The following is a 57,671-nucleotide window of genomic DNA, read 5'->3' on the forward strand; positions in this document are numbered from 1 at the left end:
TAAAAAAGTGATTACCGGACGATGGAAAAAACTCCTTACCCTGTCATGTAAAAAAGTCGTTACCGCGTGATGTAAAAAACTCCTTACCCTGTGGCTGTAAAATCACCTTACCACGCACAGGCAGAAAACATTCACGAAGGCGGTGGCCGTACAAGAAGATTATGCGGCATCTCTGGAGGATTCAGCCAGTGGAGCAAAAGACGCAGAGAAGGCGATGGAGGGTTACCTGTCGCCGCTGGATGAAATCAATAAGCTGGAGACGAAAGACAATTCAGATTCAGGCGGATATACAGGCCCCTCACCGAGCGAAATGTTTGAGGAAGTCCCGGTTGAACCACTCAGCTTCGATTCATGGGGCGAGGCTTTCAGCGCATTCCTGGATTATCTGCTCAATACGGGTATTCCTGCTTTGAGAAATGCACTCTCTGGCATAGCGAACACAGCCAATACGTTCTCCTCCAATTTATATCAAGCGTTCTCATTTCCGGGCGTGGTGGATAAGGTTCGGCTGCTGGGACAGGAGATCTCAAACGCATTCAATGATTTCGTAAACTGGATAGACTGGGAAGTGATAGGCGCGGCTCTCGGCTCTGGGCTGAATCTGGCGTTTCAATTCCTTGTGAATCTCATTTATACGTTTGACTGGAAGAATCTCGGCGCTTCTCTGGCCGCAATGCTCAATCGTGCTCTTTCAGAGGTTGACTGGCGTGCGTTTGGACAGCTTCTGTGGTCAAGATTCAAAATTGCTATTGAGACGCTGGCAGGATTCCTGACTAATCTTGATATGAGCCAGGTGGCAAATGCACTGTCTCAAACGCTCATCGGTGTACTCGATTCCATAACAGGAACCTTGAATAGTGTTAATTGGCAGAAGCTGGGCAATCAGATTGCAACGTTTATCGCAGAAATTGATTATTCAGGGATTGCAGAGAGCCTGTTCCGGGGGCTTGGAGCTGCGCTGGCATCGTTGGCAGAGTTTTTATGGGGACTGATAGAGCTGGCGTGGGACAGTGTTGTTGCATGGTGGCATGATGTTGCCTATGAAGACGGCCGGTTTACGATGCAGGGGCTGTTAGAGGGAATTCTGGAGATATTTAAAAATATCGGTTCATGGATTAAAGAGCACATCTTTCAGCCGTTCATTGACGGATTTAAGTCAGCGTTTGGCATCAATTCTCCTTCGACAGTAATGAAGCAGATGGGAATTTATCTCATCGAGGGCCTGTTTAATGGAGTAGAAAGCCTGAAGGAGAAGCTGATCAATGCATTCGTCAATATCAAGGACAGGATTATAAATGTCTGGGAGGCGCTGAAAAGCGGGACAGAGGCTATCTGGAACGGCATCAAAAACTTTATACGGCCTGCAGTTAATGGAATCATTGGGTTTATCAATGGATTAATTGATGGCATTGTATCAGGTGTGAATACAGTGATTCGGGCATTGAACCGTATTCGCTTTGATGTGGATATCCCGCTTTTTGGAAACTTTAAATTTGATGGATTTAATCTGTCAACGCTCACGGCCCCGTCCATTCCCTACCTTGCGTCCGGCGCAGTCATTCCGCCAAACGCGCCGTTTATGGCGGTTCTGGGGGACCAAAGGAACGGAAATAACCTTGAGATGCCGGAAAGCCTGCTCAGGCGCATTATCCGGGAAGAATCTGGAAAGAGCGGCGGAAATGAGACTATCAAGATTCCGGTTATATTGGACGGCCGGCAGGTATTTGAGGCTGTTATCAATCGCGGGAAAAGAGCTCAGTCTGCCAATGGAAGAAATCCTTTTGAGCTGGCATAGAAAGCACATAATAGTGGCGATAGTTGTATGATAGACATTTCACAGCGGAATTTTCCCTATTGGTCTGGTCCTTTATGCAGCAGAACCCAGGCAATTCAAGCCGGGAAGGGTAGAAACCTATCAAGGTGAGATTGTGGCGAAGCGGTACACATTCCCTAAAAGGCTTATCTCTATCAGGTCAAAGGAAAGGCGATTGACGGATGAACAGCGGGCAGAACTGGTGGCAAGGTTCAACAGAGAGCAGCAGGGCGGCGTTTAAGCTGAAAACTCCCCAGAGGAATAGGGAGCGGAGGCATTGAAATTGTCCGAAGGTATATTTTATAGGGCAGAGGGATAAAAGCGGCATTTTGCCAGCACAGACAGGGAAAATAGAATAATGTGATTGCAGATACAGGGGGCGGCATGGTAGAATAAGAGCAAGGAAAACAACCGTGTTGCAGGGTGGCTGACCTCTATTCTTACATAGAATGGGGGTGGTGCTGATGAAACATTTTGATTTTAAAGACCTTATGGCCTTTGGAATGTTCATCCTGGCATTACTGACATTCGTATTTACGTTTATCAAGTAGTGTTTTAAGCATAGAAAAACCACCCCGAAACTTTGACCGAGCCGAAGGGTGGTAATTCTATTTACTCTTTGAGAGGTCAACCCCTTGTGGGCGGTTGTTTTCCCCTTTTCTATTATCAATATAGCACATCTGGCGGCGGGGTGCAAGCGAAAAACTCAATTTTGAGTAAAACACCCTTATGACATTTCGGACAATTTGGTCCCGGCCTCTGCCCTCATACCTGATAAGGGAATACCCGGCAGCAGGACTAAACGGCGGCTTCTGGGAGCAGGCCATACCCCACAAGTGGGGAATATATGACGCTTTTCCGGAGTGCTATTCCTTATTAGGTTATCTCTTGGTTACGGTTTGGTTCTCGTTTGGTTATCCTTTGGTTTCCAGAAAAAAGCAATAGGTTATTCGAGAAAGCAAAAAAAGCAAATGGTTTTCGCCTGTCGTTTCCCTGTCGCCTGATAGAGAGGTAAGGACAAGGTAGCCGCTAAGCTGCTGGCATTATACTGTGTCGCTTCTATGTCGATTGAGTGTCAGGGGCTATTTCTTGTCAGGTACATACTCCATTAAGTCTCCCGGCTGGCAGTTTAGATATTCGCACAAATTACTGATTGTACGTGTGTCAATAATTCCATAGCCTTGTTGCAACTTTTTTATGGTTTCAGTGCCTACAATTTTATCTTTTCGCAGACTATAAAAAGTTTTTCCCCGTTCTGTGAGCAGATTTTCTAATTTATGGAAACTAATTCCCATTTACACACCTTCTTTCTTTTGGATAATGGGGGCGGCTCAATAAAGAGTCTCCTTCTCCACCTTACACTGATATTATAGCATTTGTCACGTACTAAGTCTAGTGTAATTATGCACAAAGATAGTGCGTCACATACGTACTAACTTTAGTGAAATAGTCAATAGACACGTACTAGAGTTAGTGCTATAATATAATCACAAGGTAAGGGAAAACAAAATAAAATCCGCAGCGAAGGTGGACGGGAGTACCGAAAGGGAAAGCAAGAGTACCACATAACACAGGGAAACAGGATAAGAGAGATTGAGATGCCGCAGAAGCCGCTAGATGTTTAAAGCCTGCCTGGGCTGCCGGAACCCTTTACCGGGAAAGGAGTTTAAGAAGCATGAAGTACGATTTAAGAAAAATCATGTTGAGAGCATGGAGGCTTTACCGGGAGAACAAAGAACTTTCTTTCGGGGAGTGCTTACATCGGGCATGGCTTTCCGCAAAGGCAGAGGAAGTCAACGCAAAGAGGATTGAGGCGGCAAAGGCCACGGCAGGAGTTGAGGAAGAAACCAATACATGGAGCGGCTGGAAGAAGCTGGGGTATGAAGTCATTCACGGGAGCAAGGCCCTGTTCGGTGCTGATCTGATATGGGGCAGCAGGGGAGACGGCAAGGTGTATAAAGCCCGGTTCTTTGGACGGTCACAGGTTCAGGAGTTGGCAACAGCATAGGAGGGCTTGGCATGGAGTTATTGAGAGTAACCGAACAGGGAATACAGTTTCCGGCGATATTTCTCACATATTCCGAAGTAGAGGAAATGGAGACAGTAAGAGAAATCTGCCAGACAGTGTATAGGAGATATAAAAAAGCCTCTGCCAGAACCGACATTCTGACAAAGGCAAGTAACCCGGCAATCCAGTAAAATCACGGGGTATGAGGCTAGTATAACATGGCCTCTGCCCCCTTGTAAAGAAAGAGGTAAACAAAATGTACGATGAAATGAGATTCCCTGTAACGGCGGAAATGGTTATGTTACCAGCATACCGCAATGATGAGGCTTGCTACAAACTGTCCGGCTTTTACGCTTTTCTTCTGAATGTTCTGCATGAATGTGGACGTAAGAGCAGGGATGAAGATTTTCATATAACGGCCAATTTTATGGCGAAACTGATTGAAGGTTATTTCGGGGTTGCTGTCAATCATGACCCGCTCTTTATGAGGTTTCTGGAGCTTTCAGAAAGCGGATTTAATGCGGCGTGGCAACAGGGAGTCAAGGAGGCAGGGGAAGTATTTGACATAGATATAAATAGAATCAATATTCTGCCATGCTTTTCAACACACCCGCCGAAGCAGAAGAAAATGGAGAGCAAGGAGCAGTATTTCAGGGAAACGGGATGTTTACAGTCTGAAATCATTCTGGACGGGGCCGGGAACCTGATAGACGGATATACAAGCTATTTACTGGCAAAGGCCCACGGACTGTTTTCTGTTCCTGTCAGGTATGGCCGCAGGCAGATTATAAGGGCCTCACATAAGAAAGGCGGTAAGGTGTACGCCTGGGAGCTGCCGGGGCTTTTGGTGGGCCGTGTGAGTGTCGGGGAAAAGCTGATTGTCAGGACTTCCAGAGGGCTTAGAACGGTCGCGGTGGCAGAGGTGGAGGAATATGCCGGACAGGAGCCGGAACCGCTTAGAATGGCGATTAGAAAGCCCAGAGCCAGAAGGGAAGCGGCATAATGGCAGCAGGGGAAAGACACGGGAGCTTGCAAGGGACTGTATAGCAGAGGCCGGACGGGAAATAAGGCAACTTAGGAAGCTGTTATTCCTGTCGCTGATGGCAAATGTGGCTCTGTCCGGGGCGATAATCATAGCAATCGTTTTGAAGTAGAACAAAGACGGCGGCGGCCCTTATGGGCCTGCTGCCTGCTCCCATACATGGAAAAGGCGGTAAAGATGATTGATAAGAGCGGCTTTATAATATGCCCTATATGTAAGGGCAAAACGAGGCAGAAGGCCACAAAGGAAACGTATCTGAAGAATTTCCCGCTGTTCTGCCCGAAGTGCAAGTGTCAGAGCATAATAGACCTGATAGAAGGAGAAGTCACGGTCAGAGAAGCAGTATATAGGCAGGAGAAGGAATAGAAAGGCGTGATTTTATGGCGATAGATAAGCGAGGGAGAAAACTTCCCAAAGGAATACAACAGCGGTATGATAAGTTTGAGGGGCGCTTTCAGTACCAGGGGAAACGGTATCTTGTACACGGCGATACGGTCACGGAAACCCAAAAGGCCATGAATGAGCTGCGGTACAAACTGGAACACGGCGCATTTGTGGAGAAGAAAAAGGTGGTTCTGTCCGAATGGTTCATAACTTGGATGGAGCAATACAAGAAAAACCGGGTAAAGGCCGGGACATACTACAATTACAAGAAGTATTTCGACAGCATGATAAAGGGCCGGCTGGGGGATAAAAAAGTTTCGGATATACGGGGCGAACATATTCAGCGGTTTTACAATGATATGGAGAAGGAAGGATATGCACTTTCCAGTATTAAAATTGTATCTGCTATCCTTAATGGGTGTATGCAGCAGGCGGTGAGAAATGGGCTGATTGAACGGAACCCGGTCAAGCTGGCGGAATTGCCGCGGCAGAAAGAGAAAGGAGCAAGGCAGGCTATGACGAAAGAACAGCAGGCGCTTTTTATGGAATATGCAAAGGACAGCTACTTATACAATCTGTTTGCCGTTATGCTGCGAACCGGCATGAGAAACGGAGAAATAAGGGGCTTGAAGTATTCGGACGTGGACAAGAAAAAGAATGTAATCCACGTACAGCGTACACTGAAATACATAGAGGGACAGGGATATTTTGAGGATACACCTAAAACCCGGACTTCTAAAAGAGACATACCCTTAACTGCTGACCTGGTGGCGCTACTGGACGCACAGCGCAATTACTGGGGCTTTAAAGTGGAACGGCTAGACCGTTACCTATTTTGTAACGAAAAGGGGGAACCATTAAGCCGGGACAGACTACAGGCAGAAATAGACCGGATTGTGAAGCGCATTCAGGCAGAGGGACACGACTTCCCACGGATTACGCCCCACATCTTCCGGCACACATTCGCCACACGGGCCATAGAGGCAGGAATGCCGCCCCAGGTATTAAAAACCATCCTGGGCCACAGCTCCCTTGCTATGACGATGGATTTATACAGTCATGTACTGCCGGACACGAAAGCGGCAGAAATGGAGAAGATTGCAGGAGCATTTTAAGAGGGGCGGCGGCCTCTCTTTTTGCGTTCTGATACCTGATAAACGGCAAAGTGGTACTTTTCTGGTACTTACTTGACAATTTACCCTCCCCATGCTATTCTATACCACGTTGAAAAGCCCGTAAATGCAAGGCTTTTTGATAAATATGCCGAGTGTTCGAGACCTTCCACTCGTAAAACAAAACTAAAGGAGAACTGAATATGAAGACGAACAAGGTACTGTTTATGACCCGGGCGGCCATGATTGCCGCCATCTATGTGGTGCTCTGCGTGGTGTTCCAGCCTATCAGTTACGGAGCGATCCAGACACGTATTGCGGAAGCGCTGACGATTCTGCCGTTTTTCACGCCGGCCGCCATACCGGGCCTGTTTATCGGCTGTCTGATTGCGAATCTGCTGGGCGGAGGAATCCTCGTAGATGTCATCTGCGGAAGCGCGGCTACGCTGATCGGGGCGGTGGGAACCTATATGCTGCGGAATAAGAGCAGATATCTCGCCCCTCTGCCTCCGATTGCGGCAAATGTGCTGATTGTGCCCTGGGTATTGAGATACGGTTATGGCGAACCTTTCAGCATCCCGTTCCTGATGGGAACCGTGGGGCTTGGAGAGCTTCTTACCTGCGGAATCATGGGAATGATTCTGGTAACGGTGCTGGATAGGTACCGCAGTGTGATTTTTAAGGCAGCCTGAAAAAACCCGGCCGGATGGCCGGGCTTTTTGTTGCACAAATGCATGTAAACATTGTATTTTTCCGCACTTCTTCAAATTTGTCTTGGCTTATCTCAGGGAATGGTTTACAATAGAAATAGAGACCGTCCGGCAGAGCGCCGGCCGGAAATAAAAAGAAAATGAGGATACGCACATGAAAACAACGAAGGAATTAAAAGAGCTTTTTGTAAGCGGAGAAAAGGATGAACTGCTGAGAGATATTTATATTGATGAGGCGCTGCTGGACTACCAGAGACAGCGTTACGCGGATGCCATTTCCCGCTATGAAGAGCTTTACGGGTGTGGAGAGGCAGAGATCTACAGCGCGCCCGGCCGCAGTGAGATCGGAGGAAACCACACGGACCATCAGAATGGAGAAGTGCTGGCCGCTTCCATCAATCTGGACGCCATCGGAATCGTAGGAAAGTTGGAAGGGGTGGTAAAAGTAGTATCCGGAACCGCGCCGCAGATCGAGATTTCCCTGGATGATCTGGATGTGAAGGAAGAGGAGAAGGAGACTACGAAATCCCTGATCAAAGGCGTTTTGGCGGGAATTCGCGAGCATGGCGGCCAGATAGGCGGATTTCAGGCTTATATTACCAGTGATGTGCTGATTGGAGCGGGACTTTCCTCATCAGCCGCTTTTGAGACCATTATCGGAACGATTATCTCCGGTCTTTATAATGATATGAAGATTTCACCGGTAGATATTGCGATTATCGGCCAGTATGCGGAGAACGTGTATTTCGGAAAACCCTGCGGCCTGATGGATCAGACGGCAAGCTCTGTGGGAAACCTGGTACATATTGATTTCGCGGACAAGAAGAATCCGAAGATCGAAAGCGTTGCCTGTGACCTGGAGGAGTACGGCTACAGCCTGTGCATCACAGATACCAAAGGATCGCATGCGGATCTGACGGATGATTATGCGGCTGTTCCCAGAGAGATGAGGGCCGCAGCTGCCGTATTCGGAAAAGAAGTGCTTCATGACGTGACTCTTCCGGAGCTGCTTGAGAAAGCGGCTGAAGTGAGGGAAAAAGCCGGAGACCGCGCTCTGCTGCGCGCCATTCATTTTGTGACGGAGAATCCGAGAGTGCGGGAGGAGGTAGCGGCTCTGCGCGCCGGAGATTTCCAGGCGTTCCTGCGTGCCGTTAAGGCTTCGGGCGATTCCTCTTTCAAATATCTGCAGAATGTATATACGAATCATGATGTGCAGCATCAGAATGTTTCCATCGCTTTGGCGGTCAGCGAGGCAGTTCTGGGAGACAGGGGCGTCTGCCGTGTGCATGGAGGCGGCTTTGCCGGAACGATCCAGGCCTTTGTAAAGGATGAGGCTGTGGCGGAATATAAGGATAGAATGGATCAGCTCTTCGGCGAGGGAGCCTGCAGCGTGCTGCAGATCCGTAAATATGGCGGAATGAAGGTATTATAAAGAGAGAGTGAGACAAAATGGAAGAGAAGAAAGACATTAACGCCCTGATCGGGGAACTGGTTTCCTATGGTATGGAGAACAGTCTGGTGGAGCCTGCGGATGAGGTGTATGTGACCAACCAGCTGCTTTCCCTGTTCGGGCTGAATGAATATGAGAAGAAAGGGATTCCTGCCCAGAAGCGGCCTGTTCATGAGATTCTGGATGATATGCTGGATTACGCGGTGGAGCATAAGATCCTGGAGGACGATACCGTGACGGCCAGAGATCTGTTTGACACAAAGATTATGGGGCTTCTGACGCCCCTGCCTTCCCAGGTGCAGAGAAGATTCTGGGAGAAATATGAGGAATCTCCGAAAGCGGCTTCAGACGATTACTATGCTTTCAGCCAGGCTACCAACTATATCCGCAGGGACCGGATCGCAAAGGATGAAAAATGGGTGGCGGAGACGGAATACGGCCCCATTGACATTACCATCAATCTTTCCAAGCCGGAAAAGGACCCGCGGGACATCGCGAAGGCCGGACAGGCGAAGAAGAGCGGCTATCCCAGCTGTCTGCTTTGCCGGGAAAATGAGGGATATGCGGGACATTTTGGCCATCCGGCCAGACAGAACCACCGGATTATTCCGCTCCGGCTGAATGGAGAGGAATATTTCCTCCAGTATTCGCCCTATGTATACTATAATGAGCACTGCATTATCTTTAATAAAGAACATATTCCCATGAAGATTGACCGGGCGGCTTTCGTAAAGCTTCTTGACTTTGTCCGGCAGTTTCCTCATTATACGGCGGGGTCCAACGCGGATCTGCCGATTGTGGGAGGCTCCATCTTAAGCCACGACCATTTTCAGGGTGGAAATTATGTGTTTGCCATGGCAAAAGCGCCGTATGAGAAGTATTTTGCCATGTCCGGATATCCGGATGTGACGGCCGGCATCATCCGCTGGCCCATGTCGGTAATCCGCCTGCAGGGGAAGGACGCGGTTCAGATAGCGGACGCTGCCGATCATATTCTGAAAGCATGGAGAGCCTATACGGACGAAGCGGCCTTTATCTACAGTGAGACGGAAGGAGTTCCCCACAATACGATTACGCCCATTGCCCGGATGCGGGACGGCCTGTTTGAACTGGACCTGGTGCTCCGGAACAATATCACGACGGAAGAACATCCCATGGGAGTATACCATCCTCATGCGGAGTATCATCATATTAAGAAGGAAAATATCGGCCTGATCGAAGTCATGGGACTGGCTGTGCTTCCTGCCAGACTGAAAAAGGAAATGGCTCTGCTGGAGGACGCTGTGCTGAAGGGAGAGGATCTGCGTCAGAACGAGGTCCTGGAAAAGCATGCGGACTGGGCGGAGGACTGGATGAAACGGTATGAGGTGGGTCCTGAGAACATCCACTCCATCGTGCAGGCGGAGATCGGAAAGGTGTTCGCCAAAGTGCTGGAATGTGCCGGCGTGTACAAACGGACGGAAGAAGGCCAGGCGGCTTTTGAGCGTTTTATCAGAGTGATTGAGTAATATCCGGAAGTTTTCATTCCGAAAGCGGCCGCGGATGCGGCGCGGGCAGTCCCCGGTCTGCGGGACTGCCCGTTTTTTTACGGAATGCCGGAAAGATGCCCGCGTCTGCCGTGCCTGCACGGACGGATATCCGGAAGAGAGGATGGGATATTATTCAAAATATCCAAAAAACCATTAAAATTTCAATGAAAAGTGAAAAATATTCTATATCTTATTTTCCAGATATCGTCTATACTGTCCATATCAACGAAACATCGTTAGATAAAAGGAGGAAACAGATTTATGAAAAGGAAATTACTTTCACTGACTCTGGCAGCAGTGCTGGCACTTTCCCTGACCGCATGCGGCGGTGGCGGAAGCGACACTACGACGACAGACAGCACTGACGCAGCCACAACAGAAGAGAGCACAGATGCTGCTGAAACTACTGAGACTGCTGACAGCGGAGAAGTAGCGAATGCGGACAAGCCGCTGGTATGGTTCAACCGTCAGCCGTCCAACAGCTCCACTGGAGAACTGGACATGACAGCTCTGAATTTCAATGAGAATACATATTATGTAGGATTCGACGCAAATCAGGGTGCTGAGCTGCAGGGAACCATGATCAGAGACTACATCGAGGCTAATATCGATACTATCGACCGCAACGGCGACGGCGTTATCGGATACGTTCTGGCTGTCGGCGATATCGGACACAACGATTCCATCGCACGTACCAGAGGCGTTCGTTCCGCTCTTGGAACAGCTGTAGAGGTAGATGGAGCTATCGACAGCACTCCGGTTGGAGCAAATACAGATGGATCTTCCACTCATGTACAGGACGGAACCCTTGAGATCAACGGAACCACCTACACGGTTCGTGAGCTGGCTTCTCAGGAAATGAAGAACTCCGCAGGAGCTACCTGGGACGCAGCTACCGCTGGAAACGCTATCAGCACATGGTCCGCATCCTTTGGCGATCAGATCGACATCGTAGCATCCAACAATGATGGTATGGGAATGGCTATGTTCAACGGCTGGTCCAAGGCAGAAGGCGTACCGACTTTCGGATATGACGCTAACAGCGACGCTGTAGCAGCTATCGCAGAGGGCTACGGCGGAACCATCAGCCAGCACGCAGACGTACAGGCTTACCTGACCCTTCGTGTTCTTCGTAACGCACTGGACGGCGTAGACATTGACACAGGTATCGGCACTGCTGACGAGGCAGGCAACGTACTGACTCCGGATGTATTTACCTACAATGAGGAGCAGCGTTCCTACTACGCACTGAACGTAGCTGTTACCGCTGAGAACTATGAAGACTTCCTGGATTCCACCGTTGTATACGCACCGGTATCCAACCAGCTTGATGCAGAGACCCATCCGACAAAGAACGTATGGCTGAACATCTACAACGCAGCTGATAACTTCCTGAGCGCTACTTATCAGCCGCTGCTGCAGAACTATGATGACCTTCTGAACCTGAACGTTGAGTACATCGGCGGAGACGGACAGACAGAGTCCAACATCACAAACCGTCTCGGAAATCCGAGCCAGTATGATGCATTCGCAATCAACATGGTTAAGACAGACAATGCAGCTTCCTACACATCTCTGCTTAGCCAGTAAAATCCAGAAAGATTATTTAGTGAAATAAATAATTTATAACGGACTAGATTATTGGGGAGAAGAGATTCTCCCTAATAATCTTTCAGAGGGAATCTGCGGCCGCCGGAGCGTGCGTGGCTCCTGCCTGCCGCGGGGAAAAGAGTGTTTTCAACCAATCTATAGATACAGGAGTAAAGAGAATGGCAGATAAGAGGGATGACGTTGTCTTATCGATACGCGGAATGTGCAAGTCCTTCGGCCGCAACCGGGTTCTCGATCATATCAATCTGGATGTGAAGCGCGGAACGGTTATGGGACTGATGGGCGAGAACGGTGCCGGCAAGTCAACGATGATGAAATGTCTTTTTGGTACCTATCAGAAGGACGAAGGGACGATCTTCCTTGACGGAAAGGAAGTAAGTTTTTCCGGACCGAAGGATGCCCTTGAGAACGGCATCGCGATGGTTCATCAGGAGCTGAACCAGTGTCTGGAAAGAAACGTGATTGATAATCTGTTCCTTGGACGCTACCCGAAGAATTCCATGGGAATCGTGGACGAGGGCAGAATGAAAAAAGAGGCTTCCGAGCTTTTCAGAAGACTTGGCATGACGGTCGATCTGACACAGCCCATGCGGAAAATGTCTGTGTCACAGCGGCAGATGTGCGAGATCGCCAAGGCTATCTCCTACAATTCCAAGGTGATTGTACTTGACGAGCCGACTTCTTCCCTGACCGTCCAGGAGGTAAATAAGCTTTTTGAGATGATGCGGATGCTGAAAGAGCAGGGAATTGCTCTGATTTACATTTCTCATAAGATGGATGAGATCTTTGAGATCTGTGATGAGATTTCCGTACTCCGGGATGGCAACCTGGTTATGACAAAGAGCTCAGAGGATACGAATATGAACGAGCTGATCTCCGCCATGGTAGGACGTTCTCTCGAGAACCGCTTCCCGCCGGTGGATAATACGCCGGGTGACGTGATTCTGTCCGTTCAGCACCTGTCCACAAAGTTCGAGCCTCATTTGCAGGATGTAACCTTTGATGTCAGAGAAGGAGAGATCTTCGGACTCTACGGTCTGGTTGGAGCGGGACGTACGGAGCTTCTGGAGACTATCTTTGGAGTGCGCACCAGAGCGGCCGGCCGTGTATATTTCAATAACCGCCTGATGAACTTCAACAGTGCCAAGGAAGCCATGGAACATGGATTTGCCATGATCACTGAGGAACGAAAGGCCAACGGACTGTTCCTGAAGGGCAACCTTACGTTCAATACCACGATTGCCAACTTAAACCAGTACAAGACAGGACCGGCTCTTTCCGACACGAAGATGACGAAGGCTACAACGAAAGAGATCAAGGTCATGCATACCAAATGTATGGGACCGGAAGATATGATCACAAGCCTTTCCGGAGGAAACCAGCAGAAAGTTATCTTTGGAAAATGGCTGGAGCGTGAGCCTCTGGTGTTCATGATGGATGAGCCGACGCGAGGAATCGATGTAGGAGCCAAATACGAGATATACGAGCTGATTATCCAGATGGCAAAACAGGGAAAGACGATTATCGTGGTATCCTCCGAGATGCCGGAGATTCTGGGTATCACGAACCGGATCGGCGTCATGTCGAACGGACATCTTTCCGGAATCGTAAATACGAAAGAGACCAATCAGGAAGAGCTGTTAAGACTCAGTGCAAAATACCTATAACGAGGGAGAACGATAGATATGGCAACAGGAAATGAAAAGATTCTTACGGCCGAGCGGGAAATGGAACTGCGCAAGCCGATTGACGATTATGTGGGCGGCATACAGGAAAAGATCAATGCCCTGAGAGTGGACGGCACAGACAGGGTAGTGTCCCTTCAGAACAGAATCGATTCTCTGAAGAGAGACAAGAGCCGCAGCAAGGCAGAAAACGAGGCTTCCATAGCAAAGCTTCAGGGAGAGCTTTCCAAGGCAAAAGAGATCGAGTCCAAGAATAAGGATGAGATCGCGAAGCTGATTGCAGACGCTGAAAACTACATCAAAGAGCATTTTGACAAAGAATACTATGAGCCGGTATGCGAGAGCGCGAAGTATGAGAAGGAAGCCGCGAAGGCAGCTTACGACGCGAAGCTGGCAGAGCTCCAGAAGGAGCATCAGGCTGCGATGTCCAAGCTCTCCGACCATCAGGAAATCAAGGACGAGAATTATGTATATAAGAATCGTCAGTTTGACGCGAAGATGGATTACCAGAAAGCTCTGCAGGAGATCAAGGACAGAAGACATGCCGCTTTTGCTCATAAGTATCATCTGATCGATATGCTGCGCATGTCGAAATTCACTTTCGGCCAGACCATGAGCCAGAAGTGGGAAAATTACAAGTATACCTTCAACCGCAGAACCTTCCTTCTGCAGAACGGTCTGTACATAGCGATTATCCTGATCTTCATCGTGCTTTGCATAATCACGCCGGTCATCAAGGGTACGCCTCTTCTGACCTACAACAACGTGCTGAACATTCTGCAGCAGGCGTCTCCGAGAATGTTCCTGGCGCTGGGCGTGGCAGGTCTGATCCTGCTGGCTGGTACCGACCTTTCCATCGGACGTATGGTAGGTATGGGTATGACGACGGCTACCATTATCATGCACCAGGGTGTGAACACCGGCGGCGTCTTCGGACATATCTTCGATTTTACCGGCTGGCCGATTCCGCTGCGAATGATTTTCGCGCTGATTATGTGTATTCTGCTGTGTACCTGCTTCACCACACTGGCGGGCTTCTTTACCGCAAAGTTTAAGATGCATCCCTTCATCTCTACGATGGCGAACATGCTGATGATCTTCGGTCTTATCACTTACGCGACAAAGGGTGTGTCCTTTGGTGCGATTGAGTCCTCCATTCCGACCATGATCATTCCGAGAGTAAACGGCTTCCCGACCATCATTCTCTGGGCGGTGGCAGCAGTGGCAATTGTATGGTTTATCTGGAATAAGACCACATTCGGAAAGAATCTGTACGCGGTAGGCGGAAACGCAGAGGCGGCAGCAGTATCCGGTATTTCCGTATTCGCTGTAACGGTAGGCGCCTTCATTCTGGCAGGTATCCTGTACGGCTTCGGTTCCTGGCTTGAGTGCGCGAGAATGGTTGGTTCCGGTTCTGCCGCTTATGGACAGGGCTGGGAGACAGACGCAATCGCTGCCTGCGTAGTCGGCGGCGTATCCTTTACCGGTGGTATTGGTAAGATTTCAGGCGTTGTAGTTGGTGTGCTGATTTTCACGGCTCTGACTTACTCCCTTACCATTCTTGGTATCGATACGAACCTGCAGTTCGTATTCTCCGGTATCATCATTCTGGTAGCGGTAACTCTTGACTGTCTGAAGTACGTTCAGAAGAAATAAATCCGTAAAGAAATCCACTCCAGTTCTGCCGAAGGGCAGACAGAGTGGATTTTTTTTGTTATAATGATAAAACTATAAAAAAGACGCATCATGACGGACGGAGAGGAATCATGGATATTTATACAGTGCTTTTGGTTGACGATGAAGAGGAAGTCATTCAGGTCATTCAGAAAAAGATAAACTGGGAAGGGCTTGGCTTTTCCGTGATAGGATACGCGAACAATGGAGTGAAGGCCCTGGAAATGGTGGAAGAATATCAGCCGGATGTGGTTATGACGGATATCAAAATGCCGTATATGGACGGGATGGAGCTGTCGAAACGCATCAGGACGGAGTATCCTGCAACGAAGGTGCTGATCTTTACCGGCTTTGATGAATTTGAATATGCGAAAGAGGCGGTCCATCTGGAGGTGGAGGAATATATTTTGAAGCCGGTGAATTCCATAGAGCTGACGAATGTGTTCACATCGCTGAAGATCAAGCTGGACCAGGAGATCAGCGAAAAGAGGAACGCGGAGACGCTGAAGAAATATTATATGGAGTCTCTGCCGCTGTTGAAAGCTAACTTTTATACTACGCTGATTGAAGGGCAGATTCGCGAAAATGAGGTAGAGAAGTTTCTGAAAGATTATCAGGTTACTTTTGAAGGGCCTTATTTCTGCTGCCTGGTCGTGCATACTTCTTCCACCCAGGTTTCCAGAGGAATGAACCCGGTACTTCTGGCCATGTCTGTCCAGAAGCAGGCCAAAGAGTATCTGGGAGAGAAATGGAAGGCAAAGACTTTTTCCTATCTGGGGAATACCGTGATGCTTGCTCAGCTTGCGGATGAAAATGATGTGTCTGAGCTGACGGACGAATGTGACCGGTTCTGCCGGTACGCCCGCAGGATCATCGGAGCCGTAGTCACTGTAGGAGTCGGGCAGGTGTGCTCAAGCATCCTGGAACTGTCACAGTCCTATACCGGCGCCCGGGAGGCGGTTTCTTACAGGGCTCTTTACGGGACCTCAAGAGCAATCAATATCAAGGAGATCGCGCCCCAGGAAGCGGGCGGAGATGAGATGGTAAGCGACGCGGAAATCGCCAGTCTTTTTAAGAGAATACGGCTTAATTCCCGGGAAGATGTCATTGAGGAGGCGGGCAGGTATATGGACCATATTTTCCTGCCGGCAAAATCCCTGCAGTATCATCATATCGCGGTGATGGAGCTGGTGAGCGTGCTGTACCGGTTCGCGGTCAATAACGATATTCAGACGGAAGTCTTTTCGGGAGATATGGGAGAGCTTTACGGGCGGCTGATTGAGATGGCGCCGGACGCGCTGCGGAAATGGTTTGTGGACCTCTGCCTTGCTTTTCAGGAAAGTCTGGCGAACACCAGAAACAGATCGACAAAGTCTTTCGTGCTACGGGCGCAGGAGTATGTGCGGGACAATTACGCAGACGCGGGGCTTTCCCTGGACAGCATCTGCGAGGTCCTGGGAGTGTCGAATTCCTATTTTTCCACCATCTTTAAAAAAGAGACGGGGAATTCCTTTATCAGCTATCTGACGGATTACCGCATGGATCAGGCGGCCCGCCGTCTGATTGAAACCAGTGAGAAAAGTTATATTATTGCGAAGGAAGTAGGCTACACGGACCCGAATTATTTCAGCTACGTGTTCAAGAGAAGATTTGGCGTATCGCCTTCCAAGTACAGAACGGAGCATGCGGAAAGTGAAAAGTAGATTTCTGAAATATGTAAAAGGACTGGAACCCCGGGGAATTCAGACTACGATCATGTTCAGCTTCTCCGTGATTTCCATTTCTATTATGCTGATTCTTGGAATTGTACTCTATCTGCGTTTTTCCAACGCCGCCAGGCAGGAGACGATACAGAGCACCCGGAGGCTGCTGGAACAGACCGGAGAGAATCTGGAGGAGTATCTGATCAGTATGCGGCAGATATCGGATACGGCGTACTATTACCTGATCAAAGAGAATGACTTTTCCACCAGCGGAGAGGACATTCAGAGCCGGATCAATCTGCTTTACGAGGCAAACCGGGATAATCTGCAGAGCATTGTGGTTTACAACAGCTACGGAGGGCTTCTGGCCGCTGAACCGGTGGCCACCCAGAAGGAAAACCTGAATGTAACGGAGCAGGGATGGTTTCAGCAGGCGCTGGATGAGGTGGAGAACATGCATTTTTCCACGCCTCATATCCAGAATCTGTTTGATGACAGCACCTTCCGCTATTACTGGGTGATTTCTCTGAGCCGGGCTGTGGAAATCACAAACGAAGGGCGGTCAGAACTGGGCGTTCTGCTTGTGGACATGGACTATTCCGTGATGTCCCGGATGCTGGATCAGATCAATACTTCGGAGAACGGGCAGTATTATTACCTGTGTGACAGCAGCGGCGAGATTATCTATCATCCGAGGCGGATACAGATCAGCGATGGAATCAGCAGCGAAAACAGCAGGATGGCGGCCGGTTACAAGGACGGTGTCTATGACGAGACCTTTGAGGGGGAGCGGAGGAAAGTGGTGGTAAATACCATCAGCTACACCGGCTGGAAGCTGGTCGGTGTGATCCCTTATTCTGCTTTTACCTACGGCATGGTCAATATGCGGTATTTTATCGTTCTGCTGATGCTTCTGATGGCCATGATGCTGGCCGTCGTGAACCGTATCGTCTCACAGGGCATTTCCAGGCCGGTGCTGAGACTGAATGATTCGGTCAGAGAATATGAAGCGGGAGAAAAACCGGAAATTTACATCGGAGGCCCTCAGGAGATCCGGCACCTGGGACATTCCATACAAAAATCCTATGAACAGATTGAGGATCTGATGAAGAAGATTGTGCTGGAGCAGAATGAGAGAAGAAAGAGCGAACTGGACGCGCTTCAGAGCCAGATCAATCCGCATTTTCTTTATAATACGCTGGAATCCATCACCTGGATGGTGGAAGGAGAACGGAACGACGAAGCGGTCTTTATGATCTCCCAGCTGGCCAGGCTGTTCCGGATCAGTCTTTCAAAGGGACGCACAATCATCAGCATCAAGGATGAGATCCAGCATGCTCAGAGCTATATGAATATTCAGAAGGTCCGGTATAAAAATACTTTTTCTGTAAGCTTTGACATAGATCCGGATATCTGCTCCTACAGCACGGTCAAGCTGATTCTGCAGCCGATTCTGGAAAACGCCATTAATTACGGAGTAAGCGGTATGGATGAGTCCGGAGAAATCTGTGTGGAGGGCAGACGGGATGGAGACAACATTCTGCTCTCTGTGACAGACAACGGAATCGGAATGTCAGAAGAGGAAGTGGGTCTTGTGCTTACAGACAGTACCCGCATTCATAAGCGGGGTTCCGGCGTGGGTCTTGTGAATGTGAACAGGCGTATTCAGATTTATTTCGGAAATGAGTATGGACTGGTCATCGAAAGCGAGCCGGATGAGGGCACCAGAGTCACTGTCCGCATACCGGCGGTACCATATACGGAAGAAGGCACAAAGCTTCTGGAAGAAGGAAGGTCAGAATGAAAGTCAGCAAAAAATCTTTTATTATAACAGAAGCGGTTCTGGGTATCCTGGTTCTTATCCTGGCGGTAATGATGCTGCGGGAAAACAATGGAGAACCTCTGGGAAGAGTGTCGGTGATTGTCCGGGATTCCGATAACGCCCAGTGGGCGGCATTTAAATACGGGATACGCATGGCGGCCCAGGACAGGGGGGTGGAGGCTGTGATCGTAGGAACCGAGAGCGTGATGACCACGGAGGAAGAGCGGGAGCTGATCGAGAGCGAGATCGGCAAGGGAGCCGACGCGGTAATTGTCCAGCCGGTTCCGGGAGAGGGCGTGGAAGAAATGCTTCAGAAGGTGAAGAAGAAGGTTCCGGTGATGTTGGTGGAAGCACTGGATTCCGGAAACGGAAAGGCCTCGGAATTCCCTGTCACGGCGGCGGATGATTACGCTATGGGACAGGCCCTGGCCCGGGAGGTTTTGGAGGATTACAGTGGAAATCTGGAAGGGAAGACGCTGGGAATTGTGTCCCGGACTACCGATTCAGAGGTAACAGCCAGACGGACGGAGGGATTCTGCGACGCTCTGGAGGGAACCGGAGCAGAAGTGAGCTGGCGGGTAGCCGGAAACTTTGACAATGGGGAGGAAGATTATCTGGGGGGCCAGGAAAAAGTGGATTTTGTGGCGGCGCTGGATGACAGCAGCCTGACGGCGGCGGGCGCCTATTCCGCTTCAGACGGCCTGAACGGAGCTCTGCTTTACGGAATCGCCCATTCTACCCAGGCGGCTTACTATCTGGATACGGGAAGCGTGGAATGCCTGGTGGTGCCGGATGGATTTCATGTGGGATATCAGAGCATGAGTGAGATTGCTGATGGGATGGAACAGCTTTTCTATAAAGAGAAGGATCAGGTGGTTTCTTATACGGTACTGCGCAGAGAGACTATGTTTTCCAAAGAAAACCAGGAGCTTCTTTTTACCATGAGCCAGTAGGAGAAAAAGCGGTATGAGGATAAAAATAAGAAAAACAGCGGCGGCGGTTCTGTTCTGCGTGGGAATGCTGGTTCTGTGCTCCTGCGGAAAGGGAGAGGACGAGACAGGGGGAAAAAAGTATATCGGGGTGGCCTATTATAATCAGAGCGACACCTTTCTGAATGAGCTGCTGGACAGCTTTCGGGAACAGCTGAAAGAGCTGCAGGGACAGGATATGGAGACGGTGGTGATGATTCGGGATGCGGCCGGCTCCCAGCGTACACAGGATGATCAGGTAAAAGAACTGATTGATGCCGGCTGCGATGTGCTCTGCGTCAACCTGGTGGACCGGGCGGACCCGTCAGAAATCATCGATCTGGCCAGAGAGCAGAATGTGCCGATCATATTTTTTAACAGAGAGCCGGTGGCTGAAGATTTGATGCAGTGGGACGGTCTTTATTATGTGGGAGCGGAGGCGGAGGAATCCGGCCGTATGCAGGGAGAGCTGGCGGCAGATATGATACGCGCCGACAGTGAGATTGACAAGAATCATGACGGAAAGATCCAGTACGTAGTGCTGGAAGGGGAAGTCGGACATCAGGATGCCATTATCCGTACGGAGACTGTGGTGGAGACACTGATCGGCCAGGGAATTGAACTGGAGAAGCTGAGCAATCAGATTGCCAACTGGAACCGCGCCCAGGCAGAGAACCGGATGGAGCAGCTTCTCGGGCAGTATCACAGTCAGATTGAGCTGGTTCTGGCAAATAATGATGACATGGCGCTGGGCGCCCTTGACGCGTACAGAAAGCTGAACTATACAGAGTCGGCGCTTCCGGCCTTTTTCGGAATCGACGGCACGGACGAAGGGCTGGAAGCAGTTATGGACTCGGAGATTGCCGGAACCGTTTACAATGATAAGGAAGGGCAGGCGGGAGCCATGGCCCGGCTCAGCCTGGCGCTCCTTACAGGGAAAGGCATGGATGAGATAGAGTTCCAAAAGGAAAGATGTATCTATCTGCCTTATGAAAAAGTTACAGAGGGAAACGTCAGCGAGTTTTTGCTGCGGAGCAGATAAGCCGCCGGTTCGGAGAGCCGGCGGGTGGAAAAAGAGGGTATTTTCCGGAGGCCTGGAGCCAGGAAAAGCCCTCTTTTTTATTCCCGCGGACAGCAAAAAACCTGTTGACTTGAATGTTATGAAATGTTATAATCTGTTACAGAAAACGGGAACAATATAACAAAATATAACAAGGGGATATAAATTATGAACCAGCTTCGGCGGGAAAAGATAGGGAAGTATATTCAGGAAAAAGGTGCTGTGACAGTGAAAGAGCTCAGCGCTCTTTTTCCTGATGTCAGTTTAATGACGATACACCGGGATTTGGAGAAGCTGGAACAGGAAGGGGTCATCAACCGTACCAGAGGCGGAGCCGTGTCGGCGGTTCAGGGAAGCAGCATCACGGAGGCCAAGCTGGAAGCCCGCATGCATACGAATATGAAGGCCAAGCGGGAAATGGCTGCCAAAGCGCTGAAACTGATTGAACAGGGCAGCGCGGTGTTCCTGGACGCGGGGACCTCAAGCATGGCGCTGGCTCAGGCCATGCCGGATATGGATATCAACATTTTTACGACCGGTCCCAATATCGCGCTGGAGCTGGGAAGGCTCGCCGTTCCCACGATTCATATGTGCGGCGGCACCCTGAACCGGTTCAACCAGGCGGTGTCAGGGCAGAGCACGCTCCAGATGCTGGAGCAGATCAATATTGCCACGGCGTTTCTGGGAGTATCCGGCTATACGGATGAGGGCGGTTTCACCTGCGGGAAGGAAGATGAAATGCTGGTAAAGCGGCTGATGCTTCAGAAGGCGGGACAGACGGTGATCCTGATGGACAGCTCCAAATGTGGAAAGATTCTGCCTTATACTTTTGGAAATGTGGAAGATGTAGATTATATCATCAGCGACGGCGGACTTCCGGAAGAGCTGGTCAGAAGAGCGGAAGCGGCCGGGACAAAGATTCTCTGACGGTGTGGGTAATAAAAAGAAATATAAATGAAACAAAAATGATGGAGGTAAGAAAAAATGGCGGTAGGCGTATTGATGCCAAAGGCGGGGATCACAGTAGAGGAGTGTGTGATTACCGAATGGCTGAAAAAGAAAGGCGACCATGTAAATGTGGGCGACATTCTTTTCACTTATGAGACGGATAAGGCGTCTTTTGAGTGCGAATCTACAGCAGAAGGAGAACTGCTGGAAATCTTTTACCAGGATGGGGACGAGGTTCCGGTACTGGTAAATGTATGTGCAATCGGCCAGCCGGGAGACGATATTTCCGGCCTGCGCGGAGGCGGAGCGGAAGCAGCGCCCGCGGCAGCTCCCGCAGCCCAGGCTGCACCCGCGGCAGCACCTGCGGCTTCTGCGGCACCTGCGCCGGCGGCAGGAGCTCATATGGCTCAGGGAGTTCTGATGCCGAAGGCAGGAATCACCGTAGAGGAATGTGTGATTACAGAATGGCAGAAGAAAAAGGGAGATCATGTCAATATCGGAGATGTGCTCTTTACATACGAGACGGACAAGGCGTCTTTTGAATGCGAGTCCACAGCAGAAGGAGAACTGCTGGAGATCTTCTATCAGGATGGAGACGAGGTTCCGGTGCTGGTAAATGTCTGCGCTATCGGCCAGCCGGGAGACAGTATCGAGGGATTGAAGGAAGGGACTGCCCCGGCGGCAGGAACGGCTCCGGCAGCTCCTGCGGCAGCCCCCGAAGCGCAGGCAGCGCCGGCAGCTCCTGCGGCAGCGCCATCAGGAGCGCATATGGCCCAGACGGTTATCATGCCGAAAGCGGGAATCACCGTAGAAGAATGTATGATCAGCGAGTGGCAGAAGAAAAAGGGAGATCACGTCAATATCGGAGATGTGCTCTTTACCTATGAGACAGATAAGGCGTCCTTTGAGTGCGAATCCACAGCGGAAGGAGAGCTTCTGGAAATCTTTTATCAGGATGGCGATGAGGTTCCGGTACTGGCTCCTGTATGTGCCATCGGCCAGCCCGGCGACAGCACAGAAGGCCTGAAGGACGGCAGCGCGCCCGCCGCTCCGGCAGCGGCCCAGCCCGCGGCAGCGCCTGCCCCGGCAGCGGCACCTGCGGCAGCTCAGCCAGCGGCGGCTTCCGGCCCGGCCAATCCCGACGCCAAAGTCTCTCCGAGAGCCAGAAAGACGGCGAAGGAGCTTGGCGTGGACGCTACGGCGGCGGCAGGCACCGGACCGCACGGACGGATTATTGAAGCGGATGTGAAGGCGTACGCGGCCAGCGCGCCTGCGGCGGCTCCGGCCCCTGCGGCAGCAGTCTCCGCAGCGCCGGTTCAGACAGCAGCGCCTGCCCCGGCAGCGGCAGCAGCGGCTCCGGCAGCAGCACCGGAAGCGGAATATGTGGATGTGAAGTTCTCCGGCGTGAGAAAAGCTACGGCAAAGGGCATGATGAAGTCCTTAAGCACCATGGCGCAGCTCACCCACTATCACACCTTCGACGCCACGGCCCTTCTTGCCTTAAGAAAGCAGATCAAGGCCAACGGCGAGGCGATGGGTATGCCGAATATTACACTGAACGATATGGTGCTCTTTGCGGTGTCACGGATTATTCTGCATCACCCGGATCTGAACGCGATTATGCCGGAAGAGAATGTACTCCGCAAATACAGCCACGTACATCTCGGAATGGCGGTAGATACACCGAAGGGACTCTTCGTACCGACCATTTTCAACGCAGATCAGATGAGTCTGGCGGAGATCAGCGTGGAAGCGAAGCGGCTGGCAAAGATCTGTCAGGAAGGCAAGGCGACGCCCGATATGCTGGCAGGAGCCACCTTCACAGTTTCCAATGTGGGTTCCCTGGGCGTGGAGATGTTTACGCCGATTGTAAACCCGCCTCAGGTGGGAATTCTGGGTGTGTGCGGCACTACGACACGCATTAAGGAAGTGAACGGAGAGATTAAGCCATACCAGGCGATGGGTCTCTGCCTGACCTATGACCACAGGGCGGTCGACGGATCTCCGGCTTCCCGCTTTGTGAAAGAGCTCTGCAATGCTCTTGAAAACCTCCCGCTTCTGATGATGCAGTAACCAATCTGCGGCGGAAGCCGGAATATGGAAGATGCCAACTGACTTTCGGGCCGGGGACGGTTACGTCCGGTCCCTGGCCCCTGCCATAATAGAACTGTCAACCGCACAGGCGTGAAGCCTGTGAAATGAGAATATAAAAAAGGAGAACAAGAACATGCCAAAGTCAATATTTGTCGATCCGGACAAAATGCGCGCGGAAGGAAAAATCACATTTAAAGATATTCCCATCAACGTATATAAAAAGTCCGTACAAGAGGAGCTGGATGAAGGAAACTACACGAAAGAGGATCTGATCCGTATCTTCCGCGACATGACTATCTGCCGTGAATTCGAGGATATGCTGAATCAGATTAAGACACAGGCAAGATACGCCGATGTGGAGACTACATATCCCGGTCCGGCCCATCTGTCTCTGGGACAGGAGGCGGCAGCCGTGGGCGAGGCTTATCTGCTTGGAAAGGAAGATTTCACCTTCGGAAGCCACAGAAGCCACAGCGAGATCCTGGCAAAGGGACTTTCCTGTATTCAGAAGCTGGGCGATAAGGAGCTTCTTGATATCATGGAGAATTTCTTTGACGGCAAGACCCTGAAAGCGATCAAGACCGTCAGCAAGGCAGAGGGAGATGTCAAGGAGCTGGCCATTGAATTTCTGGTATACGGCGCTCTGGCAGAGCTGTTTGCCCGTGAGAACGGCTTCCATAAGGGACTTGGCGGTTCCATGCACGCGTTTTTCCTGCCCTTCGGCGTATATCCGAACAATGCTCTGGTAGGCGGTTCCGCAACCATTGCCACCGGCGCTTCCCTGTTCAAGAAATGCAACGACAAAGAGGGCGTAGTGGTAGCGAACCTGGGCGACGGCTCCATGGGACGCGGACCTGTATGGGAGGCTCTTTCCTTTGCAACCATGGATCAGTACCGCACTCTGTGGGAGGACGGAAGAAAGGGAGGACTCCCGCTGATCTTCAATATCAATAACAACTCTTACGGAATGGGCGGCCAGACCTGCGGAGAGACCATGGGCTACGGAGAGCTGGCGCGTATGGGCGCAGGCGTAACGGAGAGCCAGCTTCACGCGGAGCGTGTAGATGGTTACAATCCGCTGGCAGTAATTGACGCTTACCGCCGTAAGCTCCCGCTGGTAAAGAGCGGCGAGGGTCCGGTATTCCTGGATGTGGTAACCTACCGTCTGCTGGGACATTCCACTTCCGATCAGAATGCGTACCGCACCAAGGAAGAGATCGAGGCATGGAGAGCCCAGGACCCGCTGGTAACCTACCGCAAGGCTCTGGTAGAGGCCGGCGTGGCAGAGGACAGCGTATTTGAGGAGATCTGGGCGAAGACAAAAGAAAGAATGGCACGTATCTGCCGTCTGGCCGCAGATAAGGAAGCGTCCCCGTATCTTGACTTCGACAAAGATCCGGCTATCATTGAGCGTGTGATGTTTAATAACGGCAAACAGCGTAATATGGACCCGACCAGAGAGCCCTCTGTCATGGGACCGAAGGAGAACTGCAAGCGTTACATGGATATCCAGAAGAAGATCCACACACATTATGTGGATGGACAGGAAGTAAGTTCCATGAAGCGGTACAACATCCGTGACGCTGTATTTGAGCCCATGCTCAACAAATATTACGAAGATCCGACTCTGATCGCCTATGGCGAGGATGTGCGTGACTGGGGCGGCGCCTTTGCTGTATATCGTGGATTTACGGATGTAATTCCCTACTCCAGACTGTTCAATTCCCCGATTTCCGAGTCCGCTATCGTAGGTACCGGCGTAGGCTATACCATGTGCGGCGGCCGCGCGGTGATCGAGCTGATGTACGGCGACTTCATCGGATGCTGCGGTGACGAGATTTTCAACCAGATGGCGAAATGGCAGGCCATGAGCGCCGGAATTCTGAAGATGCCTCTGATCCTGCGTGTATCCGTAGGCTCCAAGTACGGCGCGCAGCACTCTCAGGACTGGACGTCCATGTGCGCCCATGTACCGGGACTGAAGGTCTGCTTCCCGGCTACGCCTTATGAGGCGAAGGGCCTGATGCAGGCAGCCCTGAATGGAACCGATCCGGTAGTATTCTTTGAGAGCCAGAGAATTTACGATGTGGGAGAAAAATTCCATGAAGGCGGCGTTCCGAAGGAAGAATACGAGCTGACCTTTGGTGATGTGGATGTGATTACAAAGGGATCTGATGTAACGATTCTGACCATTGGAGCAACTCTGTACAGAGCATACGACGCAGTGAAGGAACTGAAGGAGAAATATGGTCTGTCCGCGGAGCTTATCAACCTGCACAGTCTGGTTCCGCTGGATTACACGAAGATTCTGGAGTCTGTAAAGAAGACCGGAAAAGTGGTTCTGGCTTCCGACGCCTGCGCAAGAGGAAGCTTCCTGGACGAAGTGGCAAAGAATATCACAGAGCTTGCCTTTGATTACCTGGATGCTCCGCCCGCAGTAGTAGGCGCGCAGAACTGGATCACACCGCCCTTCGAGTACGACAAGTATTTCTTCCCGCAGAAGGAGTGGATACTGGACGCTATCAACGAGAAGCTCGTACCGCTTAAGGGCTATACTCCGACGACGAATGTGACGGCTGAGGAGCAGCTGAGAAAGCTGAAGCTGGGAGTATAGGCAGCGGGGAACGTCTGAATAAGAATTGCCATAGAGCTCATTATAAAAATATCATAGAAAACCGCATGGCAAGAAATTAGAAAGGAAATAAAAGCCAGTGCGGAGTCTAAAAAAACAAGGCCCTGGATGCCGGCAGGCATCCGGGGCTTTCTAAAAGTATGAGATACAGGAGGTGCATATGAGAGAAGAGGATAACAGAACCTACTGGGTAGAAATATATGTACCGGGCAAGGGGCTGGCGTTCCGGGAGGAGGCCGTCATGGCCAGGGATCTGGCCACAGGCAGAATCACGGCTCTGGGAACGGCAGCAAGGGAACAGCAGGCTGCAGGAATGGAGGATGCCATGTTCTATGCAGGCGCGAAGAAAGTGAAGCTGACAGAAGAACCGGCAGGCCATGTGCTGTATCAGGAGGAACCGGGAGGATTTGACCTGATATTGGCGATCCGGTCGGAAGAATGGTAGAAGAAGGAGACAAAAAGCATGCAGCACAACTATTTCATACAGACTTACACATGGAACCCCTGGCGGAATCTGGCCGCGGAAAAGTATCTGGCAGATCGAATCGGAGAGGGAGATGTGGTTCTCTATCTCTGGCAGAATGAGCAGACGGTCGTGATAGGAAGAAACCAGAACGCAATCCGCGAATGCCGGGCGCAGCTTCTGGAAGAAGAGGGAGGCTTTCTGGCAAGGCGTACCACCGGGGGAGGGGCGGTTTATCAGGATCTGGGAAATCTCTGCTTTACTTTTCTGGCCTCTCCGGAGCGCTATGATCTGGAGAAGCAGCTTCAGGTTATCCAGAGGGCCTGCCGGAAGTTCGGAATCGAGACGAAATTTTCCGGCCGCAATGATGTGATTACCGAAGATGGTTTTAAGTTTTCCGGAAATGCGTTTTCCAAAACCTCCAGGTGCAGCATCCAGCACGGAACGCTGATGGTCGATGTGGATGTGTCGAAAATGGAGCGCTATCTGACCCCTTCTAAGGAAAAAATGAAAGCCAAGGGCGTAAAGTCTGTTCAGTCCAGGGTCTGCAATCTGAAGGCTCTGAATCCGGAGATTACGGTGGAGGCTGTGCGTCAGGCGCTGAAGGAAAGCTTCCTGGAGATTTATGGGGACTTTACGGAGCTTGATCCGGCGCAGCTGGACAATCCGGAAGTGCAGGAGACGTATGAGCTTTACTCCTCATGGGAATGGAAATACGGTAAGTCCCCGGAGTGCGAGACTTCGTATGAAAAGCGCTTCGACTGGGGCGAGGTGGAGGTATGGCTGAAGCTTCATGCCATGCGGATCAGCGAGATCAAAATCTATTCCGACGCGCTGGATACGGAGCTGCCCGGGAAACTGGAGCACATTCTTCTGGGAAAACGGTATGACATGGCGGATCTGGATCTGGAAAAGGAGGCCGCAGACAGTACACCGGAGCAGAAGGAGAAAATACGGGAGACCGCGGACTGGCTGGCCGGCCTGCGCTGATAAGAGCGGAAGACAGGAAGCAGCAGATATATACAGTGATAAGAACCGGAACGGGAAGCCGGAGATTCTGCCTTGGGCAGAGCCTCCGGCTTCCCGTGTCTTATGCGCCGCTTTTGCTTGACCCGGATGCGCGGAGCCAAAAAGTACTGCCACAAAAAATGCCACGGATTGACCCTCCCAAAAGGCCCATAGTATCATGAAAAGGATGAGAAATAAGCAGGAAAAAGAAGAAAAAGAAGCAGAAGAAGCCGGCGCGCGGTACGCAGACAGAGCCGGCATGCCGGAGCGGTCTGGCAGCAGAAAATGACACAGGAGGAGAAAAAGATGTATTGTTCAAAATGCGGAAAAGAAGCTGTGAATCCCGGAGAATACTGCGCGTACTGCGGAGCTCCGCTCAAGCGCACGCCGGAGCCGGGACAGCCTCTGGAAGGGACGGAAGAGGGCAGAACTGAGCCGGGGATGGAAGAAGAGCCGGGACAGGGCGGAGCTGAGCGGAAGAAGGAAGAAAAGCCGGAAGGCGGCGGTCCGGGAATGCCCGCGGCGGGACTTAAGATAGCGGCTCTTGTTCTTGCGGCTTTGTATGCAATTTCCATATTGTCGGATATTCCCGGAGTATTCGGAGCGCTCTTTACGGTTCTGGGAGGCTATCCTGTCTATGGAATTCTGTATCTGCTTTCCGCGGCTCTGCTGGTGATTGCTCATGCGGTCATGGCTGCGGCGCTGGCGCTCTTCGGCCTGTGCCGGGATGATCAGAGGGGCAATACGGAATCGCTGCTGCTGGCTGTGATTTCCGCGGGCATCCTGCATATGGCGGCTGCGGTTGTTTCTCCGGTGATTGGCGGAATCGCCGTATATTTCCGGTTTCATGCGTTTTACTATGATATTGGAGCGGTGGGCCTCTCTCTGCTCGGGACAGTGATTGCGGTGGGAATCCTGGCAGGCCTGACTTTCCTGGCGGGAATGAAACCCTTTGCCGGAAAGACCCGGGAGGAACTGATGGACGAGGCAAAGACTCTTCCTGATGTCCTCAGTGAGGAGATCGAGAGATTCCGCTCGGAGCATCAGAAAGGACAGAGCGCGGCGGGAAATATGGCAGGAAATATGACGGGGAATACGGCGGAAAATGCGGCGGGAGAAAGCGCGGCGGGCAGACCTGCTCCGAATGCCCAGCCGGGGCCGAGACGCATGAAGGAAAACAGGGGACTTCTGAAATACATCCTCATTGGAGCCGTCACCTGCGGCGTCTACATGCTGTATACGCTGCATATGCTTGCGAAGGACACCAATGAGATGTGCGACGGCGACGGGGAGACGACGGCAGGTCTTCTGAAGCTGATTGTATTTACGCTGATCACCTGCACGGTTTACAACTATATATGGCATTATAAGCTGATGAACCGGATTCAGAACAATGCGGAGAGGTACGGAGTAAAGGTGAAAACGGTGGGCAGCATGGATCTGGGCGCCTGCTGGGTGGTACTGTCTCTGGTCGGCCTGCTTATCTCCTGGTGCGGCATCGGCCTGATTCTGTCCCTTTACGCAGATTATCTGATGTTCCAGAATATGAATCTGCTTTCAAAGGCGTATAATGCGGCGGTTGTGGATACATATCAGGCATAGCGTCTCTTCTGTGGACAGAAGCCTGGTTCCTGCGGCCGCCGGAACGGTTTTGTTTTATGTGGTTTTAGCGAGAGCGGGGATTGGCTGTCCGATTCGGTTCCTTTCCGGAATCTCCTGCGCGGGCTGTGGAATGAGCAGAGCCTGGCTTTCTCTGCTGAGAGGTGATTTTGCCGCTGCTGCCTTTTATCACCCGCTGTTCTGGCTTCCGCCGCTGGCGGTTCTTGTCTGGCTTCTGCGCGGACTGCTGCCCCGGAAGCTTGCGGCCTGCCTGGCATGGACAGCCTGCGCGCTGTTTCTGGCGGTATATGCCTGGCGCATGGCAGACCCGGAAGATTCCATTGTGGTTTTTCATCCGGAGAGCAGACTGCTGTTCCGGAGCTGGAGAACTGTCCTGAGATTTTTGAAAAAATAAGACTGGCATGGACGGAGGTGCCGGGATACAGAAGGCGGCGCGTCTTTTGTGTTCCGGCGTCTCTGTTTTGAGGAAAAGAAGATTATGAATATATTACTGAAAACAATACTGGAGAAACTGTCGGGGAGCAGCAGTATAGAGAAGATTGCCGCCAAGAAATTTCTGGGAAAACTGTTCTGGTTCGGTTTCTATGTGATACTGGTCCTCCTTATCTTTGTGGCTGCCCAGAGAACGGTTCAGTCAGAAGTCGGAAAAGAGCTCGTGGGAAGTATCATCGGAGAGATTCCCTTTGGAGAGCAGCTGAATTCCATTCTGGAGACGGTGGTGGATTATGGGGAGGAGGTAAAGGAAACGACGGAGCAGTTCGCGGCGGACACCATGCTGGTCAGCCTGTGCAAGACGCTGTTTATGGTGTGGATCACTCCACTGTTCGAACTGCTGACGAAAAAGGTACCGGACATTATAGTGCTGCCGATAGACAGTAAGACAGCGTCCCGCGGGCTTGCCAGGATGTTTAAGCTGGCGCTGAAATGTCTGGAATTTGTGGTCCGGCTGGTGCTGACCGTTCTCATTTTCGATCCGATTAAAGAGGGACTGGATGCCTTTGACCCCACTGTGGCTATGGTAGTGGCTCTTACGTTTTTTACGCTGCTGTTTCTGCTGGTGGGCTTCTGCAGAGCCGTATTGAATGGAACCACTGCGGAATCAGGCGTCATCCGGAGTTATGTTGCGGACATTCTCCCGGGCCTTTTCGAGATTTTTGTTTCCAACAGCCTCTGCCTCTGGCTGTATGTCATGATGATTCAGCATCCTTACGGATGGCAGCCGCTGGTTATTTTCCTTGCCCTGCTGTTCTGGTTCATGAAGGTTCAGGAGCCGGTCAAGAAAGGGTTTAAGAAAATTGCGGAGAAACTGTTGCGGTGCAGATGGCGTTCCTCTTCCGTGTCTGTGGGGCAGTTTGTACTGTGGGTGCTGTGCAGCTTTTCCACCATGGTGCTGCTGTATGCCATGATTCTGCTGAACGTGAAGGACGATTCGGTGGACCGTCTGTTTTCCTTTTCTTCCTTTCCCTTTGTGTCAGCGCTGCTGCAGGACCGGCTGATTGGGGATCTGTTTCTGTCGTTCGATCCGGATTTCTGGACGGGCTTTTTCCTCCTTGTCATTGTCTGCGCGGTCACGGCCCTTCTTCTGAAAAAACCGCTGGGAAAAAACCTTGGCGGCGCGGCCGGCTACTTCGCTGCGGCCGGCGCCGTGTCCGCAGCAGGAGTTCTGGCAAACATGGCCCTGCAGTGGCTTCTGGCCGTGGATTCCGAGCTTGAGACAAACCGGTATAACGGGACAGCAGGAATTTTCTTTTTCCTTATTTTTATCGCGCTGCTGCTCTATCGTTATCAGCTTATTATCGCGGCGGCCGTGACGGCGGCGCTGCTGATGTGCGCGATGCAGGGGATTGTCCTGGCCGGAGGCTCCTTTGGCGTCTTTCTGGAGAAAGCTCCCGGGGGACAGTTCTGGATTGCATCTATGGTGGTAATCCTGGCGTCTGCCGCTGTGGGAGCCCTTACTTATGCGCTCCGAAAGAAATAAGAACGTCCGCTGCAGGTACGCTGCCGGCGTATCAATACGCCCAGAACCTTAAGAACCCCTTAATTTTGGCTTCTTCGAAAAAAAGTGCTTTTCTTTTTGGCAACTATTGTATATAATATAGATTGGCGTAAATAGGAGTGCTTTCTGCGCCCAAAATAGCAGCTGGAAGGGATTCCCGGAAAGCGGCTGTCTGCATTTGATATAGACAGTTTCCGCCCGGTTCCAGGGATTTTCCTGATTTCATATGGAACAGGCTGGAAAACTGAATAACTGCTGATAAATGTGAAAGAATGTAATCATAGGAAGAAACCGAGAGAAAAGCGAGAAAGGGGATTGTGAACATGGCAGGGACTGATATCGGAATTGATCTGGGTACTGCGAGTATTCTGGTGTATATAAATGGAAAAGGCGTTGTTCTCAAAGAGCCGTCCGTAGTGGCATTTGACAGAGATACCAATAAGATTCGGGCGATTGGTGAGGAGGCCCGGCTGATGCTGGGAAGAACTCCGGGAAATATTATCGCCGTGCGTCCGCTGCGCCAGGGTGTAATTTCTGATTACACCGTGACGGAGAAGATGCTGCGTTACTTTATTCAGAAGGCCACAGGCAAGAAGACCTTCCGCAAACCGCGTATCGCAGTCTGCGTACCCAGCGGCGTGACGGAAGTGGAGAAGAAGGCTGTAGAAGACGCTACCTATCAGGCGGGAGCCAGAGAGGTTCTGATTATTGAGGAGCCTATCGCGGCTGCCATCGGAGCAGGCATCGATATCTCCAGACCCTGTGGAAACATGATCGTGGATATCGGAGGAGGTACCAGCGACATCGCCGTGATTTCCCTGGGAGGCACGGTAGTCAGCACTTCCGTAAAGGTGGCCGGAGACGATTTTGACGAGGCGATTGTGCGCTATATGCGGAAAAAGCATAATCTTCTGATTGGTGAGCGGACTGCCGAGGATATCAAGATCAAGGTGGGAACCTGTTATCCGAGAGCGGAGGTGGACCGCATGAATGTGAGAGGCCGGAACCTGGTGACAGGTCTGCCCAAGACTGTGGAAGTGACTTCCGAGGACTGCGAGGAGGCTCTGCGCGAGACGACCATGCAGATTGTGGAAGCGGTTCACAGCGTTCTGGAGAAGACTCCGCCCGAGCTGGCAGCGGATATCGCGGACCGGGGCATTGTGCTGACCGGAGGCGGCGCTCTCCTGCGGGGCCTGGAAGAGCTTCTGGAGGAGAAGACGGGAATCAATACCATGACGGCGGAGGATTCCATGAAGTGCGTGGCGATCGGAACCGGCAAGTTTGTGGAGTTTATGGCAGGCAACCGGGAAGACCTGCACGCGTAAATAAAAAGGATACAAAAGAGGGGCATGACAGAGGAGTATCTGTCATGCCGTTTTTATAGGTGTACGATGAAACTGGAAGGCTATGTGGAGCATATTATTTATCGAAATACGGACAATGGCTATTCTGTGCTGAATCTGGTATCGGATGAAGAGGAGATTACCGTGGTGGGAATCTTCCATTACATAAGCGAAGGAGAATTCCTGGAGCTGGAAGGGGAGTATACGGAACATCCTCTGTACGGACAGCAGTTTCATATGGAACGGTTTGAGGAGAAGACTCCGAAGGACGCCATGGCCATAGAGCGCTATCTGGGGAGTGGAGCCATTAAGGGGATCGGGGCCGCTCTGGCAGCCCGCATCGTCCGCCGGTTCGGGGCCCGGACCCTTGACATTATGGAACGGGAGCCGGAGCGCCTTGCGGAGATCAAGGGGATCAGCGAGCGGAAGGCCCGGGAGATCGCGGAGCAGATGGAGGAAAAGAGAGATCTGCGCCAGGCCATGATGTTTCTTCAGGAATATGGAATTTCCATGAATCTGGCGGTGAAGATCTACCAGCAGTACGGTCAGGAAATCTACCATACTATAAAAGAAAATCCTTACCGGCTGGCGGACGACATTGCCGGCGTAGGCTTCCGGACTGCGGATGAGATCGCGAAAAAAGCGGGAATCCGTGAGGATTCTGATTTCCGGATTCGGAGCGGGATTCTCTATACGCTGCTTGCCGCTTCCGGGGAGGGGCATACCTGCCTGCCGGAGGATCTGCTGCTGTCGCGGACCGTTCAGCTTCTGGGAGTCCCTTCCGGGCCGGTGGAGAGGCATCTGTCGGACCTGAGTATGGACCGGAAGCTGGTGCGGAAGCTGCTTCCGGACGGAAACGGAGAAGAGAAACCCTTTGTGTACGGGGCGGCTGCCTATTACGCGGAGCTCAGCGTGGCTGTGATGCTCTGCCGGCTGAACCTTTCCCTGGAGACATCGGACACGGAGATTGACACCAGACTGCACCGGATTTCGCGGCAGTCAGAGATTGAACTGGACGAGCATCAGAAGGAAGCGGTATCCGAGGCTGTAAAAAACGGCGTCATGATTCTGACGGGAGGCCCCGGAACGGGAAAGACCACCACCATCAATGCGATCATCCGGTATTTCGAGGCGGAGGATCTGGAAATCCTTCTGGCGGCGCCTACCGGCAGGGCCGCAAAGCGTATGACGGAGGCCACAGGCTGCCAGGCGCGGACCATCCACCGGATGCTGGAACTGTCAGGCGGACCGGACAGCCTGGCCGGAAAGGCTGTCTTTGCGAAGAATGAGGACAATCCGCTGGAAGCGGACGTGATCATCATCGATGAGATGTCCATGGTAGATCTTTATCTGATGCAGGCGCTGCTGAAAGCGGTTGTGCCGGGAACCAGACTGATTCTGGTGGGAGACGTGAACCAGCTTCCCAGCGTGGGACCGGGCAGTGTGCTTCAGGATCTGATCCGATCCGGGGCTTTTCCGGTGGTGCGTCTGACCAGAATCTTCCGCCAGGCGGCGGAGAGCGATATCATTGTAAACGCACATAAGATAAACCGGGGAGAGCGGGTGCTTTTGGACAATAAGAGCCGTGATTTCTTCTTCCTGGAGCGGCAGGACCCGAATGTGATTCTGAGAGTGGTTCTGGCGCTGGTGCAGGAGAAGATGCCCCGTTATGTACATGCTCAGATTTCAGATATTCAGGTACTGACGCCTATGCGCAAGGGAGCGCTGGGGGTGGAAAATCTGAACCGGGTGCTGCAGCGCTATCTGAATCCTGAAGCGCCGGATAAGCCGGAGATTCCTTTTGGGCATGGTTCTTCCGAAAAGGAAAGTCCGGAGAATGGAAAAGGCGTTCTGCGGCTGGGTGACAAGGTCATGCAGATCCGCAACAATTATCAGCTGGAATGGGAGGTCCGTAACCGCTTTGGAATCGCGGTGGACAGAGGACTTGGCGTATTCAACGGCGATATGGGGATCGTCCGGGCTATCAATGCCTTTGCGGAAGAAGTTACCGTGGAATTTGACGAGGGCCGTATGGTCTCCTACTCCTTTAAACAGCTCGACGAGCTGGAGCTGGCCTATGCGATCACGGTACACAAATCCCAGGGAAGCGAATACCCGGCGGTGGTCATTCCGCTGCTGTCGGGGCCGCGCCCTCTGATGAACCGGAATCTTCTATATACGGCCGTGACACGGGCCAGATCCTGTGTGACGCTGGTGGGAAGCGCGGGAACCTTCCAGGCAATGGTGGACAATGGAACAGAACAGAAAAGGTATACAGGCCTCTGCGAGGCTGTCAAATCTTATCTTTCCTCGCAGGTGCCCGATTTGTGACGGCCTGACCGGTTCCCACAGGATACTGATCTGCGGGGACTGCGGGAAAAGGCTGAAGACGGTGGCGGAGCCGGCCTGCAAGAAGTGTGGGAAGCCTTTGGAAGCGGAGGAGATCGAATACTGCGGCGACTGCAGCCGGAGAAAGCACGCGTACATAAGGGGAAAGGCTGTCTTTCCCTACGACGGCCTGATGCGCGCCTCCATCGCCCGGTTTAAATACAGGAACCGGCGGGAATACGCGGATTTTTACGCGGCGGAGCTGGTAAAAAGCTGCGGGGACGCGGCGCGCGCATGGGAGGCCGACGCTCTGATTCCCATTCCGCTCCACAGGAGCAGAAGGAGAAAAAGGGGCTTCAACCAGGCGGAGCTGGTGGCCCGGAAGGCCGGGAAAATGCTGGGAATTCCGGTGGAGACCGGTGTGCTTTTGAGGACGAAAAAGACCAGTCCCCAGAAGGAACTGAACGATACCCAGAGAAGGGCAAATCTCAAAAATGCTTTTCAAGTCCGTCAAAATGATGTAAGATTAAGAAAGGTGATTCTGGTAGATGACATATATACGACAGGCAGCACCATAGACGCTGCCGCTGCCGCGCTGCTGGAACACGGAGTGGAAAAAGTGTATTTTTTGGCCATTTGCATTGGAAGAGGCTTTTAAATATGCCCGAGACATGTTATACTGAAATTTGAAAGATCAAATCTTCCGCGGTTCGCCGGGGAAAATACAAGTGAGGTACACATGGTAAACGAAGAAAAGGTCAGACTTATGGCGAAAGCCGCTTCTTTTGAAGCAGGAGAAGGGAAGCAGGCCCTGTCCATGAACCGGTTTTTCCGGGGAGACTATATCAGTCTCCGGCTGATTGGGGCATGGATATCTTTCACGGCAGCCTTCTGCCTGTGCGTGGGGCTGTGGGCTTTCTATAGAATGGAATACCTGATGAGCAATATCAACAGGCTGGATCTTCCGGCCATGGGCAGAGGACTGGCTGTCCTCTACTTAAGCCTGCTGGGAATCTTTCTGGTGATTCATTATGCGGTTTATTACAACCGTTATCAGCAGAACCGCAGGAGACTGGCGGCTTACAATCATATTCTGAAGCAGCTGTCGCATATTTATCAGACAGAGTCCAGAAGCGGCGGCAGCGGACTTACATCAGAAGGAGCGGAAGAAGATGAAGACTTTACTGGAATATAGAGAAAAGATGAAACTGTTTCTGGGGAAATATGATATTTATATTTTCCCGGTTCTGAAATTTGCCCTTGCGCTGATTGTCTTCCTTGTCATCAATGCAAATGTAGGCTTTATGAGCAGACTGACAAACCCGGGAATCGCGCTGGTGCTTGCGCTGATTTGTTCCTTCCTGCCGCTGAATATAACGGTGGTGTTCGGAGCGATCCTGATTCTGATACACATGTACGCGCTTTCGCTGGAGGCTTTTGCGATTACCTTCGTACTGTTCGCGCTGATGTTTCTGCTGTTTTTCCGGACAGCGCCCAGATACGGATATCTTCTGATTGTGACGCCTCTGGCTTTTTGCCTGGGGATTCCCTATCTGATTCCTCTCGCCATGGGGCTTGCGGCTACGCCGGTGGCGGCTGTTCCCGCGGCCTGCGGCACGATTATCTATTATCTGCTGCATTATGTGCATCTGAACACAACCATTCTGGGAAATACGGATGCCAGCTCCATGACAGAGCGGATCACCTCTCTGCTGGATAACGCGGTAAATAATAAAGAGATGCTTCTGACCGTCGCGGCCTTTACGCTGACGCTGATCATCGTCTATGTGATCCGCAGAATGTCGGTGGACTATGCCTGGACGATTGCGATTGTGGCAGGTACGGTGGCGGATATTGTGGTGCTGCTCTTTGGCAGCCTGGCGCTCGACATCTCCGCCCGGATTGCGGCGGTCCTTGTGGGCAGCCTGATATCTGCGGCGCTGGCCCTCCTGCTTCAGATAACCGTGTTTAATCTGGATTATTCGCGGACGGAGTATGTGCAGTTTGAGGATGATGAATATTATTACTATGTAAAAGCAGTTCCCAAGATTACGATTGCAGTTCCTGAGAAGACCGTGAAAAAGATCAACCCTCAGAGAAAGACGGCTGCGGTCCGGAAGAAAGAAAAACAGGGGAAAAGACCGGCCGGAAGACCGGCGTCAGGGAAATCGGCTGACAGACAGGCAAGATAGAACGTCGCGGCGCAGACAAGAACGGACGGAAAGGAAGGGGCATAATGACAAATTCCATTTCTGAAGTGATAACTGAATTACTTGACACTTACCGTATGGTGAACATCCGTGTTACAGATGTGGTGGAGATCATTATCCTGGCCTTTCTGATATACGAGATCATGGTATGGATTAAGAAGACACGCGCGTGGGTGCTTCTGAAAGGCTTCGGCGTGCTTCTGGTCTTCATTTTTATCGCCATTCTCTTTGATATGAACACCATCCTCTGGCTGGCCAGAAATGTATTCAGTCTGGGTATTACGGCGCTGGTGATTGTGTTCCAGCCGGAGCTCCGAAAGGCGCTGGAGCAGCTGGGACAGCAGAACATTATCAGTTCTATTTTCAGCTTTGACAGCTCAAAGGAAGGAGAAGCCCGGTTCAGCGATAAGACGGTCAACGAGATCGTGAAGGCCGTGTTTGAAATGGCCAAGGTCAAGACGGGCGCCCTGATCGTCATAGAGAAAAAGACGCCGCTCAATGAGTACGAGCGGACTGGAATTACACTGGATTCTGTATTGACAAGCCAGCTTATCATCAATATATTTGAGAAAAACACACCGCTGCACGACGGCGCTGTCATCGTCCGGGGAGACCGGATTGTCTCGGCCACCTGTTATCTCCCCCTGTCGGATAACCTGTTCCTGAGCAAGGAGCTGGGGACCCGGCACAGAGCGGCTGTGGGAATCAGCGAGGTGACGGATTCCCTGACGATAGTGGTGTCCGAGGAGACAGGCGCCGTGTCTACAGCCTCCCAGGGAGAGCTGAAAAGGAATCTGACGCAGGAGGAGCTGAGAGCGCAGCTGACAGAGGCGCAGGATAAGACAAAGGATACAGGAAGATTCAGGCTCTGGAAAGGACGGGTGAAGAAGCATGAAAAAGCTGCTGACAAATAACCTGGGACTGAAGCTTCTGTCTATTGTCGCTGCGGCAATGCTTTGGCTTGTTGTTCTGTATATTGAAGATCCTGTCATGTACGCGGATTTTTCTCCGATACAGGTAACCATATTGAATGAGAACGTGATTACCGATCAGGGAAAGGTCTATCAGATCGAGGACAACAGTGATGTGATCAGTGTCCGGGTAAGAGCGCACAGATCCGTTCTGGAGAAGCTTTCGACGGATGACTTTACGGCTACGGCCGATATGGAAAAGAATCTGAAATACGGCAATCTGGTGGGAATTGAAGTGACCTGCCGTAATACAAAGATCGAGTCCACGAATATTACCAAGAGCCGGGAAAATGTGGTGCTCAATGTAGAGGACGCTTCTACGGAGCAGTTTAACGTGGTGGTAGTGGAAGAGTCCAGTCCGCCTGACGGCTATATGGTGGGTACGACTGTTCCGGAACAGAGCATGATTGAGATCAGCGGTCCCTCATCTGTGGTATCGAAGATCCGGCGGGTGGAAGCGGTTCTGAATGCGTCGGGACTTACCACGGACGGCACGGTGCACTGTGAGCTGAGAGTCGTAGACGGAAACAATGATATCATAAGCGGCACGGATCTGGCGACGCTGGAGTTTACCGGAAAGACGGAAGGAATCAATGTGTCTGTCACCATGCTCCGGACCAAGACAGTTCCGCTGCGGGTGGAATATTCGGGTACGCCTGATGCGGGCTACAGTTTCAGTTCCATCTCCTATAAGCCGGAGAATATCGAGATAGCGGGTACCGCAGAGAGTATCGCGGATGTAACGGAGATTGTGATACCGGGTGAAGCGGTGAATATAGACGGCATCACGGAGAATCTTCAGACGACGGTGGATATTACCCCGTATCTGCCGGAGGGAATCCGGCTCAAAGACAGTACGGAGGCTTCTATCGCGGTCGTTGTGGAGATCGAAAGAAAACAGGGAATGACGGTAGAGATACCCGTTTCCGATATCGGCCTCCAGAATGTCCCCAGGGGCTATGAGGTTGATTTTGGAGATCTGGAGAGCGTCGAGCTGATTGTGATGGGAACCAGTGAGGACTTGAACAATCTGAACGTTGACGAAATAGCCGTCTCACTGGATTTGGATCAATATTCCAGAGCCGGAACCTACACAGCTACGCTGCAGGTGACGCTTCCGGATGATGTATACAGTCTGATGGAAGATGTGCAGGTAGACTTTGAGCTTGTGCGGGGCACGGGAAATAGCAATGCCAATAATAGCACAAATGAAGATACGGCCGGCGGCAGCACGGGAGGACAGACAGATACTTCCGGCTCCGCTTCCGATGAGGAAGAAGAGGAGACAGGAACCGGCAGCGGAACAGGAACCGGAACCGGAGGAAGCTCCTCCGGATCTGAAAGTTCCGGAAGCGGCACAGGCGGGAACAGTTCTTCCGACAGTACAGAGGGAGGAAGTTCTTCCGGCGGTACAGGCGGAAGCTCATCTTCAGGAAGCGGGAGTTCAGGGAACACCGCGTCCGGAGAAGCACGATAATACAGGAACAGAATGAGAAAACGGAGGTATGCGGCATGGTAAGTCAGAAAGTAGTCATTCAAAATCCAACGGGGCTGCATTTGAGGCCGGCAGGTATTCTCTGCAAGACGGCGATGCAGTTCAAATCATCCATTACCTTTACCTTTGACAGAACAACGGCGAATGCCAAGAGCGTATTGAGCGTCCTTGGAGCCTGCGTCAAGTCGGGTGATGAGATCGAGATAAAATGCGACGGCGTGGATGAGCAGGAGGCACTGACCGCTATGGTAGATGCCGTGGAGAATGGACTTGGTGAATAAGAAAAAATGGGCGATAGGGTATGCGGTACTCTGCATACTCTATTTCGTCGTGTCTGTGGCGGTTCCCCATGACCGGCTTGAGTCCCGGGGATTGGAAGGAATCGGAAAACCGACCTTAAAACTGAAGACAGAAGAGATAACTGACGGAACGGAACTGCGATTTGAGTATCTTTCAGAGGAACAGGCGCTCAGCCAGCTTTCTTTTTATTTTACGGCAGATGAGGAAATCCTGAGTCAGGGAGAAATTCTGATTGAGGCCTATGATACGCAGACAGAGGAGCTTCTGGGCTCTGAAACTTACGATGTGGCAGATCTGGGCGCGGAAGCGTTCTGGGGCGTCACGTTCACAGAGGAACCGGTAAACCGGGAGATTACGGTGGTGATCACCGGGAAAGACGTGGAAAAGGGTCCGTATGTCTGGCTGAATACGGAGGCGCAGACCAGCGGAAGTTCATATGAGAACGGTGAGAAGCTGGAGCAGAACCTGATTTATAACGCTGTGTACCGGATGCAGGTACATTATATCAGACAGCCGCTGCTGACCACGGCCATGCTTGCGGTACTTGGCGGCATGTTTTTTCTGCTGGCAGGCAGAAAAGCTGAGAATACAGGCGGGACAGAAATCCGGGACAGGGAAACAGGGGATTTTGTCCGCGCGAAAGGAGCGGCGGGAAGATTCCGGAATCTCGGTATCTGGCTTCAGAGCTTTTATAAGAAATACCGGAAGCTTCTGGGACTGGGATTGCTCATGCTGATAGTGGCTCTTATATTTTACTATGTATATGACGTACAGATTCGGGAAGCCATGAACAGCACTCATCGGGAAGTGGTTATGAGAGACAACGGAGAACTGCTTCCGGTGACGGCGGACAGCCGGGAAATGGTTCAGTATTATACCACGGAAGAGGACGAGCTGGTCGGCCTCGGAATCCGTATGGATCTGAGCGAAGATTTTGCCGGACAGGGCACTGTGCACGCGGAGGTCCGGGACGTGACGGACGCGGAAGAAGGCGTGCTGCTCTGCGCGGCGGATGTGGATGCTTCCACGCTGCTGGACGGCCAGTATATGGGGCTGATTTTTGACAGTTCCCAAAGCGGCATCAAAGGGCACACCTATGAGATCCGCCTGGAATTTTCGGATGAGCTTCTGGATTCCGGCCTGTCGGTGATCGTGACGCCGGCCGGCTATTACGGGGAGAATCCCCTGTATGTGAATGGGGAAGAGAGTGAAAACAGGCTGAGCATGAATGCGCACACCTATTTTAACCTTTTCCTGAAGCGGTACTTTTTTGCCATGTTCCTGTTTGCGGAATTTATGGCGGCGGGCTTTTATTACCTGGCATTCCTGCGCCGCTGCAGAATCGAGAAGGTCTTTGTTTTTACGATTCTGTGCCTGGGTGTGATCTATAATTTTGTGCTGACGCCTTACATGACGCCGGATGAGTCCTATCACATTGATATGTCGTACCGGCATTCCAATACACTCCTGGGAATTGAGTCTGCGGGAGAAAATAAGTGTTACAAGCGGCAGGACGATACGGAGCTGGAATTTACCTCTTCTCCCAGCCTGGAAAATTATAAAATCATCTACGATGGCCTGTTCTCCATGGCAGAGAATGACACATTAGTGGAAGCAGAGGCCACCTCTACTACAGAGGCGCCAATGATTATTTACCTGCCTGCGGTCCTGGGCATGACGCTTGCCAGACTGCTGCATCTGGGGACAGTGCCCATGCTGCTTCTGGGCCGGTGGTTCAGCCTGCTGGGCTTTACGATATTGACTTATTTCGGAATGAAGAAGCTTCCCTTTGGGAAGACAGCGCTGTTTCTGCTGGCGGTTCTGCCGATGAACCTTCAGCAGTGTACTTCTTTTTCCTATGACGCGGTGATTACAGGAGTAAGTTTCCTGTATATCTGCTGGTGTGTGTCGCTGGCCTTTGGGGAAAAGCAGGTAAAAGCGACGGATATGCTGGGGCTTGGTATTCTCGGCATCATTCTGGTTTATGGAAAAAGCGGCGTGTATCTGCCACTGGCCCTTTTAATCTTCCTGATACCGGCGGCACGGTTTGGAGGAAAGCGGGTGAGAAATCTCTGCGTGCTGGGGCTTTTCCTTCTGCCTGTGCTGTGTTTCCTGAATCAGAACACAGCTACGGTAAGTTATATTGCCACTACCACGGAAGCTACGGCCACGGTGGGGTCGTCTACGACGGCGGGATATACCATCGGCTATTTCCTCTCCCAGCCTCTGGAGCTTGTCCGGATGCTGGCCAATACCCTCAGCGATAAGATTGCTTTTTACCTGGAATCACTGGTGGGGCAGAAGATGGGATGGGTTGAGATCGATATTTCCGAGGTCATTTCCATGCTGTTCTGGCTGCTTCTGATCCTGGCCTCTCTGAAGACAAAAGAGGAGCCCATGTATATCAGGACAGGGCAGAAATGGTGGATTGTCTTTGTGTGCGCAGTCTGCGCCGGGCTTATTCTGGCGGGAATGCTGCTGACCTGGACGCCCCGGGGCTATGTGTCCATCGAAGGCGTGCAGGGACGGTATTTTATTCCGCTTATGCCGGCTCTTCTGCTGGTCCTGCGCAATCCGCGCCTTACCTGGGATCGATGCGCCCAGCGGGGGCTTATATACGCCGGTTTTATCGGCCAGATTCTTACGGTAATGTACCTGATCAAGGGCGTGCTGGTGCTGTAGAAAAAGCCGGACAGGAGAAAGAGCCAGGTCTCTCTGAGAACGGAGAGTATCCGGAAAGAATGAATACTGACATTCGTATCAGGAGAAAATTATGAATAAAAAACGAGTCGCAATCAATATGACGGCCCAGCTTATGGCGTTTGCGGTGAGCATGATTCTGGGCTTTGTGCTGGTGCCTGTCATAGAGGCCATGATCCCTAACGCCTATGGGTTTACGGATATCGCAAACCGGTTCGTCTCGGCAGCCCAGATTGTGGTGTCTGCGCTGAATACCATGGCAAGCCGGTTTATTACCATCCGGATTCACCGAAATGAAAAGGAAGAAGCAGGACAGTATTTTTCCTCAGTCTTTTTTGCAAATGTGATTATGGCAGCGGTTTTTATGATTCCGGCGCTGTTTGTGATTGTATATCTGGGGCGGATCTTCCAGATACCGGCGGGCGCGAGCCTTCCGGATATTCAGATGCTGTTCTTTTTCATCTTCCTTAACTTTACGATCAGCATCATTACCTCGGTCTTCAGTGTTGCCTGCTACAGTAAGGACAGGCTGGAACTGAGTTCTGTTTCCACGATTCTGGGCGAAGTTGTCCGGCTGACGGTTTTGGCTGTCTGCTATATCTGCTTCCGTCCGTATCTGTTTTACGTAGGCTGCGCTTCTGTGGCTTCCACGGTGGTGCAGGCGGCTGCAAATATGATTTTTACCAGAAAGCTGCTGCCTGAAATGAAGCTGAAGATCCGGGATTTCCGATGGAAAAAAGTAGGTGAGCTGGTATCTCTGGGAGCCTGGAATTCCGTAACGCGGCTGGGACAGCTTCTGCTGGACGGGCTGAACACTTCCATTGCGAATATTATGATCAGTGCGGCTGCCATGACGACGGTATCCATTTCCAACCAGGTGCCTACCGTAATTTCCAATCTGATGGGCACGATTGCAGGCGTCTTCAATCCGCAGATGACCATTGCCTACGCCAGGGAAGATAAAAATCAGCTGCTGGATATCATTGCCAGCGCTGATCGGATTATGATTTTTATTATCAGCATTCCGATTGCTTTTATGACGGTTTTTGGGAAAAGCTTTTTTGCGCTCTGGGTTCCCACCCAGGACGCGGATGCCGTGTATATCCTGGCTATGCTGAATGTGGGTACCCTTTTTGTCAGCGCCAGTATTCAGGTTCTGTATCATGTGTTTCTGATCACCAAGCGGGTCAAGCTGAATTCTGTGGTGATTGTGCTCAGCGGAGCTCTGACGGTAGCTACGGTGTTCGTGCTGCTGAAAACCACGAACCTGGGAATGTACGCAATCGTGGGAGCCAGCACCGTCTACGGCGTGCTGCGGAATCTGATTTTTACGCCGTTATACGCGGCGAAGTGCCTGAAAGTGAAATGGCATACCTTTTATGGAGATATTGTGCTGGGCCTGGTGTCCATCGGCGTAATCTGCCTTGTGGCGCTTCCTTTTGAGCTGCTGGTTGACATTAACAGCTGGGTCCGGTTGTTTGCCGTGGGAATTGCCGCAGGAATTCTCGCGCTGCTGGTAAACTTTTTTGTGGTGCTGCGAAAGACGGAACGCCAGATGGTGCTTGAGATGGTGAAGAAAAAAATCGCCCGGCGTCAGGATACGTGAAAGGAGCAGGGGCATGATAAGCGTGATAGTACCAGTATATAACAGGAAAGAGACTCTTGGCCGCTGTGTGCAGAGTCTCCGGAGCCAGACCTATGAGGAGCTGGAAATTATTCTGGTGGACGATGGCTCTACGGATGGTTCCGGAGCCTTGTGTACAGAGCTGTCCAAAGAAGACGTCCGGATTCGGGTCATACGCAAGGAGAATGGAGGCGTGTCTTCCGCGCGCAACGCAGGGATTGAAGCGGCAAAGGGAGACTATCTCATGTTCGCGGACAGCGACGACTATGTGGAACCTGATATGGCGGAAAAGATGCTGAAAGGCATCGGGGACGATGATATTGCCATCTGCGGTTTTCATCATCATTATCAGGGAAGAGATATCATCCGGATACCGGATGTGCCTGGACACAGCGGGGAAGAGAATTTCCTTGCTCTTTACGGACAGGGATTTCTGAATATGCCCTGGAACAAGCTGTACCGGCGTAAACTGGCAGGAAAATTCAATGAAGACTTAAGCCTGGGAGAGGATTTGCTGTTTAATCTGGACTATCTGCAGCGGGTGGATGGGATCTCGGTTGTAAAGGAAGCCCTCTGCCACTATATGCAGGATGACACCGGAGTAAGCCTTTCGTCACAGAAGCGGGCGGACCGCCTGGATCTGGCAAAACGGATCTGGAAAGAAACGCATTCTTTTTACCGGGAGCTGTCCGGCCACGAGGATGAGAGCGGCATTATCAATGCCAGGCTGATTCAGGATGTGCTGGACGCGGTGGAGGCCCTGCCTTTTGATCGGGAAAAGACGAAGCGGGAAAAGCTGGATGTGATTGACGGCTACTGCCGTGACACTGAGCTTTCCAGAGCGGCAGAAAGCGTCGCGCTGAAAGCTGCCGATTATAAGGTGATCCATTTCTGTATGCGCAAAGGGTGGAAACGGCTGGCCTATGATCTCTGCGCTCTGAGGGCTGCTCTGGTACGCGGCAGACAGGCGGCAGCGGAGAAAAAGCAGGAAGAAACGGAGCCGGAGAAGACTCGCGGAGAGGAAAAGCCGGAAGCAATGGAGCCGGAGGAGACTCGCGGAGAGAAAAAAACGGAAGCAATGGAGCCGGGGGAGAACCGGGAAAACGGTCGGATTCAGGAGCAGGGAGAGCAGTAAAAGGGTTATGGATAAGAACAGGGAAGATCTGATTTCCGTTATTATACCGGTTTACCGGGTAGAGGAATATCTGCGGCGCTGTGTGGATTCCGTGCTGGCCCAGAGCTATTCCCATATGGAAGTGATTCTGGTGGACGACGGATCGCCGGACGGCTGTCCGGCAATCTGCGACGCCTATGGGGAAGCAGACAGCCGGGTGAAGGTCATACATCAGGAGAACGCAGGTCTGTCAGGAGCCCGCAATACAGGCATAGAGGCGGCGGAGGGAAGCTATCTGGCCTTTGTGGACTCGGATGATTATCTGGCCCCGGAGTTTCTGGAGCGGCTGCACCGAGCCTGTGTGGAGACGGACAGTGATTTGAGCATGTGCCGCTGGGAATATGTGAAAGGAGAGGCGGTGCCGGAACGGGGAAGCGGAAGAACAGAGACCTATACAGGCCGGGAGATGCTGGCCAATCTGTATGTTCCGGACGGCGCCTACTTTGTAGTGGCTTGGAACAAACTGTACCGGCGGGAGCTATTTGAAAAGATCCGGTACCCGCTGGGACGGATACATGAAGATGAGGCCACTACCTATCGCATTTTTGATCAGGTAAAGCGGGCAGCTTTTGTCGATTCCTCTCTTTATGGATATTTTGTCACCCCTGTCAGTATCACGAGAGGGTTTAATCCAAAGCGCATGGACTGGGTGACATCAGTGGCAGAGCGCATGGACTTTTTTGAAAAAAAGGGATACCGGGAGCTGATGGTGCCCGGACTGAAGAGCTTTGCGGACGGAGCCATCGATATCTATTTCGGCCTCCGAGATTTCCTTCCGGAAAGCAGAGAGCAGCAGGAGAGAATACGCTCTTATGTACGGCAGGGGCTGAAACGGGTGCGTTCTTACGGAAGATTTCCCCTGCGCACAGAGATTGGCTACCGCCTTTTTCTGGCATGTCCGGGAATCTACCGAAAGCTTTTGAATCGGGTGAAGAGTGAGAATGGAAAACAGTAATCAGGAAAGTACAGAAGAAAAGAAGACAGGCAGGAAAGAGGAAAACTGCAGGCTCAGCGTCATTGTTCCTGTCTATAATGTGGAGCAGTATCTGGAACGCTGTGTGGACAGTATTCTGGCGCAGACAGAGAAAGATATGGAAATTATTCTGGTGGACGACGGTTCCACAGACAGCTCCGGCGCCCTCTGTGATGCTTACGCGTCCCGATATGAGCAGATTCAGGTGCGCCATAAGGAGAACGGAGGACTGACTTCCGCCTGGAAGGCGGGACTGGAGCTGGCGTCCGGAAAGTACACAGGTTTTGTGGACAGTGACGACTGGATTGATCCGGATATGTATGGGCGGATGATTGCCCTGGCGGAGCGGGAGCAGGCGGACGTGACGGTCTGCGGCCTGGTGTTTGATTTTGAGGACCCCCAGATTCCCAAACGGGAAGAAATTTCGAATTTCAGAAAGGAGGTCTATAACCGGAGAGAGCTGGAGAACCTCTTTCCTACGCTTATCAACGACGGCTATTTCTTTGGAAGAACTCTGCAGCCGGCCCGCGTGACAAAGCTGTTCCGCACGGAGCTTCTTCGGGCAAATGTAAAATACTGTGATGACAGAGTGGCTGTGGGAGAGGATATGCAGCTCACTTTTCCGGTGATTCTGGATACCAGGAAACTCTGTGTGGTGCAGAATTTCTATCCCTATCACTATTGGATTAATAACAAATCCATAACTGGAAAATATGACAGCGGATATATGGATAAGGTACGTCTGCTGAACAGCCGTCTTCTGGAAATCAGCCGGGAGAAGAATGTCTATGACTTCGGGCCCCAGCTTCGCAACGATTTCCTGAGCATGGCAGTTCTGGCAGTGAAGAATGAGATCTATCGGAATTATAAGGCGGGCCGCAGGACAGTAACGGCTCATGTGCGGGCGATCTGCGAAGATCCCCAGGTTCAGGAGGCAATAGAGCATCATACCATGGATAAGCTGTCCACGTCCATCCAGCTGTATATCTGGCTGATGAAGCATGGACATTATACACTCTGCTACTGGCTGGTACTGATATTCTTCAAGGTAAATTATTATCTGGGAAGAGAGTATAAAAGACAGTGAGCCGGTGAGGCGCCCGCCGGGAAAGCGGGCATGAAAAACAGAGCGGCTGACAAAAGAAAACCGCTGTGGCGGAAGGAAACAGATTGTGAAAATCTGATTTTCCATCCGCCCAGCGGTTTTTTGACTGATTCAGGACAAAAGAATCCGGTCGTTGTCCAGCGCGTGTCCGGCGCCTTCCTTAAAACGGGCAAGCAGGTGCTCCACAGACATGGAACGGCGTTCTTCTCCGCCCACATCCAGCACGATGTTTCCATCTGCCATCATCAGCGTCCGGTTGCCCAGCTCCAGAGCCTGCTTCATATTGTGGGTAATCATGAGGCAGGTGATATTCTTTTTGGCGACGATATCTTTGGTCAGCTCCAGCACCTTTTCCGCTGTGGCCGGGTCCAGGGCAGCCGTATGCTCGTCAAGCAGCAGAAGCTTTGGCGGCACCAGTGTGGCCATCAGAAGAGTCAGAGCCTGCCGCTGGCCTCCGGAGAGAAGGCCCACCGGCTGCTTCATGCGGTCCTCCAGGCCCATATGGAGCAGGGAGAGGCGTTCCCGGAAAAGCGCCTTGTCTTTTCTGGAAATTCGGGCAAAGGGAGCGCTTCCCTTGGTAGAGCGAAGATACGCCAGGGCAAGATTTTCCTCAATGGTCATGCCGGGAGCGGTTCCCTTTAAGGGGTCTTGAAACAGGCGGCCGATCATGCGGCTGCGCTGGTACTCCGGAAGGAAGGTCAGATTCGTTCCGTCCAGCAGGATGGAGCCTTCATCCACGTAAAACACGCCTGCGACAGCGTTGAACAGTGTGGATTTGCCGGCCCCGTTGGAACCGATAATGGTTACGAAATCACCCGGGTCCAGATGAAGAGAGAGGCCGGAAAGCGCTTTTTTCGCATTGACCGTTCCTGGGTTAAAGGTTTTGGAGATAGAACGAATATCCAGCACGGTTATCTCCCTCCTTTCTGGCGGGCTGCCATTTTCCGTTTCTGAAAAGCGGCCCAGCTTTTGATAGTCGGAAACGCGATGGCCAGAGCTACGATAACGGCAGTGGCCAGACGCAGTCCCTGTACCGGCATGATTTTGGTATAAAGCACAATCGCGTAGATAAAGCGGTAAATGATGGAACCGATGACAGCGGCGATGGCCCCTTTAAGCACGCTGCGCCTTCCAAGGACAGTCTCACCGATGATCAGGCAGGCCAGGCCGATAACCACGATACCTGTACCGCCATTGATGTCGGCTGTGTTCTGGTATTGTCCCACCATGGCTCCGGAAAGAGCGGTGAGAGCATTGGAGATACACAGTCCCACAGTAATGGTGAATGTAGGGTTGATGGAGGAAGCCCGCACCATATCAATATTATCTCCCGTAGCGCGGATAGACAGGCCCAGCCTGGTGCCCAGAAAGAGTACCAGCAGCGCGCCTGCCAGAATCGTGACGAAACCGGCAAGCAGGGCTTCATGCCACTGGCCGCCAAGCCCGGTGTCCTCGAACAGGGAGAAGATGGTGTCCACCCGCAGGAGGCTTACATTTGCGCTCCAGCCCATTACCATCAGGTTAATGGTGTAGAGGCCCATGTTGGTTACGATGCCGGCCAGGATGGAGGGCACGCCCAGACGGGTCTGCAGAAATGCCGTTACGAAACCGGCGCACATCCCCGCAAGCATGGCTGCGGGGATGGCGAGAAACGGATGGCCGGCTGCCGCCAGCGTTACGGAGACGGCAGTGCCCAGGACGAAGCATCCATCCGTGGTCATATCGGCGATGTTCAGGATTCGGAAGCTCAGGAACAGGGCCATGGGAATCAGCGCGTACAGGAATCCCAGTTCCAGAGCAGTCTGTAAAATGTATAACACGGGAACATTACCTCCGGAAATTCATTGTAGGTCAGAGTTTTACTCTTCTGTAGTCTGTACCTCGACGACTTCACCCATATCGGAGAATACAGAGTAATCAATTCCGAGCGTCTCAGCCGTCTCTGTATTTACGGTGATGATGCCGCCATCTGACAGATAGTAGTCATCGAGACCATCCATGCCTTCCGTGATGGCTGTATAAGCCAGGTCGGCGGTGTCGGTTCCGAGAGTCGTATAGTTTACGCCGCAGGTGGCAAAAGCGCCATTGCGGACAAAGGAATCAGCGCCGGTATAATGGGGAATTCCAGCCTCGGCCAGATCCTGGTAGATGGCAAGTTCTGCGGCCATGATCACATTGTCGGTAGGAGTGAAGATGGCGTCTACGCCGTCCGCGATCAGGATAGAAGCGGCGGAAATGACCTCGTCATTGGTGTTCGCTGTCTGCTCGGTGTAGGAGATCCCCTTTTCATCCAGGTATGCCTTTGCGTCCGCGATGGGCTTTGCGGAGTTGGTCTCTGACAGGGAGTAGAGAAGTCCCACATTCTGCACCTCCGGGTCCGCGGCAAGCATCATATCCAGGATGAGCTCTGTATTCAGGGCATCGCTGGTTCCGGTTACATTGTCGATGCCGGTCATCTCAGCGGCTTCCGGATCAGAGATGGCTGCGTATACCACAGGAGTCTGGGTATCTTCCGCGCACACAGTCATGACCTGCGCGGCAAGTGTAGCTACCGGGATGATGGCGTCCACGCCGTCTGCGATGGCCTGATCGCCGAGCTGCTTCAGCGTCGTCTGGTCATTCTGGCCGGAGTATATCTCATAATTGATAGTTACGTTATTTTCTGCTGCGATGGCATCCAGTTCCGCGGCAACGGCGTTTGCGATCTCATCCAGAGACGCGTGGTCCATCTGCTTTACGATAGCGATATTGTATTCTGCGGCATCGCCGGAGGCGGTATCTGCGGTCTCTGCTTCAGAAGCGCTGTCGGCGTCTTCTGCCGCTTCGGTGGCAGTATCATCAGAAGAGGATGTTCCTCCGGAGCAGCCGATCAGGGAAAGGGAAAGCGCAGCCGCCAAGCCAAGTGCCATCAGTTTCTTCAGGTTTTTCATTTTCATAACGTCATTCTCCATTCTTTTAGATTTAGGCGGCAGATGTGGCCGGCTGTCTTGCCGGGACAGCGGCGGATAGGGAAGCCTTCGAGGCGTTTCCTTTCCGGTTTCTTTCCCCGCCATGCAGGTAATTCCGGAAATAAAAAAACGCTCCTGTCCCTTCCATGGGACAAAAGCGAAAGCTTCTGCGATACCACCCAAATTGACATTTCCAGCAGGAAAATGTCCACTCGCTACACGTACCATCATACGTGCCCCGATGGATAACGGGTGGGGTCCCGTCAGCCCCTACTTGGAAACTTTCCGTTCAAAGCCGCCCTCCGAAGCCCATTCACTGACTGTCTCACATCCCGATTCCACCATCCGGGACTCTCTGAAGTCTGACATCCGCCAGCTACTATTCTTCTTCACAGGTTTTTCTTGTATAACGTTACTGGTATTATATGCGCTGAGAGGCGGATTTGTCAACAGTTTTTTGACAGAAACTGTTGACAATTACTCAGTACAATTACTCAGCCCGTTTTCTCCGGCGGGCGGAAGAGACGGAGCCGCAGAGGCAGGCAGCTGCCCATCCAGCCGCGCCGCACAGGCTTAAGAGGATTCCGGCGCGTTTCCCGGGCGCCTGAAAGCAGAGGCGGATTTCGTGGTCTCCGGCGCTCAGGGGCGTCCCGGCGAAGGCCGTATTGACTGCCGCCGGCCGGACTTTTCTGCCGTCCACGATAAAGCTCATGCCGTTCTGGAGAGGAATGGAGGTGACAAGCCAGCCGTCGCTGCCGGCCTTTACCCGGCAGGCAAAGATTTCTCCGGGGCCGGCCTCAAGGGGCGCGGCAGGCGTCCAGCTTTTTTCAGCAAAGACGGAGACGTCCAGCAGAAAGAAGCGGACATTCTTAAGAGTATAGCGGCCTTTGGACAGGGAAAGCTCCAGAGCGCGCAGTTCTTTGTCTTCCGAAGAAAAAGCGTAATAAAAATGGCTGTTCCCGTTGGGATAGGGAGCGCTGGAAGCGGAAAGCTTGTTTTTGACCCCGTTTATGGTGATAATGACCGGCTTCCCGGTATGGTTTTCCACTTGGAAATCCAGAAGCAGCAGCTTATCTTTCAGAGGTTTCTGAAAGATAAGCTCTACCTGGGAATCCTTTGAAGCGGTGATTTCCAGGTTTCCGGTGTCCCTGGAAAGAGTGCTTTGGGAATCAGCGTTTCTGGTGAACTGGACAGAGGCGGGAATTCTTTTAGCGATCCAGGAAGGAGAAAAGGTCTGAAGGCGTGAGAGCCATTCCGTCTCCTGCCCATCCGGGATAACGCTGTACCTTGTCAGAGCCTCTGCCTGTTCCCAGCCTGCCAGGCTTTCAAACTGAGCCTGGGGCATCGTCCGGTCTGTAAAATAGACCATGGGAAGCACCTGATCGTTTTCAGACACGGCAAGGTTCTCATTTTTCCAGAGAAGCCGGTATCCGTCCGGAATCCGGGAGGCTTTTGTCTCCACGTACCGGATTCCCATAAAATGCAGGAAAAACGGATTATCAGCGGCCAGGATGGCAAGCCGGTTGTTGATCTGGATGGGTGTCTTTAAAAGATCATAGTACACCCGGGAATAGGCATTGTTGTAGACGGAAGAGTACATGGTGCTCTTATTCTGTCCTCCGGTGATGTCCGTATTGCTCCTGTTCATGGGATTGATGAGGGAATCCTGCCGGTAAAAGGGCGTGGATACGGGAGTATATGCCGGGTCTTCCATAGCGGACGCCAGTTCCTCTCTGGTCACGAAATGCTCCGTGGAGGCGGCATGAAGGAAAGAGAGAAAGGGCATCACGAACAGAAGGGGGAGGGCTGCTCTGAAACAGAATCCCCGCAGACCGGATTTTTCTTTCTCCTTCAGGAACCTGAATACCAGCACCGCGGCGGCCAGAACCAGGATGTCTGCCAGAACCAGGCTCCGGAGGCTGCGCCTCAGATAGAGAGAACCCACCGCAAGTACAGGAAGAAAGGGCCAGAGCTTCCATCCGGCCTTTCCGGCGCGCAGATCTGCAAGCAGCCTTGTTCCGTGGAGCAGAAGCAGGGGCAGAAAAGGCATCAGAATTTTGGCTCTTGCGTAGAGAGTGGCGTTCAGCAGATAGGAGGCGCCGCCCCAGAACAGCAGAAGGAGAAAAATCAGGCTGTCTCTCCGATACTGCTTATATCCCAGGCCAAGCAGCAGAAGGTAGAGGGCCAGCATGGTAAGGCCCAGGCCGTAGGGACTGTACAGCAGGGAACTGAAGTTTCCAAAAAAAGTTAAAAGACCGCTGCCTGCGGAAGCGGAAGGCCTGTGGTGTTCCAGGATGGCCAGTCCGGTGGGGAGCAGCAGGGCGGCTGACATGCAGGCCGCCAGCGCCGAGGCGGCGAACCAGGGGAGGAAGAAAGACCTGCCGGATTTCTGCAGCCAGTACCAGCCCGCAGCCAGAAAGCAGGCGGGAGCGTAATAAAAGCTGTTCAGACAGATGAGTAGCAGAAAAACAGGCAGCATGGCAGGCATGCGCCTGGGACGCTTCTGAATGGACAGAAGCGCCAGCAGCAGAAACGGCATATAGTTTACGAACATGATCTGCCTGTGGGTATGAAAAAAGCAGGAAGCGGTCAGAAAGAGCAGGCTTCCCAAAAACGCGTTCGTCTCCGAAAGCTGTTCCCGGCGCAGCCACAGGTAAAACAAAAGCACGCCTGCCAGGTATCCGGCAAGCGAATAAAGAATCACGATCTGATACATGGGCACGGCCGGAAGCAGGCAGCCCAGGAGAATATCCGGCCGCAGATACCCGTAGTAGGAAAACTGAAAGCCGCTGCTCCCTCCGCCCAGAGCAAGAAAATCGGGCAGCAGCGTCTTCTGTTCCAGACAGGCGTCCCGAATCGTCTCGGCGAGGGCAGCGTGCTGGCTGAGCCAGTCGGTAGCAGAGCCGTACACGCAGCCGGAGGGCACGGACAGAAGGATAAGCAGGAAAAACAGCCCGGTCAGCAGCAGAGGGCAGATAAATTTTTTCATGACGCAGTCTCTCCCGCAATCACTTTTTCGATACCCCGCATATCCGCAGCGATGTCCGTGAAGGAGCTCCAGTAGCTGCCGATCAGCTTATCGGTGGCAGCCAGACAGTACAGATCCAGAAGGGCGTCGTGCATGCCTTCCACGGAATTCCGGTCGATGGTCCGGCTCTGGTTGCTGATGATTTTGCCGGGAAATTCCCGGCGCAGCAGGTCTTCCTCCGACTGATCGTCAGTGGCCAGGAAGAAGCGGCTTTCCGGATGCTCCGCCAGCTCTTTTTTCATCTCGGCGATGAACTGCTCCGTGGTGCTCTTTCCCATGGAGACAGCATTGTCCGTGCGCCGGATGTGGACGCCTACGCAGCGGGGCGCAAACTCCTTCGTAAAGGAGTCGATGCGTTTCTGCAGGGCAGGGGCAGGCACATAGAGGCTGTAATCGTGGGAGGGATAAAAGTGTTCCCAGGTAAAGATATAAACCTGTTTTTTCAGAGAACGGTAAAAGTCCTCGTGAAGGACGCCGTCCGTTTTGTGGCTGATGATATCCTCATTTCCGAAACGCTGCCCGGAAGTGAGCTGGTACCAGAGTTTTCTGGGATCTTTCAGGGAGCGGATGTTGATGATTTGAATGTCCGGTTCTGTGACCGGGAGGAAGAGATCCTCGAAAGTGCAGTTCAGCTCCGGACACAGGTACCAGAGCACCACCAGCTTTTCTTTCCTGCGCTTCGCAAGTTCCCGCCCGGAATTTATTACTCTTATTCTATTGCATAAACCGCCCGAAGGTTGTATTATTACCATAGTGTACCTTGCCGTAGCCGCGCACGAAAGCCGGCGCGGCTGCGGATTACCTTTCCTTTCTATACTATATATTTGATTTTTGAAGCCGCCATGTCCTTGACAGAGAAATACAATTACATGACATTGACGTATTTGGCGACATTATAGCATTTCATAAAAACACAGACAAGGGAGAAGTTATGAAACCGCAGAAAATTAAGAATCTGTTTCTGAGACAGAGCTATCAGGATGCCTGGGAGGAGTATGAAAAGTCTCTCACAAAGAAATACTTTATTCAGTGGGATTACGTGATTCTGACGGCGTCCAATGAGGAGCAGGCGGCGGCTTATCAGGCCCAGATCGACGCACGCCTGAGAGCGGGACGATTGCCTTCGGAGACTGTATATCAGGTGCTTCCGGACCCGGATGGAAAACGGGTGGGTTCAGGCGGCGCCACCTTCCATGTGATGAAATACCTGAGCGAATGCGGAGAGGAAGAGCATTTCTTCCGGGGAAAACGGATTCTGGTGATTCACTCCGGCGGAGATTCCAAGAGAGTGCCCCAGTATTCGGCCTGCGGAAAGCTGTTTTCCCCGGTGCCCAGGGAACTGCCGGACGGACGGCGTTCCACGCTGTTTGATGAGTTTATGATTGGAATGGCAGGGATGCCGGCCCGTTTTAAGGAAGGCATGCTGGTGCTGTCCGGAGACGTGCTTCTTTTGTTCAATCCCCTGCAGATCGATTTTACATTCCGGGGGGCCGCCGCCATCTCCATCAAGGAAGACGTGGAGACTGGAAAGGATCATGGCGTATTCCTGGGAGACGGGGAAGGCTACGTGGCGAATTTCCTTCACAAGCAGAGCGAAGAACGGCTCCGTGCCCTGGGGGCGGTCAATGAGCATGGAGCGGTGGACCTGGACACAGGAGCTATCATGCTGGACTGCGATCTGCTGGAGAGCCTGTTTTCCCTGATTGGAGAAAAGGGAAGAATCGTGCCGGAGAAGTATGAGCGCTTTGTCAATGAGAAAGCCCGGGTCAGCTTCTATGGAGATTTTCTGTACCCGCTGGCGTCCCGGTCTACACTGGAGCAGTACCTGAAGGAAAAGCCGGAGGGAGAATTCTGTGCGGAACTGGAGAAATGCCGCCGCAAGCTCTGGGAGGCGCTGCATCCTTATTCCCTGAAACTTCTGTGCCTGTCCCCGGCTCAGTTCATTCATTTTGGCACCACCAGAGAGCTTCTGCATCTGGTGACCGAGGACATTGATAATTATGAGTTTCTGGACTGGAAGCGCCAGGTGCTGGGCGTGGAGGAGGAAGAAGGTTCCTGCGCCTGCAGCAGCAGTTATATTGAGCGGGCTGCGAAGGTGGCGGCTTCTTCCTATATAGAAGACAGTTATATTTACAGCGGGACTGTGGTGGAGGATCACTGCGTGATTTCGGCTGTGACTCTGCGGGGACAGCGGATTCCGGACCATACGGTGCTTCACGGACTGAAGCAGAAGGATGGAAGTTTTGTGGTCCGGGTCTATGGGGTAAATGACAATCCCAAAGGAACTCTGGAGGATGGAGCCTCCTTCCTGAAAGGCAGCCTTGCGGGCTTTCTGGAAGCGGCCGGCCTGGCGCCGGAGGAGGTCTGGGACGGGGAAGGCCATTATCTGTGGACGGCAAAGCTTTACCCGGTCTGCGCCTCCATTGAGGAAGCTGTACAGGCGTCCATGGAGCTCCTGCAGCTGGCAGAAGGAAAGGAAGGGCAGGCGGCGGCCTACCGTGCCAGAAAGCGTCTGAGCCTGCAGGAAAGTTTTGAACATGCGGATGTAAAGGAAATCGTGGCCTGGCAGGCGAAGCTTGGCACCCAGGTACGGATTGCCCGCTTCCTTCTGGCTCTGGAACAGAGAAAGAGCGTGGAAGAGGCAGGCGCGGTCTTCGGAAGCCAGGGCGTGACACCCGCCCAGGTGGAAAAGCTGCGGAAAATCGCGGAGGCCTCTGAGTTCGGAATCCGCATGCGGATTTATTATTATCTGTCCAGGCTTACGAAGGGAGCGGTCAGTGAGGAGCTGGAAAACCAGTGCTTCCGCTATATCTGTGACAGCCTGTATGAGGCCAGCATCGGGGACGCTCCAGAGGATGAAGAGTATCATATTACCAGTCCGGAGGTCACGGTGGAGCTTCCGATCCGGGTGAATTTCGGCGGAGGCTGGTCGGATACGCCGCCCTACTGCAACGAGCACGGCGGCACGGTGCTGAACGCGGCGGCAAAGTTGAATGGAATCTGCCCGGTGGTGGTGACTGTGAAGCGGATAGACAAGCCCTGTATCGCTCTGGCCAGCACCGATTCCGGGGCCTATGATGAATTTACGGAGACCGGCAGGCTGCAGAATTGCCGGGACCCCTTTGACACTTACGCTCTCCACAAGGCGGCCCTTCTGGCCTGCGGCATTGTGCCGCTGTCCGGAGAAGTGCCTCTGGAGAAAATTCTGGAAAAGCTGGGAGGCGGTCTCTATCTGTCCACGGCGGTAATGGGGATTCCCAGGGGCTCCGGTCTTGGCACCAGCAGCATCCTTGCCGGGGCCTGCGTGAAGGCCATCTTCCAGTATATCGGAAAAGAAGTGACGGAAAATGAGCTGTATTCCTATGTGCTCTGCATGGAGCAGCTGATGAGTACAGGGGGCGGCTGGCAGGATCAGGTAGGAGGCCTGACAGACGGCGTCAAGCTGATCACCACCAAGCCGGGCCTGAAGCAGGATATCCGGGTGCAGCATCTGAATATTCCGGAAGAGGCCATAGAAGAGCTGAAAGAGCGGTTCGTGCTGATCTATACGGGGCAGAGGCGTCTGGCACGGAATCTTCTCCGGGAGGTGGTGGGCGGCTACATCGGTTCCAGCCCCAATTCTCTGGAAGTGCTCTATGAGATTCAGCGGGTGGCCGTCCTGATGAAATTTGAGCTGGAAAAGGGAAATATCGACGGCTTTGCCCGGCTTCTCGACCGCCACTGGGAGCTTTCAAGGCAGCTGGACGCAGGCAGCACCAATACCTGTATCGACCAGATTTTCCTGGCCTGCGAGGATCTGCTCTCGGCGCGGATGATCTGCGGCGCCGGCGGCGGCGGTTTCCTTCAGGCGGTTTTGAAAAAAGGATGCACGAAGGAAGAACTGCGGGAGAGAATCCGCAGCGTATTCCAGGAAAGCGGCGTGGACGTCTGGGACTGCGAGCTGGTATTTTAGGGAAACGCGGATGAAAGTGTTTCCTGCGCCGGACAGGAGGACGAAAAGATTTGAAAGTATTGCAGATTAATACGGTCTGCGGAAGCGGAAGCGTGGGGCGCATTACGGTGGACATCGTTCATGCCCTGGAAGCGGCCGGAGATGAGGGAATGGTGGCGTTCGGCAGAAAGCAGGCGCCCGGAGATGTG

At 52.3% G+C, this 57,671-nt stretch carries 45 protein-coding genes and 1 other annotated feature (1 of these 46 running past the window's edge); of the genes, 39 read left to right on the forward strand and 6 right to left on the reverse strand.

The features are described 5' to 3' along the window. The first annotated feature begins 142 nt into the window (after positions 1 to 142). Positions 143 to 1,795 carry a phage tail protein gene (locus B5E82_RS11950; RefSeq protein ID WP_087307763.1) on the forward strand — a complete coding sequence of 551 codons (1,653 nt, stop codon included), beginning with the start codon at positions 143 to 145 and terminating at the stop codon, positions 1,793 to 1,795. 1,100 nt (positions 1,796 to 2,895) lie between these two features. On the opposite strand, the gene B5E82_RS11955 is transcribed toward B5E82_RS11950, so the two are convergent. Next, positions 2,896 to 3,108: a helix-turn-helix domain-containing protein gene (locus B5E82_RS11955; RefSeq protein ID WP_087307764.1), complete on the reverse strand. Its 213-nt coding sequence runs from the start codon at positions 3,106 to 3,108 to the stop codon at positions 2,896 to 2,898. Between the two features lie 380 nt (positions 3,109 to 3,488). On the opposite strand from B5E82_RS11955, the gene B5E82_RS11960 reads away from it, so the two are divergent. The 36 genes from B5E82_RS11960 (at position 3,489) to B5E82_RS12135 (ending at position 47,537) form a co-directional block, all read left to right on the forward strand. Beyond that, positions 3,489 to 3,821, forward strand: a complete 333-nt coding sequence (locus B5E82_RS11960; RefSeq protein ID WP_087307765.1) for a hypothetical protein — start codon at positions 3,489 to 3,491, stop codon at positions 3,819 to 3,821. An 11-nt stretch (positions 3,822 to 3,832) separates the two neighbouring features. Then, entirely contained in the window at positions 3,833 to 4,012 is a 180-nt protein-coding gene (locus B5E82_RS11965) for a hypothetical protein (RefSeq protein ID WP_087307766.1), read from the forward strand. A gap of 65 nt (positions 4,013 to 4,077) precedes the next feature. Further along, positions 4,078 to 4,824, forward strand: a complete 747-nt coding sequence (locus B5E82_RS11970; protein ID WP_087307767.1) for a hypothetical protein — start codon at positions 4,078 to 4,080, stop codon at positions 4,822 to 4,824. A gap of 216 nt (positions 4,825 to 5,040) precedes the next feature. Then, on the forward strand, positions 5,041 to 5,229 hold the full coding sequence (locus B5E82_RS11975) for a cysteine-rich KTR domain-containing protein (protein WP_087307768.1): 189 nt from the start codon (positions 5,041 to 5,043) through the stop codon (positions 5,227 to 5,229). 14 nt (positions 5,230 to 5,243) lie between these two features. Next, positions 5,244 to 6,362 (forward strand): tyrosine-type recombinase/integrase, encoded by a 1,119-nt coding sequence (locus B5E82_RS11980; RefSeq protein ID WP_087307769.1) that lies wholly within the window; start codon positions 5,244 to 5,246, stop codon positions 6,360 to 6,362. A gap of 200 nt (positions 6,363 to 6,562) precedes the next feature. Next, complete coding sequence (locus B5E82_RS11985; RefSeq protein ID WP_087307770.1) at positions 6,563 to 7,051, forward strand: QueT transporter family protein; 489 nt, start codon at positions 6,563 to 6,565, stop codon at positions 7,049 to 7,051. Between the two features lie 172 nt (positions 7,052 to 7,223). Next, entirely contained in the window at positions 7,224 to 8,501 is a 1,278-nt protein-coding gene (locus B5E82_RS11990) for a galactokinase (RefSeq protein WP_087307771.1), read from the forward strand. Between the two features lie 17 nt (positions 8,502 to 8,518). Further along, entirely contained in the window at positions 8,519 to 10,027 is a 1,509-nt protein-coding gene (gene galT, locus B5E82_RS11995; RefSeq protein ID WP_087307772.1) for a UDP-glucose--hexose-1-phosphate uridylyltransferase, read from the forward strand. A gap of 282 nt (positions 10,028 to 10,309) precedes the next feature. Beyond that, complete coding sequence (locus tag B5E82_RS12000; protein ID WP_087307773.1) at positions 10,310 to 11,638, forward strand: substrate-binding domain-containing protein; 1,329 nt, start codon at positions 10,310 to 10,312, stop codon at positions 11,636 to 11,638. 179 nt (positions 11,639 to 11,817) lie between these two features. Further along, positions 11,818 to 13,326 (forward strand): sugar ABC transporter ATP-binding protein, encoded by a 1,509-nt coding sequence (locus tag B5E82_RS12005; RefSeq protein WP_087163767.1) that lies wholly within the window; start codon positions 11,818 to 11,820, stop codon positions 13,324 to 13,326. Positions 13,327 to 13,344: 18 nt separating this feature from the next. Continuing rightward, complete coding sequence (locus B5E82_RS12010; protein WP_087307774.1) at positions 13,345 to 15,000, forward strand: ABC transporter permease subunit; 1,656 nt, start codon at positions 13,345 to 13,347, stop codon at positions 14,998 to 15,000. A 110-nt stretch (positions 15,001 to 15,110) separates the two neighbouring features. Beyond that, on the forward strand, positions 15,111 to 16,721 hold the full coding sequence (locus B5E82_RS12015) for a response regulator (protein ID WP_087307775.1): 1,611 nt from the start codon (positions 15,111 to 15,113) through the stop codon (positions 16,719 to 16,721). After that, positions 16,702 to 18,525 (forward strand): histidine kinase, encoded by a 1,824-nt coding sequence (locus tag B5E82_RS12020; protein ID WP_442911311.1) that lies wholly within the window; start codon positions 16,702 to 16,704, stop codon positions 18,523 to 18,525. The genes B5E82_RS12015 and B5E82_RS12020 overlap by 20 nt, the downstream gene beginning before the upstream one ends. After that, positions 18,522 to 19,496, forward strand: coding sequence for a sugar ABC transporter substrate-binding protein (locus B5E82_RS12025; RefSeq protein WP_087307776.1), 975 nt, complete (start codon positions 18,522 to 18,524; stop codon positions 19,494 to 19,496). Before B5E82_RS12020 ends, B5E82_RS12025 begins: the two co-directional genes overlap by 4 nt. 13 nt (positions 19,497 to 19,509) lie before the next feature. Then, the gene (locus tag B5E82_RS12030) at positions 19,510 to 20,553 is read left to right on the forward strand and encodes a galactose ABC transporter substrate-binding protein (RefSeq protein ID WP_087307777.1); all 1,044 of its coding nucleotides are present in this window, start codon (positions 19,510 to 19,512) and stop codon (positions 20,551 to 20,553) included. Positions 20,554 to 20,739: 186 nt separating this feature from the next. Further along, positions 20,740 to 21,498 (forward strand): DeoR/GlpR family DNA-binding transcription regulator, encoded by a 759-nt coding sequence (locus B5E82_RS12035; RefSeq protein WP_087307778.1) that lies wholly within the window; start codon positions 20,740 to 20,742, stop codon positions 21,496 to 21,498. A gap of 57 nt (positions 21,499 to 21,555) precedes the next feature. Further along, on the forward strand, positions 21,556 to 23,592 hold the full coding sequence (locus tag B5E82_RS18320; protein ID WP_087307779.1) for a 2-oxo acid dehydrogenase subunit E2: 2,037 nt from the start codon (positions 21,556 to 21,558) through the stop codon (positions 23,590 to 23,592). A 154-nt stretch (positions 23,593 to 23,746) separates the two neighbouring features. Next, positions 23,747 to 26,227, forward strand: a complete 2,481-nt coding sequence (locus tag B5E82_RS12045) for an alpha-ketoacid dehydrogenase subunit alpha/beta (protein ID WP_087307780.1) — start codon at positions 23,747 to 23,749, stop codon at positions 26,225 to 26,227. 178 nt (positions 26,228 to 26,405) lie between these two features. Next, on the forward strand, positions 26,406 to 26,690 hold the full coding sequence (locus B5E82_RS12050) for a hypothetical protein (protein ID WP_087307781.1): 285 nt from the start codon (positions 26,406 to 26,408) through the stop codon (positions 26,688 to 26,690). A gap of 18 nt (positions 26,691 to 26,708) precedes the next feature. Beyond that, positions 26,709 to 27,698, forward strand: a complete 990-nt coding sequence (locus B5E82_RS12055) for a lipoate--protein ligase (protein WP_087307782.1) — start codon at positions 26,709 to 26,711, stop codon at positions 27,696 to 27,698. A 324-nt stretch (positions 27,699 to 28,022) separates the two neighbouring features. Further along, on the forward strand, positions 28,023 to 29,318 hold the full coding sequence (locus tag B5E82_RS12060; RefSeq protein WP_162610768.1) for a DUF4234 domain-containing protein: 1,296 nt from the start codon (positions 28,023 to 28,025) through the stop codon (positions 29,316 to 29,318). Positions 29,319 to 29,328: 10 nt separating this feature from the next. Next, positions 29,329 to 29,730 carry a DUF2752 domain-containing protein gene (locus B5E82_RS12065; protein ID WP_242966316.1) on the forward strand — a complete coding sequence of 134 codons (402 nt, stop codon included), beginning with the start codon at positions 29,329 to 29,331 and terminating at the stop codon, positions 29,728 to 29,730. Between the two features lie 84 nt (positions 29,731 to 29,814). Beyond that, on the forward strand, positions 29,815 to 31,314 hold the full coding sequence (locus B5E82_RS12070) for a hypothetical protein (protein ID WP_140393134.1): 1,500 nt from the start codon (positions 29,815 to 29,817) through the stop codon (positions 31,312 to 31,314). Between the two features lie 341 nt (positions 31,315 to 31,655). Further along, positions 31,656 to 32,657: a rod shape-determining protein gene (locus B5E82_RS12075; protein ID WP_087307787.1), complete on the forward strand. Its 1,002-nt coding sequence runs from the start codon at positions 31,656 to 31,658 to the stop codon at positions 32,655 to 32,657. Between the two features lie 24 nt (positions 32,658 to 32,681). Continuing rightward, positions 32,682 to 35,006, forward strand: a complete 2,325-nt coding sequence (recD2, locus tag B5E82_RS12080; protein ID WP_242966317.1) for an SF1B family DNA helicase RecD2 — start codon at positions 32,682 to 32,684, stop codon at positions 35,004 to 35,006. Next, the gene (locus tag B5E82_RS12085; RefSeq protein ID WP_087307791.1) at positions 34,927 to 35,661 is read left to right on the forward strand and encodes a ComF family protein; all 735 of its coding nucleotides are present in this window, start codon (positions 34,927 to 34,929) and stop codon (positions 35,659 to 35,661) included. The genes recD2 and B5E82_RS12085 overlap by 80 nt, the downstream gene beginning before the upstream one ends. Positions 35,662 to 35,742: 81 nt before the next feature. Continuing rightward, a complete protein-coding gene (locus B5E82_RS12090) occupies positions 35,743 to 36,198 on the forward strand; it encodes a hypothetical protein (protein WP_087307793.1) in 456 nt (151 codons plus the stop codon). Then, entirely contained in the window at positions 36,176 to 37,195 is a 1,020-nt protein-coding gene (locus B5E82_RS12095) for a hypothetical protein (protein WP_206415701.1), read from the forward strand. Before B5E82_RS12090 ends, B5E82_RS12095 begins: the two co-directional genes overlap by 23 nt. Positions 37,196 to 37,239: 44 nt before the next feature. Further along, a complete protein-coding gene (gene cdaA / locus B5E82_RS12100; protein ID WP_087307795.1) occupies positions 37,240 to 38,127 on the forward strand; it encodes a diadenylate cyclase CdaA in 888 nt (295 codons plus the stop codon). After that, the gene (locus B5E82_RS12105; RefSeq protein ID WP_087307796.1) at positions 38,105 to 39,661 is read left to right on the forward strand and encodes a CdaR family protein; all 1,557 of its coding nucleotides are present in this window, start codon (positions 38,105 to 38,107) and stop codon (positions 39,659 to 39,661) included. Before cdaA ends, B5E82_RS12105 begins: the two co-directional genes overlap by 23 nt. 35 nt (positions 39,662 to 39,696) lie before the next feature. After that, entirely contained in the window at positions 39,697 to 39,960 is a 264-nt protein-coding gene (locus B5E82_RS12110) for an HPr family phosphocarrier protein (protein WP_087307798.1), read from the forward strand. Further along, positions 39,953 to 42,661, forward strand: a complete 2,709-nt coding sequence (locus tag B5E82_RS12115; RefSeq protein ID WP_162610769.1) for a DUF2142 domain-containing protein — start codon at positions 39,953 to 39,955, stop codon at positions 42,659 to 42,661. Before B5E82_RS12110 ends, B5E82_RS12115 begins: the two co-directional genes overlap by 8 nt. A 91-nt stretch (positions 42,662 to 42,752) precedes the next feature. Further along, the gene (locus B5E82_RS12120) at positions 42,753 to 44,285 is read left to right on the forward strand and encodes a lipopolysaccharide biosynthesis protein (protein ID WP_087307802.1); all 1,533 of its coding nucleotides are present in this window, start codon (positions 42,753 to 42,755) and stop codon (positions 44,283 to 44,285) included. Positions 44,286 to 44,298: 13 nt separating this feature from the next. Beyond that, entirely contained in the window at positions 44,299 to 45,438 is a 1,140-nt protein-coding gene (locus tag B5E82_RS12125) for a glycosyltransferase family 2 protein (RefSeq protein WP_087307803.1), read from the forward strand. A gap of 7 nt (positions 45,439 to 45,445) precedes the next feature. Next, positions 45,446 to 46,432, forward strand: coding sequence for a glycosyltransferase family 2 protein (locus tag B5E82_RS12130; protein WP_087307805.1), 987 nt, complete (start codon positions 45,446 to 45,448; stop codon positions 46,430 to 46,432). After that, positions 46,419 to 47,537 (forward strand): glycosyltransferase family 2 protein, encoded by a 1,119-nt coding sequence (locus B5E82_RS12135; RefSeq protein WP_087307806.1) that lies wholly within the window; start codon positions 46,419 to 46,421, stop codon positions 47,535 to 47,537. Before B5E82_RS12130 ends, B5E82_RS12135 begins: the two co-directional genes overlap by 14 nt. Before the next feature lie 129 nt (positions 47,538 to 47,666). On the opposite strand, the gene B5E82_RS12140 is transcribed toward B5E82_RS12135, so the two are convergent. From B5E82_RS12140 to B5E82_RS12160, 5 genes are all read right to left on the reverse strand, one after another. After that, a complete protein-coding gene (locus tag B5E82_RS12140; protein WP_087307808.1) occupies positions 47,667 to 48,464 on the reverse strand; it encodes an ABC transporter ATP-binding protein in 798 nt (265 codons plus the stop codon). A gap of 2 nt (positions 48,465 to 48,466) precedes the next feature. Continuing rightward, positions 48,467 to 49,375, reverse strand: a complete 909-nt coding sequence (locus B5E82_RS12145; RefSeq protein ID WP_087307809.1) for an ABC transporter permease — start codon at positions 49,373 to 49,375, stop codon at positions 48,467 to 48,469. Positions 49,376 to 49,414: 39 nt separating this feature from the next. Continuing rightward, on the reverse strand, positions 49,415 to 50,491 hold the full coding sequence (locus B5E82_RS12150) for an ABC transporter substrate-binding protein (protein ID WP_330398362.1): 1,077 nt from the start codon (positions 50,489 to 50,491) through the stop codon (positions 49,415 to 49,417). A gap of 156 nt (positions 50,492 to 50,647) precedes the next feature. Next, positions 50,648 to 50,905: a binding site (T-box leader), on the reverse strand. Positions 50,906 to 50,993: 88 nt separating this feature from the next. Beyond that, positions 50,994 to 53,492: a YfhO family protein gene (locus tag B5E82_RS12155; protein WP_087307811.1), complete on the reverse strand. Its 2,499-nt coding sequence runs from the start codon at positions 53,490 to 53,492 to the stop codon at positions 50,994 to 50,996. Further along, positions 53,489 to 54,283 (reverse strand): hypothetical protein, encoded by a 795-nt coding sequence (locus B5E82_RS12160; RefSeq protein ID WP_140393135.1) that lies wholly within the window; start codon positions 54,281 to 54,283, stop codon positions 53,489 to 53,491. Before B5E82_RS12160 ends, B5E82_RS12155 begins: the two co-directional genes overlap by 4 nt. Before the next feature lie 179 nt (positions 54,284 to 54,462). On the opposite strand from B5E82_RS12160, the gene B5E82_RS12165 reads away from it, so the two are divergent. Further along, on the forward strand, positions 54,463 to 57,483 hold the full coding sequence (locus tag B5E82_RS12165) for a fucose pyrophosphorylase domain-containing protein (protein WP_087307814.1): 3,021 nt from the start codon (positions 54,463 to 54,465) through the stop codon (positions 57,481 to 57,483). 50 nt (positions 57,484 to 57,533) lie between these two features. Beyond that, a protein-coding gene (locus B5E82_RS12170; RefSeq protein WP_087307816.1) for a glycosyltransferase crosses the window boundary here: on the forward strand, positions 57,534 to 57,671 show its beginning. The gene runs 1,083 nt beyond the window's last position; only the first 138 of its 1,221 coding nucleotides appear in the window; the start codon lies at positions 57,534 to 57,536; its stop codon lies off the right edge, out of view.

It is taken from the genome of Lachnoclostridium sp. An138, from assembly GCF_002160765.1.
Lineage (GTDB): Bacteria > Bacillota > Clostridia > Lachnospirales > Lachnospiraceae > Laedolimicola > Laedolimicola faecalis.

Excerpts from the sequence above, each read along its gene's own strand:
- B5E82_RS12025 (WP_087307776.1), top strand. The coding sequence starts at position 18,522 with ATGAAAGTCAGCAAAAAATCTTTTATTATAACAGAAGCGGTTCTGGGT.
- B5E82_RS12085 (WP_087307791.1), top strand. The coding sequence starts at position 34,927 with ATGGAACAGAACAGAAAAGGTATACAGGCCTCTGCGAGGCTGTCAAAT.
- B5E82_RS12090 (WP_087307793.1), top strand. The coding sequence starts at position 35,743 with ATGGTAAACGAAGAAAAGGTCAGACTTATGGCGAAAGCCGCTTCTTTT.
- B5E82_RS12120 (WP_087307802.1), top strand. The coding sequence starts at position 42,753 with ATGAATAAAAAACGAGTCGCAATCAATATGACGGCCCAGCTTATGGCG.
- B5E82_RS12075 (WP_087307787.1), top strand. The coding sequence starts at position 31,656 with ATGGCAGGGACTGATATCGGAATTGATCTGGGTACTGCGAGTATTCTG.
- B5E82_RS12000 (WP_087307773.1), top strand. The coding sequence starts at position 10,310 with ATGAAAAGGAAATTACTTTCACTGACTCTGGCAGCAGTGCTGGCACTT.
- B5E82_RS12105 (WP_087307796.1), top strand. The coding sequence starts at position 38,105 with ATGAAAAAGCTGCTGACAAATAACCTGGGACTGAAGCTTCTGTCTATT.
- B5E82_RS12155 (WP_087307811.1), bottom strand. The coding sequence starts at position 53,492 with ATGAAAAAATTTATCTGCCCTCTGCTGCTGACCGGGCTGTTTTTCCTG.
- B5E82_RS11965 (WP_087307766.1), top strand. The coding sequence starts at position 3,833 with ATGGAGTTATTGAGAGTAACCGAACAGGGAATACAGTTTCCGGCGATA.
- B5E82_RS12010 (WP_087307774.1), top strand. The coding sequence starts at position 13,345 with ATGGCAACAGGAAATGAAAAGATTCTTACGGCCGAGCGGGAAATGGAA.
- B5E82_RS12020 (WP_442911311.1), top strand. The coding sequence starts at position 16,702 with ATGCGGAAAGTGAAAAGTAGATTTCTGAAATATGTAAAAGGACTGGAA.
- B5E82_RS12055 (WP_087307782.1), top strand. The coding sequence starts at position 26,709 with ATGCAGCACAACTATTTCATACAGACTTACACATGGAACCCCTGGCGG.
- B5E82_RS12070 (WP_140393134.1), top strand. The coding sequence starts at position 29,815 with ATGAATATATTACTGAAAACAATACTGGAGAAACTGTCGGGGAGCAGC.
- B5E82_RS11990 (WP_087307771.1), top strand. The coding sequence starts at position 7,224 with ATGAAAACAACGAAGGAATTAAAAGAGCTTTTTGTAAGCGGAGAAAAG.
- B5E82_RS12160 (WP_140393135.1), bottom strand. The coding sequence starts at position 54,283 with ATGGTAATAATACAACCTTCGGGCGGTTTATGCAATAGAATAAGAGTA.
- B5E82_RS12110 (WP_087307798.1), top strand. The coding sequence starts at position 39,697 with ATGGTAAGTCAGAAAGTAGTCATTCAAAATCCAACGGGGCTGCATTTG.
- B5E82_RS12125 (WP_087307803.1), top strand. The coding sequence starts at position 44,299 with ATGATAAGCGTGATAGTACCAGTATATAACAGGAAAGAGACTCTTGGC.
- B5E82_RS11975 (WP_087307768.1), top strand. The coding sequence starts at position 5,041 with ATGATTGATAAGAGCGGCTTTATAATATGCCCTATATGTAAGGGCAAA.
- B5E82_RS11955 (WP_087307764.1), bottom strand. The coding sequence starts at position 3,108 with ATGGGAATTAGTTTCCATAAATTAGAAAATCTGCTCACAGAACGGGGA.
- B5E82_RS12095 (WP_206415701.1), top strand. The coding sequence starts at position 36,176 with ATGAAGACTTTACTGGAATATAGAGAAAAGATGAAACTGTTTCTGGGG.
- B5E82_RS11980 (WP_087307769.1), top strand. The coding sequence starts at position 5,244 with ATGGCGATAGATAAGCGAGGGAGAAAACTTCCCAAAGGAATACAACAG.
- B5E82_RS12130 (WP_087307805.1), top strand. The coding sequence starts at position 45,446 with ATGGATAAGAACAGGGAAGATCTGATTTCCGTTATTATACCGGTTTAC.
- B5E82_RS11985 (WP_087307770.1), top strand. The coding sequence starts at position 6,563 with ATGAAGACGAACAAGGTACTGTTTATGACCCGGGCGGCCATGATTGCC.
- recD2 (WP_242966317.1), top strand. The coding sequence starts at position 32,682 with ATGACAGAGGAGTATCTGTCATGCCGTTTTTATAGGTGTACGATGAAA.
- B5E82_RS18320 (WP_087307779.1), top strand. The coding sequence starts at position 21,556 with ATGGCGGTAGGCGTATTGATGCCAAAGGCGGGGATCACAGTAGAGGAG.
- B5E82_RS12150 (WP_330398362.1), bottom strand. The coding sequence starts at position 50,491 with ATGAAAATGAAAAACCTGAAGAAACTGATGGCACTTGGCTTGGCGGCT.
- B5E82_RS12165 (WP_087307814.1), top strand. The coding sequence starts at position 54,463 with ATGAAACCGCAGAAAATTAAGAATCTGTTTCTGAGACAGAGCTATCAG.
- B5E82_RS12030 (WP_087307777.1), top strand. The coding sequence starts at position 19,510 with ATGAGGATAAAAATAAGAAAAACAGCGGCGGCGGTTCTGTTCTGCGTG.
- B5E82_RS12015 (WP_087307775.1), top strand. The coding sequence starts at position 15,111 with ATGGATATTTATACAGTGCTTTTGGTTGACGATGAAGAGGAAGTCATT.
- B5E82_RS11970 (WP_087307767.1), top strand. The coding sequence starts at position 4,078 with ATGTACGATGAAATGAGATTCCCTGTAACGGCGGAAATGGTTATGTTA.
- B5E82_RS12050 (WP_087307781.1), top strand. The coding sequence starts at position 26,406 with ATGAGAGAAGAGGATAACAGAACCTACTGGGTAGAAATATATGTACCG.
- cdaA (WP_087307795.1), top strand. The coding sequence starts at position 37,240 with ATGACAAATTCCATTTCTGAAGTGATAACTGAATTACTTGACACTTAC.
- galT (WP_087307772.1), top strand. The coding sequence starts at position 8,519 with ATGGAAGAGAAGAAAGACATTAACGCCCTGATCGGGGAACTGGTTTCC.
- B5E82_RS12060 (WP_162610768.1), top strand. The coding sequence starts at position 28,023 with ATGTATTGTTCAAAATGCGGAAAAGAAGCTGTGAATCCCGGAGAATAC.
- B5E82_RS12005 (WP_087163767.1), top strand. The coding sequence starts at position 11,818 with ATGGCAGATAAGAGGGATGACGTTGTCTTATCGATACGCGGAATGTGC.
- B5E82_RS11960 (WP_087307765.1), top strand. The coding sequence starts at position 3,489 with ATGAAGTACGATTTAAGAAAAATCATGTTGAGAGCATGGAGGCTTTAC.
- B5E82_RS12045 (WP_087307780.1), top strand. The coding sequence starts at position 23,747 with ATGCCAAAGTCAATATTTGTCGATCCGGACAAAATGCGCGCGGAAGGA.
- B5E82_RS12035 (WP_087307778.1), top strand. The coding sequence starts at position 20,740 with ATGAACCAGCTTCGGCGGGAAAAGATAGGGAAGTATATTCAGGAAAAA.
- B5E82_RS12135 (WP_087307806.1), top strand. The coding sequence starts at position 46,419 with ATGGAAAACAGTAATCAGGAAAGTACAGAAGAAAAGAAGACAGGCAGG.